Below are 45,288 nucleotides of genomic sequence, written 5' to 3' on the forward strand. Positions count from 1 at the left end.
CTGAAATAAAGTTTTCAGACGGACCCTAGTGTTATTAAAAATTTTTATTTCGTATTTGAGTGTCTATTAAAAGCGTTCGTAATTGTCTGAGTTTATTTGAAGCGTAAAAGACACTAACATGTCTCAATTGAACTGAACCCCTTGAATTAGACTTCTCCAATTCAAGGGGTTCAGTTCAAGCTTTCGTTGCATTTTCAACACTACTTAGGCGGTAGTAACAAGATAAACGCACCACCGCTGGTACCAACATTAATTCCGATTCGATAGCCAGTAATGGTCGAAAGAGATAAGTTTTCTTCTTGTAGCTGGTTAGTAATATTTGTCTTTAAGTATTCATTGTAGGTCATCTTCCCAGTCAGCAACGCCTTATCATATTGCCCCCCATTTGTTGATCCCAGAAGAATGAATTGAGATTGTTCGTCCTTTGGCAATTGGCCTTTAAAGTATTCATAGCTATCAGACGTAATTAACCGATCGCCGGTGTCGGCCACTGCTTGAAGGGCTTTATCTGGAACGGTGCCTTTCATGACGGTTAGAATTGCCTGTCTCACAGCCGTCTTAGTTTTGACACCGCCGTTTGCCGCAGGGTCTTTGATGCGATTATTAGGCCCCTTTGCCAAGTATCCCCGCCATACGTAACCGTTTGCTCCGCCACGATAGTTAACCACCTTATAATAGACGGCCGCCTTTTTGCCGTTAACCATCTTGACACTTTGGGATAGGTGCCAAGTAGCGTAGGGATAATTCCTTAAATTATGCAGTTTCTTTGTGTGATATTTGTTCCATATATATGCGGATTTCGTAGATTTGGCGTGATAAGCAATGTCATTATATGATTTTGTTTTTACCCACTTGTAAGCCGCTTGCGTCGTTGGCTGGGTTGTTGCAAAACCAATCCCAGCCCCCAGCAGTGTCAGTAAAAAAAGGCTTGTAACTTTTTTATTCATAATGGAATACCCCTTTCAGAATATCTTAATTATCATTTATTATAAGGCCCTTTATGCCGAATTCATGTGATCAAAAGGTTATTTGATTCTAATTTGACCTTCTATATCTTTGAATGACACTTTATAAGGTTTCAAAAACGATTGCTTTATGAGTAACACCTCAAAATCAAGGTATCATGATATTTATGAGACGTCAATTTCTACTAATCCTTTCGGGGGTTATCCTTGGAAGAAACGTGAATTTGTTTTCTAAATCCTTCTAATGGGTAACTAATAACATTCTTAACGGAGTTTCTTAAGGTTTAAGCCCCTTCAACAAGAATTCCGCCGCCTCATCCGTTGCCTTTTGGGTGTTAATCGATGACCCCGCCAGCGCAACGGGAATCGCGTAACTCATGATGGTTGCCGCAATGTAGTGGAAAACCCGAAGGACCGGCCACTGAACGATTAGACCGGCTTGCTGATAGTGAGTAATTGCTTGGCCAAGTGGGCCGCTAACCAGCTCCTGAATGAGTTTGGTAAATGTCTGACGCATATTATTATCGGTGATAATCTCTTGAAGCACAATTCGTAACTGGCGTTGATTATCAATTACGAAGATGATTCGGTTCTTAATGACCGTTCTTAAAAATTCTTCGAAGGACGGATAAGTGGTTGCCGTTATGGTTTCGGAAAATTCCGAAGCAGCCCTTGGGATGACTTGCTGAACAAATGGCCCCAAGATTGCGGCCAAGATGCCGTCCTTTGTTTTAAATTGTTTATAGACGGTGCCCTCGGAAACTCCAGCGAGTTGGGCGATATCACTAGTACTGGTGCGATCAAAGCCCTTATCCGAAAACAGCTTGAGGCTGGCTCTTAAAACCGCTTTTTGTTTTGCAGTTAACTGGGTTTCGTCCAGACTTTCAGAAAATAAGTCCTGAAGATTTTTAATTGCCATTGGTGACTGGCCTCCTATACTTGGCGGTAACGCCGCATCGATACTAAGTTTAACACTAAGAATAACGCGAAGAAGATCAATAAAGCAATCACATCACCAAAAATATCAGTAAAGTTTGATCCCTTCTCAATCACGTTACTCATGGCCGTTGCGCCGTAATAAAGTGGCATAATCTTAGCGACCGGCTGCAGCCAACCCGCCATTTGACTGATGGGAATGATCCCAGAGAAGAAAATCTGGGGGATGACAACCACGGGAATGAATTGGACCATCTGAAATTCAGATGAGGCAAACGTTGAGATGAATAACCCCATGGTTAATGCGACAATCGCCAGAAGAATGTTAATGAGAAACATGTTCCACACGCTGCCAAGAATTTGAATCTTGAAAGCGTAAATACTGAACACCACGATCAGCAGCGTCTGAATTAGGGCAAAGATACCGTAACCTGCCAGATAGCCGGAAATAATTTCGCCACGTTTCACGGGAGTCGCTAACAGACGATTCAAAGTGCCGGTGGTTCGTTCGCGCAACAGGGCGATGCCTGAAATTAAGAACACGAAGAAGAACACCACGAAGCCAATCATGATGGGGAGCAGGGTATCAAAGAAGGTTGAATCACTGCTGCCATAAAGGTAGTGAGTGGTTGCCGAGTAGTTGACGGGCTTTACCGACTGCTTGGCTAGGGTTGCTCTTGACTTATTTGGCAATGCAGTTGACTTTGGCGCAGCTTGCGATCGTGACGAACGTGCACCACGACTTGCCATCGCTAATGAGGTTTGCAGTTTCTGAATGATTTGTTGTTGAGCTTTCAGGGCGCGTTGCTGCGATTTGATAGCAGTCGCGGCCGCCTGAGTGCGCAACTTGATTTGGGCTGCTTGGAGGCTCTGCTTTAGGATGGCGCTCTTGCTTTGATCCGCGTTTTGCAGGGTTAAAGTGAGCTTGTCACCGCTCTGAGAAATGAACCCAGCATAGTTATGGTTCCGGATGTTGGTTTCGGCGCTGGCTTGATTAGAAATATGGTGAATCTTGATATGCTTGTTTTTAACGGCGTTTACCAGCGTCGTATCAACACCTCGCACACCAAGCGATGCGGTTTGCGTTGTGTTGGATTGAAATAGAAAGTACATCAACGTTAAGATAAATAACGGTGCCAAAAACATCAGGGCAAGCGTTCGCTTATCCCGCACCATTTCTCGTAACACCCGTTTAATCATTGCGATTATTCTCATCTTGCATCCTCCCTGCCTTTAAAAAGACTTCTTCGACGGTTTTCACTTGGTAATCCTTCACTAATTGATCGGGGGTTCCCTGCGCAATTGCCGCGCCGTTGCGAATCATCATCAGCTGGTCAGACTGTTCGGCGTCTTCCATCACGTGGGTTGTGAGCAGGATTGTTTTGCCCTCGTCGGCAATATTATGAAGCTCGGTCCAGATTTGCTGGCGCAGTTCAGGGTCAATCCCCACGGTTGGTTCGTCCAGAATTAATAGTTCCGGATCGGAAACCAAAGCAATTGCTAACGATAACCTGCGTTTCATGCCCCCGGAATAATCTTTGACGTACTTGTCTAGATCGGGCACCAGATTGACAATGTTGGCCGCATATGGGATCTGCGTTTTTAATTTATCGCTGGCAATTCCCTGCATTGAACCGAAAAAGTTAAGATTTTCTCTTGCGGTTAACGTACTGTAAAGGGCATCGGTTTGGGCCATATAACCGATTTTGGCTAAGAGTTTCCGGTTGGGCATCCGTTGGCCCAGCACCGTTACCGTTCCCTTCTGGGGCGTTAGCATCCCCATAATTGTGCTGACCAGCGTCGTTTTGCCAGCCCCACTTGGACCAATGAGACCTAGTATTTCGCCGTTATGAACCGTTAGATTGATATTTTTTAGGACAATGGTTTTGCCGTATCCCTGTTGAAGATTGGATACTTGGATTGTAATTGCCATTTTCAACACCTCCATTTTTTATAATGAGTAAGTCCTCACTCACTAGTATAAAATAAAATGATGAGGATGCAAGGATAATTTCAATTTTTTTGGTATCGGTTTCTTTGGCAGTTATTCGCACTTGGCGTTTTGCCAAACTGCCCCTTGCTTTCACAAAATAAAACGGTTATGATAAAAACGTAAGATATTCTAAGGAGTCTTTAATTATGCCAAACACTAGTAAAACTCAACTGAATACTTGTCGTTATTACTTTTGGTTTTTTCAGATGTGATCTGTAAAAGCCAAGAGATTTTCGTGATGAAAATTAAAAGGCCGCGCAGATCAAGCAATTGACTGTGCGGGATTAAACCATTTTTGGGAAGTCCTTTCAGTCAATGATGACTGAGAGGACTTATTTTTTTAGGAGGAGATCCATATTATGAGTAAATTAGTTGATCGAATGAATAAACGGGTAGCCGCGTTATCACCATCTTCAATTTTAACTTTTAATCAGAAGATTTCGACGATTCCTGACATTGTGAAACTGACGTTGGGGGAACCAGACTTTAACACTCCCGACCACATTAAGCAGGCTGCCATCAACGCAATTAACAATAACGACAGCCACTACACAAATTCCCGGGGGACGCTGGGGCTTCGCAAGGCCGCAACAAGTTACCTCAGTAAGAAGTACGGTGTGAACTACGATCCTGAAACCCAGATCTTAATGACTGCCGGCGCAACTGGGGCCATCTATTCCGCTCTGACGGCGATGCTGAACCCTGGGGATACCGTGATTATTCCAACCCCAATCTTTCCGTTGTACATTCCCATTGCCACGCTTGGCGGTGCCAAACCCATCTTTATTGACACCTCTGATAACGGTTTTATCCTGTCACCAGAAAAATTGGCGAAGGTGATTGAAGACAATAAAGAGACGGTTAAGGCGGTCGTTTTAAACTACCCGACTAATCCAACCGGGGTTACTTATCATCGTGAGGATCTCCAAAAAATTGCCGACGTCATTTCCAAGTACGACATTTTTGTCCTCAGTGATGAAATCTATAGTGAGTTAACCTACGATGGCACCCACGTTTCAATGGGTTCAATTCTCCCTGACCAAGCCTTAGTGATGAATGGGGTTTCTAAGTCTCACGCTATGACCGGTTGGCGGATTGGGATGATCTGCGGCCCTGCGGATGTTATTAGTGAAATTGGCAAGGTCAGCGAGTTTACGATCACTTCGGCAACGACCAACGCTCAGGCGGCGGCCGAAGAGGCGTTTAAGAATGGCCTTGACGATAGTTCAGCGATGAAGGCGGAATATATTAAACGGCGAGATTTACTCATTAAAGGATTATCGAAGGCCGGATTCTCGTGTCCGAACCCGAATGGGGCGTTCTACATTTTCGCTAAGATTCCCGCTGGTCTCAACCAAAACAGCGTTGAGTTCTGTTATGAATTAGCTGAGCAGGCGAAGGTTGCCGTTATTCCGGGTGCCTCATTTGGCCCTGGTGGTGAAGGGTACGTTCGAATTAGTTACGCTGCCAGCGAAGCTGATTTGAATAAAGCCGTTGACCGGATCCAAAAATTCGTTGCTGATAAAGCTAAGGCCGTTGATTAAGTCGACCACTAACTAAGTATTAATCTATAAAAAGAGGAGAAAATAATAATGAAAATTTTGATGTACACCGTTCGCCCAGATGAAAAAGGCCCCATTAACCAGTGGGTGAAGGATCACCCTGGTTATCAAATTGATACCAATAATCAACCCCTAAACAGCAGTACCGTTGATCTTGCAAAGGGATATGATGGGATCGCGATTCTTCAACACGCGTCAATTACCGAACCGGTTGTGTATCAAAAGCTCAAGGAATTTGGCATCAAACAAATTTCACTTCGGAGTACCGGATTTGAAATCATTGATTTAAAAGAAGCCACTAAGAACGGCTTAGTCGTCACAAATGTGCCCGGTTATTCACCACGATCCGTAAGTGAACTGGTGCTTGCTGACGTGATGTATCTTTTGCGCCATCTCGGTGAAGTTCGTGCTCGCGAAGAACACGGCGATTTCACCTGGGTTAATACGGAAGCCAAAGAAATTCACACGTTAACTGTTGGCATTATTGGGGCTGGTAAAATCGGGAGCGCCGTGGCGCGGATCTTTAGAGCCCTTGGTGCAAACGTGATTGCCGCTGATCCCATTCACCGCCCGGATTTAAACGATACCGTTACCTATGTCGATCACGAAACGGTTTATAAAACGGCCGATATTATCACCATGCACACGCCGCTAACCGATGAAACGCACCATATGATCGATGCCGCTGTTTTCAAGAAAATGAAACCAAGCGCCATCTTCATTAATGCATCACGGGGTCCGGTTGTTAAAACGGGTGATTTAGTTGCCGCTTTGGAGAATAAAGAGATTGCCGCCGCCGCGATTGATACATTTGAAGGGGAAACGCCAATTGTCAATCATGATCTAACGGGCAAACCATTGAACAATGACAATTTGGAAAAGCTGTTGGCTATGCCAAACGTGAATGTCAGTCCCCACATTGGGTTCTATACGGAAGTGGCTGTTCAAAACATGGTTGAGATTACTTTGAACGATGTCGATGCCATTCTTCAAGGGAAACAGTCACTGCATCAAGTCAATTAAATTTAGTTAAACCAGAAGTTGTTTAGAATAGTTAAACGGGCCACCGACGTTCCTGAATTGGGAACATTGGTGGCCCGGCTTAGATATTATTCAAAGTAACAGATTAAAGCTGGCCATTTTGAATAAGTGAGCTGATAGGAGTGAATTGAAATGCGAAGAACTGATCGTGAAGTAACGGATATTACCCAAATTAAATCAATTTTAACGGCTGGGCAGGTCATTCACCTAGGCCTTTCAACTGGTGAGTACCCCTACGTTGTGCCGACAAATTACGGGTTTGAATTTAATGATCAAAATCATTTAACCCTGTATATTCATGGCGCGCCGGTTGGCCACAAACGAGAACTAATCGCAAACAATGGCAAGGTTGGGTTTTCGATTGACGTGGATGGCCGGGTTCTGGTGCCAAAGGACCCGCAACATCACACCCCGAGCTTTCAGTACCGAAGTGTGATGGGTTATGGGAATGCTGAATTAGTAGATGATTTAAAAATTAAGCGCCACGCCCTGCAACAGATTACCAAGCATGAGGTTGGGCATCCATGGGCTGATTTGCCGGATGCGGCCGTTGCCCATGTCGGGATCATCAAAATCGAAGTCCTTCATTACACGGCTAAGGCAAATCCTGGGGATCCAGAAAAGTACTTATAGGAATGGCTTCTACGACTTAACCCCCAGAAGGGATGCGAGAATGTACAGGAACCAAATGTGTAACGGGTAGAAGGCGTAAAAGAATCCCTTCATTGACTTGCCAAGTTCTCCGTTATAGAAGTAAATTGGGATGATGGCGAAAACGCGCATCCATTCCGTGTTTGTAGTGAGCAGGTTGTTCGCCGAAAACCCGGTTGCCAGTAATGCAAATACAGCAATCGCGATCAATTGCCAATTTCGATGTTTTCTAAGGAGATACATGAGGGGACCAATATAGAGGAACACGTTATTTTCAGCTGTCAGAACGGTTGGAAATAGCACATAAATTCCCATTGATAGCCAGTGAGCGGAGGAGAATGCGATCATCAAACCGCTCAGGATAATTGGTGTGAGAATCATCAAGATGCCAATCATTATTTGCCGAGGGTGGTGGGTCGTCCGCCCGGTCCCAATTAATTGGAAACCATACATGGTTAAAACGCCAATGAATATGTCGGAAAAAATATTATTCATCAAGCCAAGATCACCGACGCTGAAGAAGTGCTGAACAATCTGACTTCCAATCTGCATTGTCCAAAAACCGATCAGCAGACGGAACAGGTAGCGCTTTTGGTTATGGGTATGAGTGAATCCTTCAACACTCAAAAAGAAGAAGATTGTGGCCACGGGCCGACCAAACCAGTCCATCCAGTCAGGAGCTCCGGCGCCAGCAAACATTTCGTGGATGTGGTCAACCACCATTAGCGTGATTCCGATAAGCTTCAGATCGAAGTTCGTTAGACCACGTTTTGCAGCTAATTCGATAATGATCACCTCAAATTAATTTTGTGGGCAAAGTGTAACATAACTGATTTGCATGATAAACCTTCTGTTAGCCTTTTTACGGTTTTTTTAGGAGTAACTGCCCAGCGTTAGTTTAATGAATGATAACTACCATTTTCAATAAATCCTCATGCATCACTTTGAGCTCCCATCACACTGGGAGCCTTTTTGTTGACTTAAAAACGGATTCGGTCGATAATTGATTAGCTTTAATTGTGTGCAATTAAAATGATTAAACAGAAATGAGGGGGCAATCACATGCAAAAAGCTTCCAATCAGTCGGTACAGAGCGATTCCGAAAGCCAATCTAAAGTCACAATGATGGGGATGTTTAAGTTCGTTTTTGGGACGGTTCTCAAGCGCCCCTGGGTGTTGATCCTCAACGTAGTGGTATTAACGATTCTATCCTTAATGGATTTCTTGCTGCCACAATTCAACCAATATATTATTGATCACGTGATTCCAAATAAGAGCGTTGCCGAGCTAGTGGTTGTCGTGGGGCTCCTGCTTCTAACGGTGACGATTTCAGGCATCTTTACCTATCTTTCAACCTACTGGATGGGCGTTATGAGCCAGGGGGCAATCACAAACCTAAGAAACCAGTTGTATCGTTACCTCATCCGTTTGGATACCCACTTCTTCGAGTCCAGTAAAACTGGTGATTTGATGGTTCGACTGACGTCAGACATTAATAACCTCCAAAACCTGATTTCACCCAATATGTTGTCATTAGTCGGCAGTTTGTTTACGTTTGTTGGCGTGCTGTTTTTTATCTACTTCGTTAACTGGGAAATGGCGTTGGCAGTGAGTTTGACGTTTCCGTTTATTTTCCTGGTGGTGCGCGTTTTTCGAACCCGAATTCGTGAATCATACCGGAAGGCCCGGCAATCCCAAGCCTTGATGACGAATCAGCTGCAGAATACTTTAACCGAGATTCAGTTGATTAAGAGTTACACCACTGAGGATTTGGAAACCAACCGGTTCAGCAAACTCGCAAATATGAATAAGGATAACATCATTGAAGCAACGCGGAACCAAGCGATTTTTTCACCGCTCATCAACTTTATTGAGTATTTGGGAACGGCAACCGTGTTACTGTTAGGAACAATTTTTATATTTAAGAAACAGCTAACCCTTGGGGAATTAGTCGCCTACCTGAGCTATGTGGGAATCCTCCAAAGCCCGATTAGTTCATTTTCAAGATTGCTGAATCAGTTTCAACAGTCATTGGTTTCTTACGGCCGGATTATGGACATTATGGCGCTCAAACCGCAAATTATGGATGCGCCAAACGCGGTTGATTTTCCAGAAATTAAGCGAGGGGTTGAATTTGACCACGTGACGTTCACCTATGACGTTGATGATCCAAAGGCCGCCCATGAGCCGGCGATTCGGGACGTGAGTTTTCAGATTCCGTTTGGTAAACAAACCGCGTTGGTTGGCCATTCGGGTGCCGGGAAATCGACGTTGACCGAATTGCTGGATCGCCTTTACGATATTGATAGTGGTCAAATTACCTTTGATGGCGTTTCGATCCAGGACATTAAGTTACGGTCGTTACGGCAAAACATTGCGATTGTGTCGCAGGATATTTTCATTATTGACGGGACGATTGCTGATAATATTAAGTACGGAACGCCGGGGGCAACCGAAGATCAACTTTGGGAAGTCGCAAAGTTAGCCGATATTGACGCGTTCATTCAGGGATTACCCGAAAAGATGAAAACCCAAGTTGGCGAGCGGGGGATCAAACTATCCGGTGGCCAAAAGCAACGGATTGCGATTGCTCGGGCGCTTCTCAAAAATGCCCAGATTGTCGTGTTGGATGAGGCCACCGCTTCTCTGGACAATGAATCAGAAAAGACGATCCAACATGCATTGGAAAATTTGATGGAGCAGCGAACGTCGTTAGTGATTGCTCACCGACTTTCGACGATTCATAATGCCGACCAGATTTTGGTTGTTGACGATGGAAAAATCGTTGAACGCGGTAACCATGAATCGTTGATGGCTCAGGATGGTTACTATAAGAAACTTTATGAAGCGCAATTTGAATAACCAGAAAACGCCCCTTAGATCAGCGCGAGCAAGCGTTGAATCTAAGGGGCGTTATTGTTCTTCTGCTTAAAAATGAAGCGGATTTGTTAACTGTCAGCCTCCATCTCGATTAAGTCATAAAAGGCGTGGCCGCCAACATTGTATTGGGTCCACCAGGCAGTGAGTGCCGAGTCGCCATTTCGCCAAGTACGTTGTTGATTTTTAATTTTTTGAATTGACAGGCGGTAATATCTCGAAGAGACTTTCCTGTCAGGCAGTCCCTTGATCGGCTTTTTGTAGTAGACATAGGATGTGTTGCCCGTTGTCTTGAAATGATTAATTTTCACCATGGTGGTTGGTTTGATTCGCCACAGCGGATTTTCATCTTGTGAACCTGACTTGGATTCGAAGCTGTTTTTAATATCGTAATGTTTGAGGCGGGCGCCACTATAATATTGCAAGTAGCCGTCCATTGTGATGTAGAAAATCGGCTTGTAATTCGAAGCTGCTTGATTTGTATATCCAGAACCAACTTGCATTACTCGAGCGCGAACCGGCAATTTAAACCGGTAAGGGGCAAAGTATTTGGTGTTGTAATGCTTCGTGTGGTAGGAGGCCATTTTGTTTTCATACAGATGCTGTTGGGCTTTGTAACTCATTAAGCCGCGAGATAGAACGGCCGTATTGCCCGATGTGAGAAGCACTTTAAGAATGGTTCCTTTTGGTGTCAAGATTCGCTTACCACGGTGACCATCTACCTTGGTATACTGGCCAGTAAAGATTGGCCGCTTCACCTTAACATACGTGATTGAAATATTATCTCCCAAGTTAGAGGATGCTTGAGTCGGTCTTGTGACTGTAAGAAAACTGAGCGCCGAAATTACCGTTAACAGTAGGGTTAGTGGGGACTTCATTGATTGACGATTCAAGATGGGTCACTCCTTTACAGTTGCCATTATAGCATGGCGAAGTACGACTAAAAAATCGCAAAACCGGATACTAGGTTTGCGATTTTAAAACACATTAAAATGAACGGTTTGAAATTAATACTTCGGGGACGTGGTTAACCAATAAGTTGGCCAAACCACTATGGCCGTCGTAGGCAATTCCTTCAAATTCCCGTTTTGGCCCAAATTCGTTCCATTCAAAGCAACTATTGGTCAGATGCCCCTGGCCGTCCAACCGATCCTTGGGGAAACTGGCAACTGAGGCGTCCGATATCAGAAGGAGCCGTTTACGAGCCGGGTTGTAAGCCATGCTTTGAATTCTGGTTCCCGGTTGGTGACGAAGTTTCTGTTTGGTTAGCCGAAATTTGACGGATCGGTGGTGGATTTTACCCTTGAATAAATAGGCACACCAGCCGGGATTCGTCCAGAAATAGGCGTTCCCAGCCCGATCAAATGTTAAGTTATGGCCGCCGGGGACGCTGAGCCCGTGACTTGATAAGCGAAAACGAATCGCATGGTCTGGCCGCAGCTTTTTGAGATTGATGTGTTGAATGTATCCCCAATAGTTGATTGGAACACGGGGTGCGCGTTCTTTATCACGCCACATATACATTCCATGATTCTTCCAGTTATAGGCCAGTGATTGCCCGTGACCGGTGACAAACAAGGGGCCCACTTTGATGGCCGCTTGGATTTCCTTTTGCATCGGATTGTACTTACCGTGGTGTTTAACGTACGCATCCCGGACTTCCTTTGGAAATAACCGGGCTCCCAATTGATCCAGTCGCTGAGTGTTGAATCGAACAATGCGGCCCTTATTGTGAAGATTTGTCGGACAGTAAACGATGTACATGTACTTTTTACCTGTCATCGCAATTGATTGAGGGTTTCCCCAGTGCTGCCCATTCTTTCCCGGAGACGGTAATATGTAACGGGTTGCAAAGGAAACGTTTCTCCCCGTAGTTGCTTTAATTGAATGTGGATTGGAAGCCTGCTTCACGTGATGATAGTGTTTTGGAACGTGGATGTAGTGAACTTTGCGGTTATTAAGAAAGCGCATGTTATGACGATGATAAATTAATCCAGATGACCGCTGATGATAAATAATAAACTTAGCGTTTGCGGTTGGTTCGCTAACCGCAAACGTGATGCATATTCCCAACAGACAAAAAAGCCCCTTTAGTAGTTTCACGCAAACTCCCCCCCGAATTGCAAAATGCCGTGAACTATAAGATAAAAGTAAAAATATATTAACTTCTAAATTTTAAGTCACAATTCGAGAAATGTAAATATTTAATAAAGTAAATTCAGAGCTTATGAGTGATCCCGAAGCCCTTAACCGCAATGACGCGACGAAAAGCGTGCGCCCAATGCGGTCAGCTTCCGAATTATAGGTAGAAAGCTGTCTTGGGGCGCACGTTTTGTAAGGAAGTCTTGTTCAGATAAACATGAAGTCGTTGAGACAAGCCGAATTTTTATGCCAACTGTCTCATTGGTTGAATTTGTTAAATTAAGAGGCAGCGATGGCCTGTTTAACAGTATCTTCCATTGCTTCCGGCCTTGTGATTGGGGCGTAACGGTGGATCAATTTGCCGTCTCGACCAACCAAAAACTTTGTGTAGTTCCACTTAATGTTTCCGTGACCTGATTGGGCTTTGAGGAAGGTAAAAAGTGGATCTTCATTCTCACCATTAACAGTGACGCGGCGGGTCATTGGAAATGTGACGCCGTAATGAAGTTGACAATACTCTTCGGCTTGTTGATCAGTTTCTAATTCCTGGTGAAATTGGTTTGATGGCAGACCGATTACCACCAGTCCATCATTGTGATACTGCTTATAGAGGGATTCGAGCCCCTCTAATTGGGGTGCTAAGCCACATTTACTAGCGGTGTTGACAATTAACAAAACTTTTCCCTGATAATCTTTTAAGTTGATAGGATTACCATTCATTTCAGTTTCGGTAAAGTCATAAATGGATGTCATTATAATCACTCCTCACTTAATTGAATTGTACCCTATTAATTGGTACCAAACAATAGAAAATGCTATTCGTTGGATTTGAGGGCTTCGATCATATCGACCCGCTTTAAATGGCGATGGGCAACCAAAATGACGATCACGTTAAACAGGATCATGAGCAACGTTGCAACGATATACCACTGAAAATGAATAGTCAGAGGAAAGACAACCGTCGCGGTTTCCGCCTGATGAAGGACATAGAGCGTCAACAGGTTACCAAATCCGAACCCAACAATAATGCCGACAATTGCCAGCACGATGTTTTCCCGGGCAATATACATCGTAACTTCGCGATCGAAGAAACCGAGCACTTTAATGGTTGACAGTTCGCGAATTCGTTCCGAAATGTTGATGTTGGTCAAGTTGTACAGGACGACGAAGGAAAGAACCCCTGATAACAGAATAAAAATCAGGACAACCGGTGTCATCTGATTGGACATGTTGTTGACGGTCTTTCTTTGGTCATTTGTGAAGCTGACACCGAGAACGTGGGAATTATCGGTTAACCACTTTTGGCTCAAATTTGTTTGGGATTTTCCAGTCATTTTTTTAAGCTGAACCATCAGCGTTTCAATGGGAATTGACCGCTTAAAGGCCCTTTCGTAAGCGGTGGGTGAGAGATACATGAAGTGGCCGATATAGTTCTTAACGACTTTTGCGACGGGAATGATCGCCTCATGCCCATTTGCGGTTGTCACGTGCAGATCACTACCGGTTTTTAACCCAAGTGTGTTAGCAATTTTTTCAGAGATGACAATGCCACTTTTAGGAAGGGTCACCTTTGTGTTTGTCTGAACGCTGCGGAGGTGAACGTAATTGGTAAATTGGTGAGGGTTCTTGGCCACGTACAGGGTAACGTCATTGAGCTGATCACCGTGGGATTTAACTTTGACCACGTCAGTGCCGACTGGTGTGCTTGACTTGTACTGGGGGCTTTGGCTAACGGTCTTTTCGACGGTATTCAAGTGGTGGGGATCGTTGGCCTGAACAACCGCCTGATAATTGATCACTTGGCTGAACTGACGATGGCCAGAAGCGCCGATTGAATCAGAGATGCCAAAGCCGGTTAAAATGAGTGCCGTTCCACCAGCAATGCCGAGAATAGTCATGAATGCCCGGGACTTAAAGCGGAACAGGTTTCGATAACTGACTTTTTGATAAAAATGAAGTTTGGACCACAGCCAGGTGAAATGTTCCAGCCATATTTTTTTCGCTGATTTGGGTGTTTTGGGCCGCATCAGCGATGACGGGACTTCTTTAACTTGGCGGAGGATCACGTACAATGCCGCTCCAACCGTTGCAATCAGCGATAGAATGGCGGCGATGAGAATTTGGGCCCACTGGTAATAAATAATCGGAACGGTGAAGATATATCCCTTATAAAGTGAAATCACAAACCTGGGTAGATATTGGTTTCCGACAAATGAGCCTAAGGCAATTCCGAGGATGCCAGCCAAAAATGCGTACGAAACATAGTTCTTGGCAATGGCTAAATTTGAGAATCCCAACGCCTTAAAGGTGCCAATTTGCATTCGGGCTTCTTCTACCATTCGGGTGACGGTTGTGAAGGTGATAAGGGCTGCTAACAGAAAGAAGAAAACCGGAAAGACGTTTGCGATGGCCGCAATTCGGTCTGCGCTGTCTCCGTAAGCGGAAAATCCAGCGAGATCCTCACGGGTTGACCAGGTATAGGTTGGGGTTGCGGATTTGGCCAATTGCGTTTTCGCCGCGGTTAGCTTTGCCCGCTGCTGATTGATTTTCGATTGAGCAGCTGTCAACTTAGCGGTTGTTTTGAGGCGCCAATTTGATTGCTTATTGAGTTGCTGTTTGGCTTGAGTAATCTTTGCTTGGGCGGCCGTTAATCTTTTGGTTGCCGGTGAGAGTTTGCGATTACCTTCCGCGAGAATTTCTGCTTGACGCTGTTGTTTGCGCTCTTTAAAAATGGGCTTCAGTTGGTTAACTTTTTGATTGACCGCGTGACGATGAGCTTTAGAAAAGGGATCTTTCGTTGCTAAGGAATCAAACCGAACGTTGAGTAGGGTGGCAGTTGGCAGGTTCATCTGAGAAGATCTGATATAGGCAAAGTAAGCCACCTGACCAGTGCCAATATTCGTTGATCCCCGGGTTGTATTGTCGATATAGAGGGGTGAGTTCGCAAACCCAACAATTTTGTAAGTTTGCCGCTTTAAATGAGCTTGGTTCTTAAATGTATACGTGTCCCCCAGCTTGTAGTGATTTTGCTGCTGGGCCCGCTGATCCAAGATGATTTCATTGTTTTTCCGGGGCAGATGACCAGAGGTTACTTCTAATTGGTTGAGACCGCGGTTATTTGTGTAGCCGTAAAGGGCAACGGCGTCCTTATTCTGACCGCCCAGAACGTATTTGAACTTAACTGATTGGGCTTTGGCACCATTGACCTTTTCGGCGGCCTTCACGTCATCGCTGGTGATGCCCTTATCCGAGAGAAGTGAAACGTCGGATAGCTGGTGTTGATTAAGCATGGTGGTTGCGGAATCAATGAGTCCCGGGCCGGTTGCTTTCACACCAACGAAGATTACAACCCCCAGAAAAATGATTAATGCGATTGCGATAAACCGACCTAGGGATGCCCGAATATCTCGCCACAGTAAATTTCCCATATATCTCACCTCCTACCAAACAATTTCGGAAACCGGGGTTGGATTTGAATGGTTTTCGACATCGCGAACTTTGGCATCGTTAATATGAATGACCCGATCGGCCATCTTAGCGATTTCTGAGTTGTGGGTAATAATGACGACCGTTTTATGAAAGGTTCGACTGGCGTTGCTGAGAAGCTGAAGGACCTGCTTACCGGTTTCGTAATCCAAGGCACCAGTGGGTTCATCACACGGTAAGAGCTTTGGATTTTTAGCGAGTGCCCGGGCAATGGCGACCCGTTGCTGTTCGCCACCGGATAGTTGCGATGGAAAATTATCCAGCCGTTCCGATAAGCCAACTTCATCCAGAACCTTTACCGGATCCAACCCATCCTTAACGATTGAAGTTGCCAGTTCAACATTTTCCCTAGTTGATAGGTTGGGAATAAGATTATAGAACTGAAAGACAAACCCGATATCATCGCGGCGAAACCGTGTTAATTCTCGGGCATTAAACGTTGCGATGTCGGTGCCGTCGATGATTATTTGGCCGCTGGTTGGGCTATCCATCCCACCGAGGATATTCAGGATTGTCGATTTCCCGGCGCCACTGGGCCCTAAAATTACGGTTAGCGAACCGGCTTCAATGTCAAAACTGACATCGCGATTCGCAACGATTTCGGTTTCTCCCATTTGATAAGTTTTGAATTCATTTCGAACTTCAATGTAGGCCATTGTTTAGCAAACTCCTTTAACGTCATTAAATGAACGCATTATTCTTCTATTAACATTATGGTATCTTCGCTGGTAAATAACAATCGACAATTGAAAGACGAACGTCATAAAATGAACAAATTAATGAGAGTTGATTTCTGGGTATTTCTCGAAAAATAGCTGGGCGGCTCCTCCCTTAAAGGCCTTGACGATGTTGGTAGGCCCGGATTTCGGCTTAAAACTAATCAGGAGTCATCACCTCGATGCGTTCGATAGTTACTTCGTTCAGATTCGCGATTCGCTGCAAGATTGATTTCATAATTGAATTCATGATGATTTTTCCATTACAAAGATGTAAAATCGACTTAACTATTAACAATTGTTCCCGTGGGGCGCGGGTGTCAATAGTGAATTTTGGGAGTAATGGTTAAATGGCCGTTACCTAAATGGAGGGGTATCTATTGAAAATTAGAAAGGTTATTGTGGGGGTCGCAACAGGTGTATTACTCGCTGCGTCAGTTGCTGGGGTTGCCAGTGCTGCGACTTATGTTCAGCGGAGTAATGCACTGATTCAGTACGGAAGTTTGCGGTTAGTGAATAATCATAACGTTCACTTTGTGAAGGCAAATGGTAACTATTCCTGGTCAAAGAATCCAAGTGGCCGTGACACAATTAAGAGTACGAGTGGGACAAAGTGGACGCTGCGGACAAAGTATCTATTGCCAACGACGCACGCCGTATTTGGTAAATCTGCCTTTGATGTGACTAATCCGCAGGCTGCTGCATTTGGGGGCAAGTACCTGTTCGTGCTTTACGCACCACACAACACGGTTGGAAAGGGGTTCGTGGTTCGTTACAGCAGTGCTGCGCTCGCCAAGATGGGGTCAATCCAAAGTGCTTTGGACTCGAAGAAGGGCAGCTCAGGCATTAAGGTTGGCCCACAAATTGATGTTGGCCACGGCCAATCGCTGGCTTATAACCGGAAACAGCATTCGTTATGGATGTGGCGGGATCGTCCGGACATGAAGCCAACCGCTTCCTCAACGATTCAACGGATTAGTATGTCATCGCTGCGGCCGAACCGGGCAATTAAATTCCACATGAACAATCGCGGGGCGATGGTACCAGCAGGACATAATCTAACCTTTGATAATTCTGGTCATGCATACTGGTGGGGCATTTCCGGCGGTCACGTTAAGATCTACCGCGGCGTGCTTGGTGCGAAGTCCATTCGGGTATCGTTGGTTAAGCAGCTCCTCAAGAACCAAACGGGAACCCATCAGCAATCAATGGGATATAATCCCCATAATGGTCGCCTGTACCTGGTTTCCGATGATTCAATTCAAACATTGCCTGCTTCAAAGACATACGGGCATGGAAGTTTGAAGCCAAGCGATATTAAGTACACGCGATTCCATTCCGGCCGAGAATTTGAATCAATGATCTTTGATAAGTCTGGACATGCGATGTTGCTGACAAACCGGAACCCAGAGCTCTTACGGTCAACCACCCGTTACTAATTTAATGAGTTGTTAATCGCCGTTGAAACTAAATTCAAATGCCGATTCAAATAACGGCGGGCATGAAATAGTTGGATTTTTCGTTATCCGTCATTACGGGGCAGCGACTAGGCGCCCGTTTCGGAATGTCATGTTAAATATGGAGAGGTTGAAGCAATTCATTATTTTGCTCAGCCTTTTTATATGGTTCAAAGTTGACACGGTGTCATCTATCTGGTAAGATAATTTTAATTAATAAATGACATCGTGTCATTACTGGAGGGAATCACATGGTATCAACAACCTTTCGGAATTTAAATTCCGAGAAACGCGAACGCATCAATCAGGCGTTGTTAAATGAATTTTCGAAACGGCCGTTAGCCGAAGCAGAAGTTGCCCCAATCGTGAAGCAAGCAGGCATTGCGCGGGGAGCGTTTTATAAGTACTTTGATGATTTAAGGGATGCCTATCGTTACATTTATGGCGTCGCAATGGGGTCGATTCACGTTGAAATCAATGAAGAAGTAAATGATCACACATTTAGGCCACAGTTCTATGTGGATCAAGTGGTCGCATTTGTTGACAACGTGGGTGCCAGTCAGTATCGAGATCTTGTGAAGATGCATCTGCGTAGAAATGAATCATTAGTTGATGAACAATTTGATGATTCGAAATTATCAGGTCGGCAATGGGCGGCCATGATTTTGAGCCATCAAGTCATTAAACAGATCTTAGAGGAACCAGAACGGCGAGATGTCCTAATCTCTCGACTTTTAGAAGTTTTAAACTTACTGGCTCGAAAGGAGAACGCATAGATGTATTTAGCTTTAAAAGAAATTCGCCACGAAAAGTTACGGTACTCCTTAATTACCGGGATGATCGTCCTGATTACCTACCTCATCTTTATTTTATCAGGACTAGCCACTGGATTAGCTGGTGAAAATACCCAGGCAATCGACTCATGGAATGCGAAGAGTGTGGTTTTAAATCGGGATGCGAATGTTAACCTGTCGCAATCCACGATCACAACGGATCAGATTGATAACGCAAACTTAACCAAGAACCAAGCCGTGATTGGCCAGTCGCCAGTGGTTGTTAAGTCCCACGATCGTGAGAAGGAATCCGCCCAGTTTGTTGGTCTGAAAAACAATGAGTACATTGCAAAGGACCTTTCCGTTGCTAACGGCCGCAAAGCACGAACCAGTCATGAAGTTGTGGTTGATCAGCAGTTTAAGCAGGACGGGTATAAACTTGGCGATAAGGTGAAGTTTAATTCCGCTACCACCCGTTACACAATTGTTGGCTTTACAAAAAATGCCAAGTTAAACGTCGCTCCGGTAGTATATGGATCGCTCTCAACTTGGAAAGACCTGAGGAATATGCCCGGCGCAAAACTGGCGGGGAGTGCGATTGTTTCGAAAACCGCAAACTTCAAGTCTCATAATAAGGAACTCAAGACGTACAGTGACAGTTACTTCGTTTCCAAGTTGCCAGGGTACGCCGCTCAAAACACAACTTTTGGCTTCATGATTGGATTTTTGATGATTATCTCACTGGTAATTATCGCGGTATTCCTGTATATTTTAACGATTCAGGCGTTACCAACCTATGCGGTATTGCGAGCCCAAGGAATTCCAGCTGCTACCCTGGTTCGGACCATCATTTCTCAATCGCTGATTTTAATGGCGTTGGGAATTGTGATTGGAACTGGATTGACGTTGATTACCGCGAACATGATTCCGTTTGGGGTGCCGATTTCATTTAATGTCCCAATGCTGGCAATGATTTCGGTTGGCCTTCTTCTAATGGGAATTATTGGGGCTGCAATTCCAGCCCGAAAGATTGCCGTTGTTGACCCTGTACAAGTAATTGGAGGATAAAAATGTCAGTAATTGAACTCAAAAACATTAATAAATACTTCGGCACCGGTACCAGTCGGGTGCACGTGCTGAGCGACGTCAACTTTGCCGCTGATAAGGGCGAACTCATTCTGGTTGTCGGCCCTTCCGGTTCCGGTAAGAGTACCTTTCTGACAATTGCCGGGGGATTGCAAACCCCTTCATCCGGAAAGGTGATTGTTGAAGGCCAGGATGTCGATCAGTTGACTAAAAAGCAGCGGGACAAGCTGCGGCTTAATCACGTTGGGTTTGTTCTCCAATCATATGCGTTAGTGCCATACCTGAAAGTCAAGGAACAGCTCGAATTCGTCAGGCGGGTTAAACGAACTGGCCTATTAAGTTCGGAGGATTTGCAGAGCTTGCTGGCACAGCTTGGGATCGAAGATTTGGTGGATAAATTTCCTGGGCAGTTATCTGGTGGCCAAACACAGCGGGTCGCCATTGCGCGGGCACTCTATGCCAATCCCGAAATTGTGTTGGCGGATGAACCGACGGCCGCCCTTGATTCGGCGCGGGTGGCCGAGGTAGGCAAACTCTTTAAGGAGCTTGCGGAAACCCGTAACAAGGCGGTTGTGGTTGTTACCCACGACATGCGATTGGCTGAATTTGCAGATAAGACGTACGAAATTTTGGACGGTAAACTAGGATTGAAACAACCGGCTCAAGAAACCTATTAATTAAATGACTATTCTGGAATGGTGGTGATTCATTGCTTTGGCAGTGACTTCGCCATTTTTTATACCAATTTATTCTAATGACTGGCGGGCTTGCGATTAGACTTAATCATATGGGCACTTTAAGACCGGATTCGCACGATCAACCGTTAAGTCACATGCTATACTGAATATGTAAGCGTTTGTGAAACCGCATTTTTGGATAAGGGGATGGTCCTAATCTTATACGTTGATGTTTCAAGTGGTGATGACTATCTGGTTCAACCCGCTATTGGCCAGTATCTATCGACTTACTTTATCACAAACCCCAAGTTTCAAGACGAGGTAATTTTCTTTTATCGGCCGAAAACACCGATTATTATCTGTGGGGTTAATCAAAATGTGTACTCAGAAGTTAATCTTGATTATTGCCGTGAACACGGGATTAAAATTGCTCGACGGGGTGCCGGTGGCGGTGCTGTTTACGTTGATCCAGGGAATCTGACTTACTGCTTTGTGGACAATGATAATGGCCATAACTATTTGAATTTTAAGCATTACGCGCAGAATGCAATTCTGACATTGAAGCAGCTAGGCGTTGACGCGGCAATGACTGGTAGAAACGATCTTACCGTTGATGGTAAAAAGTTTTCGGGGATGTCGGCCCTTAAAATCGGTAACCGGTTTTCGACTGGGGGAACGTTAATGGTTGACGTTGACTTGGACAATGCGACCCAGGCGTTACGGCCACCCAAAGCCAAGATGATTTCGAAGGGTGTTAAATCCGTTCATAGTCGGGTGACAAATCTCCGACCATATTTTAGTGCTCCGTATCAGGCAATCACGCTTCCGGAATTGCAAACCCGATTTTTAAAAAATCTCTTCAAAGTTTCCGACCTATCTGATATTCCGACCTACGTGATGACAAAAGATGACTGGCAGGAGATCGAAAAAGCAGCAACTGCTAAGTATGGGAATCCGGATTGGGTAATGGGAAAGCAAACCCATGATACTGCGTACCATTCCAGACACTTTTCCGGCATCGGCACGGTTGAAATTAGTTTCACCGTTTCCCACGGGATTGTGACCCATGCCAAGATCTTTGGTGACTTCAATAAGATGAATGGGAACCTGGGTGCGATTGAACGGGCGCTGGTCGGGGCGCCATACACCCACGCCAGTCTGACAGAGGCGTTCGTTCAGGGACGGGTTGCTGAAAACATTGGGGCGATTGAACCTGATGCCCTGGCTGATACGATGCTTGGTTCGCGGTATGCTGACAAAGCAAATATTAATCAATAGAGGAGGTTAATTCCTTAATGAGCGGTGAAGTACTTGGATCGATGTTTAATCAGAATAACTATTCAACTGCGAGAATGCGGGCAGTGTGGACTGACGAAAACCGCCTAAAAACGGTTTGTCAGGTTGAAACGGCAGTTGCCTACGCCATGGCAAAGAACGGGAAGATTCCGTTGAGCGCCTACGAGGAAATCAAGGCGAAAGTCGTTCCCGAAAATTATGACCTCACCCAGCTACGGTTGGCGGCGGCACGGGCGGGGCATTTTCTCGCCGGGTTTGTGAGTGAGTCTCAGAGTCTATTCGATGACGGTGCCGGTCAATTTCTTCATTACGGCGCGGCCAGTGAAGATGTTGAGGATACCTGCTATGTATTGCAGCTCAAACAGGCCGACCGAATTATCATGGATTATTTGGTTAAATTTGGGGATGTCCTGTATCACTTGGCGGATGGCTATAAAAAGACCCCTAGCGTGGCGATTGCTCACCGAACGTATGCGGCCCCTTCAACTCTGGGGTTTAAGCTGGCAGTCCAACTGAACGAATTGGATTATCTGATGCGGCGGCTTGACGCGCTTTCCAGCTTTACGTTTGCCGGCTCGTTAACTGGCGTTGAGGGACTATCCAACATGATTGGTGATCACTACGATCAGGTTGAAACTGACTTTTGTGATTACCTCGGCCTACAAGTGCCTGAGATGTATTGGCACACTCAGCGGGAACGGTTCACCGAATATTGCCACGTGCTGACGATGATTGCCCAAATGCTGGGAAAATTGGGACGAAACTTGCTGACGATGAGTCAAACGCAGGTTGGCGAATTTCAGGAGGACTATGCGCCCGGACGCCAGGGCTCCACAGTGATCCCGACGGTTCGCGAACCTTATATGTGTGAAGCAATTGTTAATTTAGCAACGGTTATTCGTGATGAAATGCCGTTGATGTATGATACGATGCAGGTGAGCGGTGAAAAAGATACAGCCGTTTGGCGGGATATTTATGTGGTTCTGCCGGAAATTACAATGTATTTATCTGGCCAGCTGAATTTTGCGACTACCGTTCTCAAAGAAGGACGCTTTAACGTGAACCGGATGGCGGAAAACTTTCTTTTAGATGATGGTACCATGTACTCGGGAGCGCTGATGATGGCTTTGGCGAAATCAATGGGCCGCCAGGATGCTCACGAGTTACTGGTTGATTTACGAGTTCAAGCAGATGATCGGCAGCAGTCGTTGCGTGATTGTTTCTATCAGGATCAAACAATCGCCAAGTATCTCAGCCATGATGATCTGAATCGGATCATGTCACCTGAGGCCGGGGTTCCCCACGCAGTTGAAAAAACAGACAAAATATTAAAACTCTACCGGAAACGGCATCCATTGAAAACAAGGAGTGATTCATAATGGCAAAAGCAGTTGATGACGCAAAGTATCTATGGCAAAAGAAGATGCCAAATGGGCATACCAGAATTGGGTTTAATGATGTTGCCCGTCAAGAAGTCGGTGAAATCTCGTTTGCGACCTTTCCTGAGGGGCTTGCCGAAGTGAAACTGGGGGACGTGATTCTCTCAATCGAAGGCGCCAAAGCGGTTTCCGAAGTGCACACTCCGGTTGCCGGTAAGGTAGCTAAAGTCAATTTGGCGCTCAAGGAGCATCCTGAGTATCTGGATAGTCCAGATGAGGAGAAAAATTGGGTTGTTGAATTGTTTTAGAATCATTTTATAACTGAAGATAATTAAAAGTCGGCGACCCATGAGGAATGGGAAGCCGACTTTTGTTACAGAAACAGGTGCCAGTTGGCATATAAAAGGGCCCTAGATTGTAACATTTGAATGAAATGACGCGTAAATTCGAATCTATAATAGGCGAGAATGATTATTTACCGCTGTTGAGCTTTCTGCCATTCCTGCTGGTAAGCATCAAAGGTTACGGGGTCAAAGCACACCATTGTCACATCCAATGGCGCCTCGAACGTTTGAATTTCGTGAATGGCAATCTTGGCTGCTGGGTTGAGTGGAAAGTCGAAAATTCCGGTACTAATGGATGGAAATGCAACCGTGTGGCAGTTGTTTTCGACTGCCCGTTTCAAACTGTTCCGGTACGAATTTGCCAATAATTCAGGTTCGTTTTGGTGGCCACCGTGCCAAATTGGTCCCGGGGTGTGGATCACAAATTTGGCGGGAAGGTTGAAGCCCGGAGTGACCTTTGCTTCACCGGTCGGACAGCCGTTAAGTTTCCGACAGGCCTCATCTAATTGTGGACCGGCAGCTCGGTGAATCGCGCCATCAACGCCCCCGCCGCCTGACAAAGCCGTATTCGCGGCGTTGACAATTGCGTCGACGTGCATTTGGGTGATGTCACCCTTGATTATGTTGAAATGTGCCATGTGATGACCTCCTTAGAAATAATGGTCGTTTCTAACTTTCATTTTACGCCGAAAACAGGATGGTGGTGAACACTTGGCGATGGCTTAATACCATTTCGAATTTGATTATCAGGGAAACTCTTTATTTCTTTTTGGAATATTTTTGTTATAATTAGAATACACAAAGAATAAAAATGGCGGTAATTTAGGTTTTAAACCGGTTTGTCACATTTAATTCTAATTAGTCGCTTTTGGAAGTGGTATTAACTAGAGATTGCCACGATAGGGTGGTTGATGACATTCAACCACTGATGAAGCGGTAAAACGAGAAACATTTAACGATGCTTATGAAGTCGCACATAGATTGGATTGGGTAATTATGGACATTAAAAAGTTTGTCGAACGACGAAAGGCCTTAAAGTTATCACAGATGAAGCTTTGCGAAGGGATTTGTACCCAGGCAACTCTCAGCAAATTCGAACGCAATGGGCGGGTTCCTTCATTGTCAATTCTCAATCGGCTTTGTGCGCGAATGGGGCTTACCGTTGATGATCTCAATCAAGATCCCGAAGCGTCCGTGGCGCGACTACGTGAGCAACTGGATGAAATTGAAGAAGACCTGATGATGGAAAATTACATGAAGGTCCAGGCAGCTCTGAAAAAGATTAAGGAAAACGACATTGAAGCAATTCCACTCAGGATGCAGTTCTTCTATTTGAGGGGGATGTTGCATGCCGTTACTAACAAAAAACCGGATGAAGTGCTATTTGATTTTACACAAATCCTAGATGATCTAGACGAAAAACATCAGACAATCTTTACCCAACTTGCTTATGTTGGCTCCGGAATTACTTACACACGCATCCATCAACCGGCGCGGGCTGACTTCTTCTTCAAAAAAGCGCATGAGTTTATTAACGCAACTTTGGCTCCCGCGGAAGCAAAGCAATTGAACAGTGATTATTTACGCATTTTAACGCTGTGCTTTTACACTGCCAATTATTATGCAAATAAAGATAATTATAAAGTCAGCGACCAACTCATCAAAAAGGGCATTGCGCTGTGTTCTCAAAAACACGTGACATACTATTTACCCCGACTGAAATTTTTAGCCGCCGAAAATGCGCGACACCAGGGAGCGGGGAAAGAAGATATTTCTCAGTTACTTGATGAGGCATTGGCGTTCGCGCGACTTAATCATAACGAAGTGATTGAGTTGCGAGTTGCGGCCTTTAAGAACGGGTTTATTACTAAAATTAAAGAATAGTTTGTGATCGCAAAACAATCTAAGATTAGATCCAGCTTGAACCTGAAATGAATCAGTTTCTGACTGGATCCAATCTTAGATTGTTTTTAAATTGGACTGGTGGCCTCAGAATTCAATCAAATGGTGGTGAACGGCATAGCGGACCAGTTCCGGCCGGGAATTGAGCGCTAATTTGTGCATAATACTAGCTTTGTGCGCCTCGACGGTTTTTGTGGAAATGAAAAGGCGGTTAGCGATTTCTTTGTTTGTATAACCCAGTGCCATTAACGGGAAAACCTCTCGTTCACGTTTTGACAAGCTGTGATAGCCCTTCAGATTCGAATCAATGCCATTGGACTCAATTTCTTTAATATCGGATTTTGATAGCGTGATATGAGAATCTATGTACTGCTTATCCGTGGCCAAAGCATTTAACCCGGCAATCAGCTCATTGTCTGGAGAACTCTTGAGAATGTATGACATGGCACCATTATGAATTGCTTTGTTGATATACTCCTGTTCTTCGTGCATTGAGAGGATCATGATTCGGATGTTTGGGAAATGATCATGAATTCGTTGAGTTGTGACCAGACCATTTTCGCCAGGCGGCATACTCAAGTCCATTACCAAAATATTAATGGGATGTTGTTCAACTAATGTGTAGGCATCGGTTCCATTGCCGGCTTCAGCAACCACTTTAAAATTTGGCTGGGCGTTAATTAGGTATGATAAACCTTTACGAACGACAGCGTGATCATCCGCAATTAAAACTTTTAACATTGCATTCACCTCACGATCGCTGCTGAATTGGAAATTTTGCGGATACAGTGGTTCCGCTCCCCAGTTTTGAATGGATTTCAAACGTGCCATTTAAGGCTTTGACGCGCTCATTCATATTCATTAGGCCCAGAGAATGGCCGTTGAAATGCTGCTGTTTAGGAACATCAAACCCGTGCCCATCATCGATTATTTCGAGCGTCACGTAATAGTCATGGGTTACGAGCAGGACATTAATTTCACGAGCCTCCGCATGCCGAAGAGCGTTGCTAATTGCCTCTTGGCCAATCCGATACAGAACGCTCTGAACATCCTGAGATAAATGGTCAGTTGTACAGGCACCAACTGTGTGAATGGTTACCCCAGTATTTTCGGTTAGCCGTTTGGCCAGGACTCGCAGTGCCGGCAGAAGCCCAAAATTATCGAGAACGGATGGGCGAATGTCCAGCGCCATCTCTTTGACTTCTTTTAAAACATCGTTGAGCTGTCGTTCAATCTCGTGAGTTAGTTCAGATCGCTCATCAGTTGGGATTCCCTTTTCGCCAAGTCGGCGGACGCCCATGATGGCTGAATAAACTCCCTGAGCAATACTGTCATGCAAATCTTGGGAAATGCGTTTGCGCTCTTTTTCATGCGCCCGGTTGACGTACTGATTAAGCTGGCGTTGTTGTGCGAGTTGGTCCACTCGTTTCAAGGCGCCCCGACTTTTCAACGTGATTGCGGTGACGTTTTCGTTGCTATCCAATTGATGATAGATCATGAAGTATTTCAAAACGTGGTCATGTTGCTGAGGAAGGGTGATCGGAATTGTAATGGTCGTCATATGATTTTTAATTGTACAGTTGTAGCAATCGTTGATTTGCGATTGATTTTCTGAAACGGCTGCTTGGGCGATCGCCATTAGATATTGAGGATCAACCGCGAACTTAGTATGTAGTTTCTGCGCGAGGTGGTTACTGACGATCGGTTGATGATTCTGGAAGATCCAAGTGGCGTCAGTTGCGTCATCGAAATATTGATGGATCCAGTCCTGGCTTTTGGACATTTTGATGGCCTCCTTCCATAATAATGTGAGAATTAATCATCGAATAATTCCATTTATCATTAAATTATAACAGGGTTAGAGAATAATAAAACCCATGATTTTTAAAAGTAAGTAAATTGAGCAGAATTTGGCTCAGTACAAAAAAATCCCCCGATAGAAAGGGGGATTTAGCTATTTCGACCGATCATTTTTCTACAAGTAATGTGACGGTACTGGTGCTTGTGAGGCGATCGTTATTCTTAATTTCTACGTGCCAGGTCTGGATTTTTCTGCCAGTGTGGACGGGCACAGCGGTGGCAGTTAAAACACCGCTACTAACGGCCGCAAGATGTTGCGTGGAGATGTCAATGCCAACCGCGTGGGAGTTGGCTGAGACGTTTTCATTAGCCCCCAAAGACGCTGCCGTCTCTGCCAATACGGCGTTGATGCCACCATGCACAACCCCATACGGCTGTTTAATCGAATCAGTCACTTCAAGTGATATAATTGCATTAGTTTTGTTGACGGCAATAATCTTGATGCCCAGCAAATCCATTAAGTTTTTCACGTAAATCACACTCCATATTGAAAGGATCGATTTTTAATGACTACGGTTAAATGGGAACCTGTTAAATCCTATAAAGAAATTATTTTTGAACGTGCTGATAAAATTGCGAAGATTACGATGAACCGGCCGGCTAAAATGAACGCCTTTACGCCGGTCACGGTTCAGGAAATGATTGATGCGTTTAATATCTGTCGTGATGATAGCACAATTGGGGTCATTATTCTAACTGGTGCAGGCGACAAAGCCTTTTCATCGGGCGGGGATCAAGGTGTTCGCGGCAACGGTGGTTACGTTGGCCCGGATCACATTGCCCGCTTAAATGTACTTGACCTTCAGCATTTGATTCGGATTATTCCCAAACCAGTAATTGCCATGGTTAAGGGCTGGTCCGTTGGGGGTGGCAACATTCTGCAATTGGTTTGTGATTTGACGATTGCCGCCGATAACGCGAAATTTGGTCAAACCGGTCCTAAAGTTGGGAGTTTTGATGCCGGCTATGGTTCGGGATACCTTGCTCGGGTAATTGGTCACAAACGGGCCAAAGAAGTCTGGTTCTTGAACAAGTTTTATAGCGCTGAGGAAGCTTACCAAATGAATTGGATCAATAAGGTGGTCCCGTTAGCCGATGTTGAATCCGAAACTTTGGATTGGTGTAACGAAATTCTGAAGAAGTCGCCAACCGCATTGCGATTTATTAAAGCGGCCATGAATGCCGACACAGATGGATTGGCTGGATTGCAGCAGCTTGGCGGGGATGCCACGATGCTGTTTTACACCACCGACGAAGGTAAAGAGGGTCGCGACGCGTTTAATGAGAAACGCAAACCTGATTTTGATAAGTTTCCGAAATTCCCATAAAGAGGTCATCACTCGTGGATAATTGGATTTTAAAACAAGCGGCGTTGTCACCCCAGCGAATTGCGGTGGACGACGGCCAAGCGAAGTTGACCTTTTCTCAGCTGGTTGGCCAACTCGAAACGCTCGCTGGGAAACTAGATCGGATTGGAGCCCTTAACGGAAACCGGGTTGCCATTATGACCCGCAATTCACTTCAGGGCTATTTAATGGCGTTGGCCGCCCTAGGCAGTGGTCAAACAATTGTCTGGCTTAATTGGCGATTGGCCGATGCCGAAATTAAACGGCAGCTCCAGGACAGCCGACCGACACTTTGTCTGGTCGATGACCAATTGTGGCGGCCGGCGTTTGATTCCCAATTCGTAAAGTTTAGCGATGTAATGGGGATTACGGTTTCTAAAAAACCGTTACGAAGTGAATTTGACCCGGAAGCAGTTGCCAGTATCATGTACACTTCTGGGACAACCGGGGCACCCAAGGGCGTTATGCAAACCTTTGGTAATCACTTGGCCTCCGCGCTCGCCTCGTCACTTAACTTAGGGGTGACCCCTAAGGATGAGTGGTTGTGTGCGGTGCCGATTTTTCACATTAGCGGTTTTTCGATCATGATGCGCGGCCTGATTTACGGCATGACCGTTAGACTGGTGGCGCACTTTGACCCGCAGACGGTGGATCGAATTTTAACGCACGAACCGGTTTCGACCATTTCCGTTGTGCCGTATATGCTTAAGAAGTTGTTAGATCTCCTGGAGCAACGGGGGAATCGTTATAACGCCAACTTTCGCTGTATGTTGTTGGGTGGCGGCCCCATTGACCGCCAAACCTTGACCCGTTGCCAACGGGCCGAAATTCCCGTCGTCCAGTCATATGGCATGACGGAAACCTGTTCGCAGATTGTCGCGTTAAATTATTCGGACGCTGATACAAGAATCGGATCAGTTGGTAAACCATTATTTTTGACCCAGATCAAATTAGCTGATGATTCTGGCGAAATTCTCATTAAAACCCCCGCGCTGACGCCGGGTTACCTTAACCGACCGGATGCACTTGCCGATAAGAAAACGGCCGATGGTTGGTATCGTACCGGTGATATCGGCCACTTCGATCAGGATGGCTTTTTGTTTGTGGACGGTCGAATCGATGACATGATCATTTCTGGTGGTGAGAATGTCTTTCCGGATGAGATCGAATCCGTTTATCTGGCCCGCCCAGACATTGATGAAATTGCGATTGTTGGCGCCGACGATCCTGAATGGGGCCAGACACCGGTTGCGTTTGTGGTTTCCGATCAGCCACTGGATTCTCAGAACTTGATCGAATATGGCCGTCAACGGCTGGCTCATTATAAGGTTCCTCATCGCTTCATTCGGATTAACCAGTTGCCGATGAACGCTGGCGGTAAAGTTCAACGATTTAAGCTGAAAGCGCAGCTCGACCAGTCGAATGAGTAATTAATTTAAACTGCAACCCGTTACACTTCATGTTTAGAATATGATATCGATAACAAAGGCGGCTCACCGAGGATCATTTGATTTGGTGAGCCGCCTTTATAAATGTTAAACGGTTAAATATCGCAAACTACTTTGCTGCAGCTTCTTTTTGATCGGTTTGAATTTGTTCCAAAGACTTGCCAGCAGTTTCCTTGAAGAAAATCTGGATGAAAAGTCCCATGATGATACAGAAGCCACCGAAGATAACGAATGTCCAAACGTCACCTAATTTATCCAACATGATTGGGAACAACTGGGTAACGACGTAAGTTGCCAACCAGAGAGCGGCTGAGGCAATTGATGAAGCCCGGCCACGAATCCGGTTAGGGAACATTTCGGAAATCAGAACCCAGGTACCACCGCCCCATGACATTTCGAAGCTGGCAGTATGCAGAACAATCAAGACGATGATGAAGACATCAAATGCCTTGCTGATCGGATTCTGAGCAAATAAGATCGCAATCAGAATTAAGCAGAGGGCCATTGCGTAACTGCCCCATTTGAGCATCCGCTTACGGCCAAGCTTATCGATTAAGCCCATGAAGAAGGCAACGAAGAGAACTTTGACAACCCCGATGAAGACCGTTTCGACCATGGCAGCATCGGCACCAGCACCGGCATTCTTGAAGATGGTTGGTGCATAGTAACCAACGGCGTTAACCCCAGTTAATTGCTGGAAGACCGAGCACATGATGGCAACGAAGAGGGCCATTCGGGTCCCCTTTTTGAAGAGGTCCTTGGTGAAACTCTTGTTGTGGCTTTCAGCGATGACGCTGGTTTTGATATCTTGAACTTGGTGATCAATTTCTTCCTTAGGTGAAACGGACATCTTTTGAAGAATTGACGACGCTTGCTCGGTGCGATCCTTATTGATTAAGAAACGCGGACTTTCTGGAATGAAGAATAACAGTATGAAGAAGACGATGCCGGGAATCATTCCGGCAAGAAACATCATCCGCCAACCGGTATCCTGGTTCCATTCCATTGAGTGGGTGTTCGCAATGATTGCGTTAACCAGGTAAACGATGAAAATTCCAGTGGCAATGGCTAATTGATAACCACCAACCATTTTCCCACGGATGTCCTTTGGCGCAATTTCGGCGATATAAACCGGAATTAAAGTGGAAACCATTCCGATTCCCAAGCCACCGACAAGCCGTGACACGATCATAACGGCGACGCTACCGGCCATTGCACAGCCCAAACCTGACAATGTAAATAAAATAGCGGAAACAAACATCACAATTTTACGACCAATTTTATCAGCCAACCAGCCGGCAATTAAACAGCCGAAGAAGGCACCCAGTGGAATCCCGCCTGAAACAAATCCAAGAACACCACTGGACATATGAAAGACTGGTCCGATAAAGTTAATGGCCCCAGACATAACCCCTTGGTCATAACCAAAGAGGAAGCCACCAAACGCGGCAATAATAACAGTAATCAATAAATATCTGGTATAAGTTTTCGACTTACCAGCCAAATGAATCATCTCCTAAATATAGTCAATCCGCCTGCAGTGAGCCAGGCAGCAAAATGCTGAACGATCCTCCCTTTTGCTGAATCCCGTCATCAGCAGTTTTATGTGGCGAATCAAAGGCGAAGCAACTAAGCTTTGTGAAAAAGTCAGCTGTTTTCATTGAATCCGCTTACAGAAACATTATAATCTGATACATCAGTATGTCAATATGAAATTGATATTTTACTAAAATTAAGCGATTTCAACTCGAATAAAGTAATGTAATTTGCTAATAATATTATTAATTAAGCATGAAATAATACTTGTCCCACTTAGTTTTAATAAGTATTCAGTTACCTGATATACTGGATTCGAAGGCTACGGCATGAACTTTATTGTTAATCAATACTAATATATTAGTTAAACGTTAATCAAAACGCGCTTTAACGCCTAGCAAAAGGGGGCTAATCCACTTAAGAATCCATGGATTAGCCCCCTTCGACTGTAATGTCTGGGTAGATATTATTTTGTGGGTGACCTAAAGCTCAGCGTTTGCTGGGCGGCCTCGGCCCGGATCGGACTGATGGGCATCTTGACGATCAATTCGCGCTCGCAGTGCCCAAAGGATTGTGACGGTATCCACGACCTCTTGAAATAGGGCGCCGATGATTGCCGGAATAACCCCAAAGCTGGCGATCAGCATCAAAATGGTACAGATGGCAATCCCAATTAAAACCGATTGGCGGGCCACCTTCATCGTATCCTTCGAAATGGCCACTGCTTTGCTGACCAAACTTAAATCATCTTTTAATACAACGGCATCCGCGGACTCACTGGCGGCAGTTGAACCGTGGGCGCCCATCGCAATGCCGACGTCAGCCATTGCCAGGGAAGGGGCGTCGTTGACACCATCACCGACCATGCAGACGGGTCTGTTTTTAGGGGTAACTTGTTCAATAACCTGAATCTTTTCTTTTGGTAGTTTTTCCGCGTAAACTTTATCGATGCCGACCTGATTGGCAATTTCCTGGGCAATTGGCCGCTGATCACCGGAAATCATCATTACCTGACGCACCCCCATTTGATGGAGGCTTTCCATTACCGATTTGGCTTCTGGGCGAAGTTCGTCCGAAAAACTGACGTAACCAACGTAGCGGTTATTAACGGAAACGTACACCGCCGTTTTATCGACTTTTTCAACTGGCTGGTCAGTCACAAATGACGCCTTACCAACCTTCACTAATTTTCCAGCAATTTTTGCGGAAACTCCTTCAGCGGTCACTTCCGTTACATCAGTAGCGGTTGGGATTTTATCCGGGATTGCCGCAACCAGTGACCTGGCCAGAATATGACCCGATTGTTGTTCGGCACCCGCCGCAAGTTGGAGTACCTGATCAGCAGAGTAGCCGTTGGTTCCGAAAATGTGGTCAACGGTGAGGTGCCCTTTGGTGATCGTGCCGGTCTTATCGAAAGCGAACGTTTTAGCCCGGGCAAGCTTCTCGATAATTGTCCCGCTCTTGACAATAATGCCGTTTCGACTGCCACGACTCATACCGGAAACCAGGGCAATCGGCGCCGCCAGAATTAACGGACATGGTGATGCGACCACGAGAACTTCTGCAAACCGCACCGGGTCACCAGCTAGATACCAGGCGATCCCGGTAATGATGTATGCGACCAGCGTAAATGGCACTGCGTAACGGTCGGCCATTCTGACGAAATGAGCCGGTTGCGCTTCAGCTTGTTTGACTAACCGAATAATGTTTTGGTATTGGCTGTCATCCGCCGTTTTATCGGCAACCATTCGAAATGAAGCGTCACCGTTCACGGCGCCAGACATGACGTTATCCCCGACCTGCTTACTAACTGGCCGGGATTCACCCGTGAGGGAGGCTTCATCAATTGAAATCCGGCCGTCAGTGACTGTCCCGTCAACGGGGATGACCTCCCCAGGCTTTACAAGGAGGCGGTCGCCAATGTTCACCGCGTCAATTTTAACGTCTTTAATATCGGTACCCTGAATTAAATGCGCCGAACTGGGCGAATTTTCAATGAGTGATTTCAGTTCCGAATTGGCCTTGTTGGCAGCGTAATCTTCCAACGCGTCACCACCCGTCAGCATGAGCAGCACGATCATCGCTGCCCAGTACTCCCCAACGGCAATCGTTGCGATAACGGCGGTAATCGCCAAAAGGTCGACGCCAAATTTGCCGGAACGAAGGGTCTTGACCATATCGATGAACATGAGCAACGCAATTAATGTTCCAAGAACAGAAATCGTGATTTGGGCATAGAGCGCCAGTCCGAAGCCAAATTGGAGAATGAGCGCGATGGCACTGACCACGAATACCCCCACTAACCGGTGGGAATTACTTAACTTGTTCATGATGGGACCTCCATTCCTTGATTACAAATAATCTCTACCTAGATTATAACAGTTCTAAAGTAGAAGGTCGATTAATACGCTCACTGATGAACAATTGGGATACTAAAAAGGATTTCCAACCATCATTGTCGGAAATCCTAGTTGATAAAGACTTATATTGATCAGGCTACTTTGATAAATGACTGAGCTGGTCGAAATCGGCATCACTTAGCTGAACGTTTGCTGCCGCAACGTTGTCTTCCAAATGTTGAATCGAAGAGGTGCCGGGGATTGGCAAGATGTTTGGTGAGCGTTTGAGCAGCCAGGCCAACGCAATCTGCGCTTCGGAAACCTGATACTTGTTTGCGATTGCGCTGAGGGGACTGTCTGCACCGGCTAATTTCCCGGTATTTAACGGAAACCACGGAACAAACGCCATGTGTTGAGATTCGGCATAGTCGACAACGTCATCATCCTTGTGGTCAGCGACGTTGTACAGGTTTTCGACCGCATCGATCTTGGCGTACTTTTGGGCTTCCTTGATTTGGTCAACGGAAACCTGACTGAGACCAATATGCTTAATCTTACCTTCGTCCTGCATCTTCTTAAGTTCGCCAACCTGATCGGCAATTGGAAAATGACTGTCGATTCGATGCAGGAACAAGAGATCTTCGTGATCGATCCCCAGGGTCATCATCGAGACTTCAACCTGTTGACGGAGGTAATTTGGTTCCCCATGGGGGGTCCAAATGCCAGGTCCCTGCCGGGTTTGGCCGACTTTATCGGAAATAAAGATTTTATCGCGGTTGGAAGCCTTTTTTAAGCCGGCCGCCAGATAACGGTCCGCGAACCACGGCCCGTACGAGTCGGCGGTGTCAAAGAAGTTAATCCCAAGTTCAGTCGCGTGCTGGATAACCGAAACGGCCTGGTTGGGATCCTTGTACGGCCCCCAAACCCCTGATCCAGTCAGCTGCATTGTTCCGTAACCCAGTCGGTTAATGGAAAATTGATCATCAAATTGATAAGTGCCTGCATTTGCTGCAGTTAAATCTGCCATGAATGCCACTTCCCTTAATAGTTTTGATCCAACTTTCATTTTCAGCGCTCACTAAAAGGAAGTCAACCATTGTGATTTTTACAAACTTTTTACAGTTGGCCAGACAATTAACGGTTTACCTCCGAACGATAATTAAGTGGTTGCGCTAAGGCACTAAATCCCCTGCAAAACTCGCATAGTTTTTAGGCGAAGCATGAATCAATGCCTTAAAAATTATTGTATACTAGCATAAAAGAACGTTAAATGATATTAATATCGATATCTTGAATGGAGCGTATCAAAATGGCCGATAAATACTATGGCACAATCATGGTTAACGTTTCTGGCGTCGAATTACTGATTGTCAATTTGAAATCATTGAAGGCGCTTGAACGGGTGAAAAAAGACATTAATTTGGGTGACGATGTTTATCAGGACAAGCCGGTTAAATTTGAATCAGTGGCGAAGGTTGCTGAGGCTTTGACCGGATTTGTTCAGATTTTAAACGATTATGGCGTCGAAAATTACCGTTTGTTTGGCAGCTCAGCGCTGTCACAGACCATTAACGCCGACTTTATTGCCGACCAACTACTGATTCATACTGGTCTGACAATTCGGTGGTTATCCATCAGTGAAGAGGTTTACTACCGGAATCAGGAAATCTCGGTTCAGCTTCACAAGCAGCGAAAGGCGAATCCCAATACCGTTTACTTGGTGGGAATCACGTCTGGGAACACGTCCATTACGCAGTTCGATAACGCAAAGTTTATCACTTCAGTTAACTTTTCACTCGGGCCCATTAAGATTGCCGAGGATCTCCAAAGCTTAAGAGAAACCGCGCCAAATTCCATTGGGGTGCTCAATGATTACATTGATAGTAAACTTAACGATTTCTATATCGGCAAACCATCCAGTTTTGTCCAGGATAAAGCCCCAACGAAGATTATTTTGCTGGGATCGCTGCCAGTTGAACGGTTGATTCGGGCTTATCAGAATACCGACCGGGAAATGTCTCTTTCAGTCGATGAATTTAATAATTTAATTGACGATATTATCGATGCTTCTGATCAGTATCTCATCGAGCAACTTCAGGTTGACGAGGATTTTGTGCCCCTGGTTTTGCCGGAACTCCTGTTGATTCGGCGGGTCATTCGCCTGACCAACGCCAAGGAGATCAGCTTCTCGGATTCGGGAATTGTTGACGGACTGGTTAATAATGAAGCCGTGAATCGGGGCTATTCAAAGCGTGATTTTATCCAGCAAACCATTACGATGGCGACCAACGTTGCTGACCATTACGACGTCGAGCCGGTCCACCGGGATTTAGTCACCCGATTTGCCCTTCATCTCTTCGATCAGTTGAAGCCCCTGCATAAACTGGGCGCTCGTGAGCGGGTGTTGCTCCATTTGGCGTCCATTCTGCATGACGTTGGTAATTACATCGGTATTCATGAGCACTACATTCATTCGGAATATATTATTCGGCATTCAGATATCATTGGGTTATCAAAGGATGAGACCCAAATTATTGCGGCAATTGCCCGCTATCACAGTGCGACGACGCCCAGTGAAGACATCAGCCATTTTCGGCATATCAGCGCTGAAAATCGCCGTCTCATTTCCAAATTGGCGGCCATTTTAAGATTAGCGGATGCTTTAGATGATGATCGCCAGCAGAAAATTCAGCGGATTTCGGTGTCAATTCGCACTCACAGTGTGGTAATCACGGTATTTAGTAACGCGAACCTCGCTTATGAAAATTGGGTGTTTAACACCAAGAGTCAGTTCTTCCAGGAAACATATGGGCTGAAGGCAGTATTGAAGCAAAGAAGGGTGAAAAACTGATGGCTAAAGTAAACTTTGAAAATCCAAAATATTATCAAAACCGGGAATTAAGCTGGATTGATTTCAATGACCGGGTCCTTGAAGAGGCCCGGGATAAATCCAACCCGTTATTAGAACGCGTCAAATTTCTTGGCATCACTCAGAGTAATATGGATGAGTTTGTCATGGTTCGGGTTGCGTCGCTTGCTAAATTAGTTGAAGTTCAGTGGGATGGCAAGGATGCTTCGGGGCTTTCAGCTGCCCAACAGTTAAAGGCGGTTAATGACAAATCCCACGAGCAGCTGGTAAAGCAGTATAGCACGCTGAATCGGATTATTTTACCGGCGATCAATCAGGTGGGAATCCACCTGCTAAAAGTTGAGAATTTAAGTGAATCACAATATCAATTCATCAAGGGATACTTCCACGATGAACTTTATCCGGTTTTGACGCCGATGGCCGATGATTCCTCACGGCCGTTCCCGTTCATTGGCAACGATACGCTCAACCTATCTTTACGATTGAACCATAAGGATGATGACAAATCCCTTTACGCCACGCTTCAGGTTCCAAGCATTTTTCCACGGGTGGTGAAGCTGCCGGGAGCCGATAATGACTTTATCTTGTTGGAAGACATTGTGAAACAGTTTGTCGATCAGTTATTTGTTAACTATGACATCCAGGAAGTTTCGACCTTTCGGGTGATCCGGGATATGGATTTGGATGTGGCCGAAGAAGATACGTCCGATTTGCTGAAAAAGGTTCAGCAACAGCTTAAATTGCGAGAGCACGGGAAGGTTATCCGGCTAGAAGTGGATTCTGACATCAGCAAGAAGTTGCGCAAACGCCTTGTTCGCGAGTTGGAAACGGACGAAGATTCCGTTTATGAAGTAAACGGGCCGATTGATTTGACCTTTTTGGGAAAACTTGCCAGTGCAGTCACTGGTCATGATGATTTAAAGTATCCGCCGTTCAAACCTTACCAAGCCCCAGAGTTGAATTCAGATCATAATATATTTGAAGCCATTCAACAGCATGATTGGTTAATGCAGCACCCATATGACAAATTTGATTCGGTCGTTGAATTTATTCGCCAGGCATCAATTGACAGTGAGGTTTTGGCCATCAAGATGACCCTTTACCGGGTATCTGGGAACTCCCCGATTATTAAGTATTTGGGAAGGGCCGCGCAAAACGGCAAACAGGTAACGGTTCTGGTTGAAGTTAAAGCCCGGTTTGATGAGGAAAACAACGTTCACTGGGCAAAACAGCTTGAACGAATGGGCTGTCACGTTATCTATGGCTTAGTCGGGTTAAAGACCCACTCCAAATTATCGTTAGTCGTTCGCCGTGAAGAAAGTGGTATTCGGCGTTACGTTCACCTTGGGACTGGGAACTATAACGATGTTACGGCTCATTTTTACACCGACATTGGCCTGCTGACCTGCAACAATGACATTGGCATTGACGTTACCAATATTTTTAACATGCTATCCGGATACTCGCGGCCGCCGTACTTTCACAAGCTTCATATTTCGCCTCGCGGAATTCGTGAATTCATCACGGAACGGCTGGACCAGGCAATTACGTATGCCAAAAATGGCCGGCCGGTACATGTTCGCATGAAGATGAATTCCCTTTCGGATAAGGACATGATTGCCAAGCTCTACGAAGCTTCTCACGCTGGCGTTCAGATTGATCTGATCGTTCGGGGAATCTGCTGCTTGAAGACCGGTATCAAGGGGATTAGCGATAATATCTCGGTTCATTCGATTGTGGGGCGTTTTTTGGAACACAGCCGAATTTACAGTTTTGACTTCGACGGCGAAAAGCAAGTCTACCTGTCCTCAGCCGATCTGATGACACGAAACTTGAATCGAAGAGTTGAACAGCTATTTCCGATTGAACAACCTGATCTGACCAAGCGGGTTTTGGATATCTACCAGACAATGTGGGATGATAATGTGAAGACCCGGTATCTGGCTGCCGATGGGACCTATAAACGGGTTGATCGGCGTGGCCGGGCGCCATTGAACTGTCAGGAATACTTTGCCAATCAGGCGACTCAGCTAACTGAAGCCCAGCAAAGTGAAGCGCACATGAACACAACTAACCAGTTTCAACCGATGATGAGTCCTGAAAATCAACCCGACCCGTTTGACGAAGACCAGGATGGGGGAGACAATCAGTAATGGAAAATTTTGCCGTAATCGATTTAGGCTCTAACTCAGTACGGATGACAATTAGTCGAATTAATGCTGACGGGACGTATGACACCCAGACGCAGATGAAGGAGTACGTTCGGTTATCTGAAAATATGGGACCGGAGAAGATTCTTCAACCCGATGCGATTGAACGCACGCTTCAGGCACTGCGGACTTTCAAGGACGTCTATTCAAAGCTGGATAACCTTGAGATCAAGGCCGTGGCCACCGCCGCAGTTCGGCAGGCAACCAATCAAAAAGAATTCTTAAAAAAGGTTAAGTCGGAGATTGGGATTAAGTTGGAAGTCATTTCCGGCGCTCAGGAAGCCTATTACGACTATGTTGGCGTTTCGGAGACGTTGCCGGCAACTAACGGCGTCATTATAGATACTGGTGGCGCCAGTGCAGAAATTATTCTGGTTCAAAATAGTCAGGTCACCAACTTAATTAGTATTCCGATTGGGTCGGTAACCCTGTCGTCAAAGTTTAATTTAGGGGACGCAATTCACCCTGAAGATTTATTTAAAGCCGTTATCTTTGTGAACAAGATTTTTCAAAGCGTTTGGTGGCTCAAAAATGGCTTGAATTTGCCGATTATTGGGCTGGGTGGCAGTAATCGAACCCTTGCAAAGATTAATCGCCGGTTCAATAACCTGCTGGACACCGATGATATTCATGGTTATCAGTTATCCGATACGCAGGTAAACGAAACTTTTGAAAAAATTGTCAGTCATGACTTGGAAGGCCGAAAAGCGGTTCCGGGAATTTCAAAGGACCGTGCCGATATCATCGTTGGCGGCCTGATTCCCGTGATCTTCTTAATGAATTATTTGGACTCTGATCGAATTACATTTTCAACCAGTGGGTTACGTGAAGGAATTCTGTTCGAACGTCTCCATAAAGTCTTGAAACAACGCGTTGAAAATAGCGAAGCATAATTTAAAAGTTTAGACCCGCTAATCTAAGATAAGATCTAGCTGGAAACCCATTGAGGCTTCTTGCCAGATCTCATCTTAGATTTTTTATTTGGCTTTTTTAGAGTGGGGCGACGAGTTTTAGCAAGCCGTTTGCCAAGGAGAAGGCCAGCTCATTGAAGTGATGAAGGGCAATGACGCCTGTATACAGCTTGTTGACGCCATTGTTAAAAATTGCGATAAGGGTTTGACCGTCAGACTTCAAGGTGTCGATGATTGTTTGGATTTTTTGCAAATCATTGTTATCAGAAATCTTATCGGATAACTGATTGAAATCTTTAATCAGATCGGCAAGCACGTCATGGCGGCCAATTGACTGTAACAGCGACAGGACGTGATTCTTATTCGGTGATGACAGCCGATCAATCGAGCTGACTAACCGATTAATGGCTGCCCGCTGCTTTTGAACGTTAATGATTCTCACTAAGTAGCCCCGCCAGATCCAACCATGAACGCGGTGATTGCCGTTGGTGACCCGATAGTACACGGCTCTATTGCCGTTGGTTTTGCGAACCGTGGCCGCCCGATCAGCGTAAAAAACGGTGAGTGGGTAATGGTCCGCGTTATGAAGTCTCTTTTTGAGGGCTGCGGATTGATAAAGGTAGCCACTAACTGCGTGATACGGGGCCTTCGCTAATTGCGAGGTAGAAATGACGGTGGCCGCTCTTACTGCCGGGATGTTCGGCTGAAACGCAAGCAGTGCCCAGCCGAATCCAAATGTCAGAATGGTAATAACTAATTTTTTCATCAATAATCAGACCTTTTGTGATAGTAAGTAACCAGGAAGAATTTACAAGATTCAAAATTGATATTTAGCTTAATTGTTTCAGAGGATGCTCAGAGTTGTGATCTTTTCATCCCCTTTTCCAGCCAATTGACCGGGCCGCCCACCAGCCGTTTTAAGCAAGCCAGCGCAATGAAAATGGCCGCGAAGCCCAACAATCTGATGATATCTTGAGAAAAGACGCTGAGATCCGTTCCACCCAGTGCTTCACGAAAACCACTGATGGCGTAAGTAAACGGTAAAAATGGGGCGAATTGCGCTAAGCCATGGGGGATGGTTTCCAGTGGATACAGACCGCCAGTTCCAAATATTTGGATGATCATCAGTAAGACGGCAATGACCTTGCCGGCATTGCCAATTAAAAAGACTAGCGAAAACGTCATGATTGTGAAGACCAACGTGGTGGTATAGGCAATTGCGAGAAAGGCGAGCACATTTTGCGGCCGAATCCCCAAAATCAGGAGTTCGCTTATCATGGTGACGGTGGTTTGGGTTAGGCTAATGCCCAGAAATAGGGTGAGTTTACCAACATACGTTTGGATCAGATTTGGATGAAGCCGGGTTTTGGATTCGAGTACGTAGCGCCATGCCAGGATAACGGTGAGTAGTAACGCGCCGATCCACATGGATAGCACGGTGTAAAACGGGGCTGCCGCATATCCAAATAATTTTAAGTGATACTGCTCGGTAGTCTTTAACTGGGTTGGGGATGCCAAGAGGTTGGCCAGCTGTGGACTTCTGCCCAGCAACTGAACTAACTGCTTGAGGTTCTTCTTATTTAAGAAGGCCGCTTTTTCATTGAGATCACGAAGGGTTCCCGAAACGTTATCTAAGCGCTGATTGATGCGACTAACCTGCCCCTTTGAAATGGCGGCAATGCTGCCGCCGGCATCTTGAATGGCCTGCAGCTGGGGAGTCAGGGAGCGAAGGGATGAAATGGCGGTATCGTTATCACTTAGATGCCGACTGATCAGATCGGTGAGGTCGTCTAGAGAAGGACTGACATTACTGGTAAAAGTGGTGGCAGCCTCATCAAGCTGGTTAGTTAGTGAGTTTGCGGCTTGATTTAACTGGTTGATTGATCGCCGTGCTTGGGCGGTTTTCCCCGCCGCCATCAGCTGGCGCAGCTGAGAAATTGCCTGTCGTTGGTGCGTCAATTGTGATTTGACGCCAGCCAGGTCTTTAATCAGCCTGGTTGCCGTGTTGTTTGGCAGGATGTTGTTAATGATGTCCAATGTTTTGAGCGCTTGATTGATTTGATCGCGCATGGCTTGGTTTGCCGCGGTTACGCTGGCAAGTTCATCGTTGGTGGCAGTGGTATGCTGGTGGTTTTCCAGATTAACCAGCAGTGTTCCCAGTGACGATTGAACTTGGGTCGCTTGGTCGCGAAGGCGGTCCAAATCGGTACTCAGGTCACTCTTCGCAGCGGTGGCCGTTCGGTCGGTTTCCTGGGCAAGCGCCTTTCCCTGACGGACGACGGCTTCCAGATGGCTAATTTGGGATGATACCCGGGGGATGTTGTGCTTGATGCTTTTAAGGTAGGCCTGGACATCATCAGCATTGCGATCAACACGTTTGAGGTAACGTTGAGTTTGATTAATATCATGAATTGCACTTACCAAAGTTGCGTGGATCTGGAGGATCTGGGGCTGTTTTTCGTTGATCTTCGTGCCGACCACGTTCATTTGCTTGATGACTTCTTTTCCGGCGATCTTCGTGAAATTCTCCCGAATCTCCTGGGCGAGGGTATCCCGCGCTTGGCCGGTAATGATGGTGGCCGCCGGATTGAGCTTTTCGTTTGATTTGTAGATCAACGTTGCCTTTTCAGGACTGTCGGTGGCTAAAGTTGCCAACCGGCTTGAAAAATCATTGGGAATTTCAATGAGGGCGTAATATTTCCCCTGGTCCAGTCCGTTATTGCCTTGCCAATCGTTAGTGAGCACCCAATTAATATTATGATTGCGTTTCAACTGATGGGTGACCTCGCTGCCGACATTGAGGTGAGTGCCGTTGACGGTGCTGCCCTCGTCATTGTTGACCACGGCAATGGGCAGGCGACGGGTATTCGTTTGAGCATACGGATTCCATGAGACTTTAATATTTAACGTCGCGTAAATTGCGGGCACAAGACAAAAGGCGATCAGTGTGATTAACACTGGTCGGCTTTGAAAAACATGTTGGAAATCCCGTTTAATTAATGTTGTTAGTGTTCGCATTGTGTCTCGCCCGTTATTTTTATAACCTAATCGATAATTGAAATGTTAACGCATTTTTATTAGATAGCGCTTGTTAACAGTTAACAGACGCACTACAATATGCTATAGCTATTTTAACCACAAATGCTGGAAAATTCAATGGATAGGCAGTCATTTGCCCGGTGGTTAAATCGTTAAATTTGGTAAGTGACTGGGATGACGGGAGACAAAAATGGCAACAATCAGGGATGTCTATCATCGTGATTTACACGCAATCTTGAAAAATCCGGCCGCGTTGCTGACTGTGTTTGTGCTGTGCATTTTACCGAGCCTGTACACCCTTGTTAACGTATCGGCAATTTGGAATCCTTATCGTCCCAGCGAAACCCACCACATTGCCGTTGCGGTGGTTAACCAGGATCAGGGGACCGCGCTGCGCGGTAAATCGGTCAACTTAGGCAAAGCAGTTGTTAATAAGCTCCACGACAATCACCAGATTGGCTGGCGGTTTGTTGACGCGCAAACGGCCAACGACCAGTTGAAACAGGGGAACTACTACGCGGAAATTATCATTCCAAAAAACTTTTCTCGGCGGCTGGCAAGCATTGCGACCGCCCATCCGCAACGGGCAACCGTGATTTATCGCACGAATACGAAGGATAGTCCGATGGGATTGAAGATGACCGAGACGGCGGCGAAGTCTTTGGTCAACCAGATTCAACAAAATCTTGTATACAATGTTAATAAAATCGCCTTTTCCTATCTCAATCAGTTAGGCGATAAAGCCCACCATAATGAATCTGAAATGATGAACCTAAAGGATTTGATTATCGCCCTGGGTGACAGTATGGATTTAGCGACGGCATCGGTTTCGACCATTCACGATACTGCCAGTGATATGGGCGTGGCGCTTGCGGCGTTTAAACCCGTGATTACACAGGCTCAGCACGTTGACGTTGTTGGGGATGCCAATGGGGCGTTAAAAGACCAGTTAACCACGACCAAATCAGCTGTTAATCGGGGGTTCGCTGATTTTTCAACGGACTTGTCAACCACGGCTGCCCAAGCCCAAACGGTTAATCGGCTTGCCAAGCAATTGGGCAGGCGGGCTTCGGCAACTAATCGAGGACTTATTAATCGTCAAATCGAGACCCTCTCAACGCAATTAACACTCTTAAAAAGCCAAGTGACGCCGTTAAACGCCTTTTTAAAGACGGTTAATCAGCAGAAAAATTTGGCGCAACTTAATGGGTTGGAAGCCATGCTTGGCGGCACCCAAGCCCTCATTAATCAGCAAACGGCTTCGCTCACGGCCCTTAAAAAGGGATTAAATACTACCGGCCAAGTAAATCAACGGCTTTATGACCAGTTGTTAAGTCAAAGCCAACGAACGGCTGATAAAATGCGGCTGCTGGTGGGGCAGTACCAGCGTGAAGTTCGGACCGGCACGAACGCGATTGGCGATCATTTGATTGCGACTATCACGCAGTCGCAACAACTCCTAACCACCTTAAAAAGGGGATCCGCGTTGAACGAGAAGATGTTGACGACCATGATTCAGGGTAACCAGCTAGTTGCGACTTCAACGGGAAAGCTGGAAGATAAGCTGACTGCCGGTAAGGCGACGATTGTTGGTGTCAGTAATCGGTTAAAACTCACCAGTGATCGTAATATAGCGGCCATTATATCTGTGCTGCAGAGCAGTCCCGGCCTGATGGGAAGCACGCTTGCCAAGCCGTTTAATATTAAAAATGAAGATATTTATCGGGTTACCAGCTTTGGCGCCGCATTTGCGCCGTCATACATGGCATTATCGATCTGGGTTGGCTGCACAATGCTGGTTGCCGTGCTGCACACAGCCGCGCCTCGTGAGGGGAAATTACGTAAACTGACCGATCGTACAGAATATTTGGGTAAACTGATGATCTTCATGACCCTATCACTCATTCAAACCTTGATTGTGACACTGTCGACCATGTTTATTCTGCCAATCCATGCCGAAAGCCCCCTGTTGTTACTATTAACCGGGGGAATTATTTCCATTGGGTTTATGATCATTATTTACACATCGGTGTGCCTGTTTGGAAATTTGGGGAAGGCCCTCGTAGTGGCGCTACTCGCAACCCAGCTTGCGGGCAGTGGGGCGATTTACCCGATTCAATTGAGTCCGCTGGCGTTTCGATTAATTCAACCCCTATTTCCATTTGCATACGGGGTGAGTGGCTTCCGAGAGGCAATTGGCGGACCGAATATTGGAACAGTTGCGACAAACTTCTTCGTTCTGGCTGTCATGGCGGGGATAATGTTGTGGCTGGGACTTTTAACGAAGCGGCCGCTTAAACACCAGACTGATCGTTTGACTCGCGATTTTCAAAAAACGGGATTGGGACAGTAATCTATCAGCTAGTCGGTTGGACGCCAACCAACTAAATAAAAACGGATCCGGCGCATTGAAGTACTGAGCTATACCCCCAAAGTTAAAGTAAAAA

At 45.7% G+C, this 45,288-nt stretch carries 37 protein-coding genes and 1 pseudogene; 18 read left to right on the forward strand and 20 right to left on the reverse strand.

All coding sequences use genetic code 11. The annotated features are described in order from the left end of the window. Window positions 1–200 precede the first annotated feature (200 nt). The 4 genes from FD47_RS05750 to FD47_RS05765 form a co-directional block, all read right to left on the reverse strand. The gene (locus FD47_RS05750; RefSeq protein WP_054733844.1) at window positions 201–947 is read right to left on the reverse strand and encodes a hypothetical protein; all 747 of its coding nucleotides are present in this window, start codon (window positions 945–947) and stop codon (window positions 201–203) included. Between the two features lie 295 nt (window positions 948–1,242). Beyond that, window positions 1,243–1,884: a TetR/AcrR family transcriptional regulator gene (locus tag FD47_RS05755; RefSeq protein ID WP_054733841.1), complete on the reverse strand. Its 642-nt coding sequence runs from the start codon at window positions 1,882–1,884 to the stop codon at window positions 1,243–1,245. A 14-nt stretch (window positions 1,885–1,898) separates the two neighbouring features. Further along, window positions 1,899–3,116 (reverse strand): ABC transporter permease, encoded by a 1,218-nt coding sequence (locus FD47_RS05760; protein ID WP_056980188.1) that lies wholly within the window; start codon window positions 3,114–3,116, stop codon window positions 1,899–1,901. Then, window positions 3,094–3,834: an ABC transporter ATP-binding protein gene (locus FD47_RS05765; RefSeq protein ID WP_056980190.1), complete on the reverse strand. Its 741-nt coding sequence runs from the start codon at window positions 3,832–3,834 to the stop codon at window positions 3,094–3,096. Before FD47_RS05765 ends, FD47_RS05760 begins: the two co-directional genes overlap by 23 nt. A 419-nt stretch (window positions 3,835–4,253) precedes the next feature. On the opposite strand from FD47_RS05765, the gene FD47_RS05770 reads away from it, so the two are divergent. From FD47_RS05770 to FD47_RS05780, 3 genes are all read left to right on the forward strand, one after another. Next, window positions 4,254–5,438: an aminotransferase class I/II-fold pyridoxal phosphate-dependent enzyme gene (locus FD47_RS05770; protein WP_056980192.1), complete on the forward strand. Its 1,185-nt coding sequence runs from the start codon at window positions 4,254–4,256 to the stop codon at window positions 5,436–5,438. A 45-nt stretch (window positions 5,439–5,483) separates the two neighbouring features. Next, the gene (locus FD47_RS05775) at window positions 5,484–6,479 is read left to right on the forward strand and encodes a D-2-hydroxyacid dehydrogenase (RefSeq protein WP_202813711.1); all 996 of its coding nucleotides are present in this window, start codon (window positions 5,484–5,486) and stop codon (window positions 6,477–6,479) included. A 150-nt stretch (window positions 6,480–6,629) separates the two neighbouring features. Continuing rightward, window positions 6,630–7,130 carry a pyridoxamine 5'-phosphate oxidase family protein gene (locus FD47_RS05780; RefSeq protein ID WP_056980196.1) on the forward strand — a complete coding sequence of 167 codons (501 nt, stop codon included), beginning with the start codon at window positions 6,630–6,632 and terminating at the stop codon, window positions 7,128–7,130. 9 nt (window positions 7,131–7,139) lie between these two features. On the opposite strand, the gene FD47_RS05785 is transcribed toward FD47_RS05780, so the two are convergent. Then, window positions 7,140–7,943: a TraX family protein gene (locus FD47_RS05785; RefSeq protein ID WP_225352796.1), complete on the reverse strand. Its 804-nt coding sequence runs from the start codon at window positions 7,941–7,943 to the stop codon at window positions 7,140–7,142. Between the two features lie 267 nt (window positions 7,944–8,210). Here FD47_RS05785 and FD47_RS05790 point away from each other — a divergent pair, with 267 nt between their 5' ends. After that, window positions 8,211–10,010: an ABC transporter ATP-binding protein gene (locus tag FD47_RS05790; protein WP_056980199.1), complete on the forward strand. Its 1,800-nt coding sequence runs from the start codon at window positions 8,211–8,213 to the stop codon at window positions 10,008–10,010. 86 nt (window positions 10,011–10,096) lie between these two features. Here FD47_RS05790 and FD47_RS05795 read toward each other — a convergent pair whose 3' ends face one another. The 6 genes and pseudogenes from FD47_RS05795 to FD47_RS15025 form a co-directional block, all read right to left on the reverse strand. Beyond that, a complete protein-coding gene (locus tag FD47_RS05795) occupies window positions 10,097–10,918 on the reverse strand; it encodes a hypothetical protein (RefSeq protein ID WP_225352795.1) in 822 nt (273 codons plus the stop codon). 94 nt (window positions 10,919–11,012) lie between these two features. Continuing rightward, complete coding sequence (locus FD47_RS05800) at window positions 11,013–12,128, reverse strand: hypothetical protein (RefSeq protein ID WP_054733838.1); 1,116 nt, start codon at window positions 12,126–12,128, stop codon at window positions 11,013–11,015. Between the two features lie 318 nt (window positions 12,129–12,446). Then, window positions 12,447–12,920, reverse strand: a complete 474-nt coding sequence (locus FD47_RS05805; protein WP_054733835.1) for a glutathione peroxidase — start codon at window positions 12,918–12,920, stop codon at window positions 12,447–12,449. A gap of 62 nt (window positions 12,921–12,982) precedes the next feature. Then, the gene (locus FD47_RS05810) at window positions 12,983–15,604 is read right to left on the reverse strand and encodes an FtsX-like permease family protein (RefSeq protein WP_056980201.1); all 2,622 of its coding nucleotides are present in this window, start codon (window positions 15,602–15,604) and stop codon (window positions 12,983–12,985) included. Window positions 15,605–15,607: 3 nt separating this feature from the next. After that, window positions 15,608–16,309, reverse strand: a complete 702-nt coding sequence (locus FD47_RS05815; RefSeq protein ID WP_054733833.1) for an ABC transporter ATP-binding protein — start codon at window positions 16,307–16,309, stop codon at window positions 15,608–15,610. 132 nt (window positions 16,310–16,441) lie between these two features. Further along, window positions 16,442–16,607: pseudogene (locus FD47_RS15025) on the reverse strand (transposase); the annotation flags it as partial. A 127-nt stretch (window positions 16,608–16,734) separates the two neighbouring features. Between FD47_RS15025 and FD47_RS05820 the strand changes: the two are divergent. The 7 genes from FD47_RS05820 (at window position 16,735) to FD47_RS05850 (ending at window position 23,345) form a co-directional block, all read left to right on the forward strand. Further along, window positions 16,735–17,808, forward strand: a complete 1,074-nt coding sequence (locus FD47_RS05820) for a hypothetical protein (protein WP_008215334.1) — start codon at window positions 16,735–16,737, stop codon at window positions 17,806–17,808. Window positions 17,809–18,077: 269 nt separating this feature from the next. Further along, the gene (locus FD47_RS05825) at window positions 18,078–18,602 is read left to right on the forward strand and encodes a TetR/AcrR family transcriptional regulator (RefSeq protein WP_056980203.1); all 525 of its coding nucleotides are present in this window, start codon (window positions 18,078–18,080) and stop codon (window positions 18,600–18,602) included. Continuing rightward, window positions 18,603–19,667 (forward strand): ABC transporter permease, encoded by a 1,065-nt coding sequence (locus tag FD47_RS05830; RefSeq protein ID WP_008215340.1) that lies wholly within the window; start codon window positions 18,603–18,605, stop codon window positions 19,665–19,667. It abuts the gene before it with no gap. A 2-nt stretch (window positions 19,668–19,669) separates the two neighbouring features. Continuing rightward, window positions 19,670–20,362 carry an ABC transporter ATP-binding protein gene (locus FD47_RS05835; protein WP_054733830.1) on the forward strand — a complete coding sequence of 231 codons (693 nt, stop codon included), beginning with the start codon at window positions 19,670–19,672 and terminating at the stop codon, window positions 20,360–20,362. 207 nt (window positions 20,363–20,569) lie between these two features. After that, window positions 20,570–21,640, forward strand: a complete 1,071-nt coding sequence (locus FD47_RS05840; protein ID WP_054733828.1) for a lipoate--protein ligase — start codon at window positions 20,570–20,572, stop codon at window positions 21,638–21,640. A gap of 17 nt (window positions 21,641–21,657) precedes the next feature. Continuing rightward, entirely contained in the window at window positions 21,658–23,037 is a 1,380-nt protein-coding gene (locus FD47_RS05845; RefSeq protein ID WP_138467308.1) for a lyase family protein, read from the forward strand. After that, a complete protein-coding gene (locus FD47_RS05850) occupies window positions 23,037–23,345 on the forward strand; it encodes a glycine cleavage system H family protein (RefSeq protein ID WP_008215349.1) in 309 nt (102 codons plus the stop codon). The genes FD47_RS05845 and FD47_RS05850 overlap by 1 nt, the downstream gene beginning before the upstream one ends. 167 nt (window positions 23,346–23,512) lie before the next feature. Here FD47_RS05850 and FD47_RS05855 read toward each other — a convergent pair whose 3' ends face one another. Next, window positions 23,513–24,019, reverse strand: a complete 507-nt coding sequence (locus tag FD47_RS05855; protein WP_056980205.1) for an O-acetyl-ADP-ribose deacetylase — start codon at window positions 24,017–24,019, stop codon at window positions 23,513–23,515. Window positions 24,020–24,377: 358 nt separating this feature from the next. Between FD47_RS05855 and FD47_RS05860 the strand changes: the two genes are divergently transcribed. Next, window positions 24,378–25,265, forward strand: coding sequence for a helix-turn-helix domain-containing protein (locus FD47_RS05860; protein ID WP_056980207.1), 888 nt, complete (start codon window positions 24,378–24,380; stop codon window positions 25,263–25,265). Between the two features lie 105 nt (window positions 25,266–25,370). On the opposite strand, the gene FD47_RS05865 is transcribed toward FD47_RS05860, so the two are convergent. The 3 genes from FD47_RS05865 to FD47_RS05875 form a co-directional block, all read right to left on the reverse strand. Beyond that, window positions 25,371–26,024, reverse strand: coding sequence for a response regulator transcription factor (locus tag FD47_RS05865; protein WP_054733825.1), 654 nt, complete (start codon window positions 26,022–26,024; stop codon window positions 25,371–25,373). A 10-nt stretch (window positions 26,025–26,034) separates the two neighbouring features. Further along, window positions 26,035–27,066 carry a sensor histidine kinase gene (locus FD47_RS05870; RefSeq protein ID WP_054733822.1) on the reverse strand — a complete coding sequence of 344 codons (1,032 nt, stop codon included), beginning with the start codon at window positions 27,064–27,066 and terminating at the stop codon, window positions 26,035–26,037. Between the two features lie 184 nt (window positions 27,067–27,250). Then, a complete protein-coding gene (locus FD47_RS05875; RefSeq protein WP_054733819.1) occupies window positions 27,251–27,613 on the reverse strand; it encodes a PaaI family thioesterase in 363 nt (120 codons plus the stop codon). Between the two features lie 36 nt (window positions 27,614–27,649). Between FD47_RS05875 and menB the strand changes: the two genes are divergently transcribed. Together menB and FD47_RS05885 are read left to right on the forward strand one after the other, a co-directional pair. Then, window positions 27,650–28,471 (forward strand): 1,4-dihydroxy-2-naphthoyl-CoA synthase, encoded by an 822-nt coding sequence (gene menB, locus FD47_RS05880; protein ID WP_054733816.1) that lies wholly within the window; start codon window positions 27,650–27,652, stop codon window positions 28,469–28,471. Window positions 28,472–28,485: 14 nt separating this feature from the next. Then, complete coding sequence (locus FD47_RS05885; protein WP_054733814.1) at window positions 28,486–29,919, forward strand: o-succinylbenzoate--CoA ligase; 1,434 nt, start codon at window positions 28,486–28,488, stop codon at window positions 29,917–29,919. A gap of 127 nt (window positions 29,920–30,046) precedes the next feature. Here the strand turns inward: FD47_RS05885 and FD47_RS05890 are convergent, their stop codons facing one another. The 3 genes from FD47_RS05890 to FD47_RS05900 all read right to left on the reverse strand — a co-directional run bounded on the left by FD47_RS05890 (window position 30,047) and on the right by FD47_RS05900 (window position 34,839). Continuing rightward, the gene (locus FD47_RS05890; protein WP_056980208.1) at window positions 30,047–31,450 is read right to left on the reverse strand and encodes a sugar porter family MFS transporter; all 1,404 of its coding nucleotides are present in this window, start codon (window positions 31,448–31,450) and stop codon (window positions 30,047–30,049) included. 505 nt (window positions 31,451–31,955) lie between these two features. Further along, a complete protein-coding gene (locus FD47_RS05895; protein WP_056980210.1) occupies window positions 31,956–33,803 on the reverse strand; it encodes a heavy metal translocating P-type ATPase in 1,848 nt (615 codons plus the stop codon). A 166-nt stretch (window positions 33,804–33,969) separates the two neighbouring features. Next, window positions 33,970–34,839, reverse strand: coding sequence for an aldo/keto reductase (locus FD47_RS05900; RefSeq protein WP_054733811.1), 870 nt, complete (start codon window positions 34,837–34,839; stop codon window positions 33,970–33,972). A 282-nt stretch (window positions 34,840–35,121) separates the two neighbouring features. On the opposite strand from FD47_RS05900, the gene FD47_RS05905 reads away from it, so the two are divergent. The 3 genes from FD47_RS05905 to ppx are packed head-to-tail and all read left to right on the forward strand — an operon-like array spanning window position 35,122 to window position 39,784. Beyond that, window positions 35,122–36,663 (forward strand): Ppx/GppA phosphatase family protein, encoded by a 1,542-nt coding sequence (locus tag FD47_RS05905; protein ID WP_054733808.1) that lies wholly within the window; start codon window positions 35,122–35,124, stop codon window positions 36,661–36,663. Next, window positions 36,663–38,834, forward strand: a complete 2,172-nt coding sequence (locus tag FD47_RS05910; protein WP_056980212.1) for an RNA degradosome polyphosphate kinase — start codon at window positions 36,663–36,665, stop codon at window positions 38,832–38,834. The genes FD47_RS05905 and FD47_RS05910 overlap by 1 nt, the downstream gene beginning before the upstream one ends. Continuing rightward, complete coding sequence (gene ppx, locus FD47_RS05915; RefSeq protein WP_008215438.1) at window positions 38,834–39,784, forward strand: exopolyphosphatase; 951 nt, start codon at window positions 38,834–38,836, stop codon at window positions 39,782–39,784. The genes FD47_RS05910 and ppx overlap by 1 nt, the downstream gene beginning before the upstream one ends. A 97-nt stretch (window positions 39,785–39,881) precedes the next feature. Here ppx and FD47_RS05920 read toward each other — a convergent pair whose 3' ends face one another. Together FD47_RS05920 and FD47_RS05925 are read right to left on the reverse strand one after the other, a co-directional pair. Continuing rightward, entirely contained in the window at window positions 39,882–40,568 is a 687-nt protein-coding gene (locus FD47_RS05920) for a D-alanyl-D-alanine carboxypeptidase (protein ID WP_225352791.1), read from the reverse strand. Window positions 40,569–40,657: 89 nt separating this feature from the next. Beyond that, the gene (locus FD47_RS05925; protein ID WP_054733798.1) at window positions 40,658–42,820 is read right to left on the reverse strand and encodes a YhgE/Pip domain-containing protein; all 2,163 of its coding nucleotides are present in this window, start codon (window positions 42,818–42,820) and stop codon (window positions 40,658–40,660) included. Window positions 42,821–43,031: 211 nt separating this feature from the next. Here FD47_RS05925 and FD47_RS05930 point away from each other — a divergent pair, with 211 nt between their 5' ends. Continuing rightward, window positions 43,032–45,194 carry a YhgE/Pip domain-containing protein gene (locus FD47_RS05930; RefSeq protein ID WP_056980214.1) on the forward strand — a complete coding sequence of 721 codons (2,163 nt, stop codon included), beginning with the start codon at window positions 43,032–43,034 and terminating at the stop codon, window positions 45,192–45,194. Window positions 45,195–45,288 lie beyond the last annotated feature (94 nt).

Source organism: Lentilactobacillus parafarraginis DSM 18390 = JCM 14109, from assembly GCF_001435895.1.
Taxonomy (GTDB): Bacteria; Bacillota; Bacilli; order Lactobacillales; family Lactobacillaceae; genus Lentilactobacillus; species Lentilactobacillus parafarraginis.

Bases quoted from the DNA above. Each gene is read 5' to 3' on its own strand.
- FD47_RS05750 (WP_054733844.1), bottom strand. From the start codon at position 947: ATGAATAAAAAAGTTACAAGCCTTTTTTTACTGACACTGCTGGGGGCT.
- FD47_RS05755 (WP_054733841.1), bottom strand. From the start codon at position 1,884: ATGGCAATTAAAAATCTTCAGGACTTATTTTCTGAAAGTCTGGACGAA.
- FD47_RS05760 (WP_056980188.1), bottom strand. From the start codon at position 3,116: ATGAGAATAATCGCAATGATTAAACGGGTGTTACGAGAAATGGTGCGG.
- FD47_RS05765 (WP_056980190.1), bottom strand. From the start codon at position 3,834: ATGGCAATTACAATCCAAGTATCCAATCTTCAACAGGGATACGGCAAA.
- FD47_RS05770 (WP_056980192.1), top strand. From the start codon at position 4,254: ATGAGTAAATTAGTTGATCGAATGAATAAACGGGTAGCCGCGTTATCA.
- FD47_RS05780 (WP_056980196.1), top strand. From the start codon at position 6,630: ATGCGAAGAACTGATCGTGAAGTAACGGATATTACCCAAATTAAATCA.
- FD47_RS05790 (WP_056980199.1), top strand. From the start codon at position 8,211: ATGCAAAAAGCTTCCAATCAGTCGGTACAGAGCGATTCCGAAAGCCAA.
- FD47_RS05805 (WP_054733835.1), bottom strand. From the start codon at position 12,920: ATGACATCCATTTATGACTTTACCGAAACTGAAATGAATGGTAATCCT.
- FD47_RS05815 (WP_054733833.1), bottom strand. From the start codon at position 16,309: ATGGCCTACATTGAAGTTCGAAATGAATTCAAAACTTATCAAATGGGA.
- FD47_RS05820 (WP_008215334.1), top strand. From the start codon at position 16,735: ATGGAGGGGTATCTATTGAAAATTAGAAAGGTTATTGTGGGGGTCGCA.
- FD47_RS05825 (WP_056980203.1), top strand. From the start codon at position 18,078: ATGGTATCAACAACCTTTCGGAATTTAAATTCCGAGAAACGCGAACGC.
- FD47_RS05830 (WP_008215340.1), top strand. From the start codon at position 18,603: ATGTATTTAGCTTTAAAAGAAATTCGCCACGAAAAGTTACGGTACTCC.
- FD47_RS05835 (WP_054733830.1), top strand. From the start codon at position 19,670: ATGTCAGTAATTGAACTCAAAAACATTAATAAATACTTCGGCACCGGT.
- FD47_RS05840 (WP_054733828.1), top strand. From the start codon at position 20,570: ATGGTCCTAATCTTATACGTTGATGTTTCAAGTGGTGATGACTATCTG.
- FD47_RS05845 (WP_138467308.1), top strand. From the start codon at position 21,658: ATGAGCGGTGAAGTACTTGGATCGATGTTTAATCAGAATAACTATTCA.
- FD47_RS05850 (WP_008215349.1), top strand. From the start codon at position 23,037: ATGGCAAAAGCAGTTGATGACGCAAAGTATCTATGGCAAAAGAAGATG.
- FD47_RS05855 (WP_056980205.1), bottom strand. From the start codon at position 24,019: ATGGCACATTTCAACATAATCAAGGGTGACATCACCCAAATGCACGTC.
- FD47_RS05860 (WP_056980207.1), top strand. From the start codon at position 24,378: ATGGACATTAAAAAGTTTGTCGAACGACGAAAGGCCTTAAAGTTATCA.
- FD47_RS05865 (WP_054733825.1), bottom strand. From the start codon at position 26,024: ATGTTAAAAGTTTTAATTGCGGATGATCACGCTGTCGTTCGTAAAGGT.
- FD47_RS05870 (WP_054733822.1), bottom strand. From the start codon at position 27,066: ATGTCCAAAAGCCAGGACTGGATCCATCAATATTTCGATGACGCAACT.
- menB (WP_054733816.1), top strand. From the start codon at position 27,650: ATGACTACGGTTAAATGGGAACCTGTTAAATCCTATAAAGAAATTATT.
- FD47_RS05890 (WP_056980208.1), bottom strand. From the start codon at position 31,450: ATGATTCATTTGGCTGGTAAGTCGAAAACTTATACCAGATATTTATTG.
- FD47_RS05895 (WP_056980210.1), bottom strand. From the start codon at position 33,803: ATGAACAAGTTAAGTAATTCCCACCGGTTAGTGGGGGTATTCGTGGTC.
- FD47_RS05900 (WP_054733811.1), bottom strand. From the start codon at position 34,839: ATGGCAGATTTAACTGCAGCAAATGCAGGCACTTATCAATTTGATGAT.
- FD47_RS05905 (WP_054733808.1), top strand. From the start codon at position 35,122: ATGGCCGATAAATACTATGGCACAATCATGGTTAACGTTTCTGGCGTC.
- FD47_RS05910 (WP_056980212.1), top strand. From the start codon at position 36,663: ATGGCTAAAGTAAACTTTGAAAATCCAAAATATTATCAAAACCGGGAA.
- ppx (WP_008215438.1), top strand. From the start codon at position 38,834: ATGGAAAATTTTGCCGTAATCGATTTAGGCTCTAACTCAGTACGGATG.
- FD47_RS05920 (WP_225352791.1), bottom strand. From the start codon at position 40,568: ATGAAAAAATTAGTTATTACCATTCTGACATTTGGATTCGGCTGGGCA.
- FD47_RS05925 (WP_054733798.1), bottom strand. From the start codon at position 42,820: ATGCGAACACTAACAACATTAATTAAACGGGATTTCCAACATGTTTTT.
- FD47_RS05930 (WP_056980214.1), top strand. From the start codon at position 43,032: ATGGCAACAATCAGGGATGTCTATCATCGTGATTTACACGCAATCTTG.